This window comes from Brevundimonas aurantiaca, from assembly GCF_014199955.1.
In the GTDB taxonomy this organism is placed as follows: domain Bacteria; phylum Pseudomonadota; class Alphaproteobacteria; order Caulobacterales; family Caulobacteraceae; genus Brevundimonas; species Brevundimonas aurantiaca.
The window spans coordinates 447,934-499,088 of the sequence record NZ_JACHOQ010000002.1 but is presented as its reverse complement, the minus strand read 5'-3'; the positions used below and the strand labels follow the sequence as shown (position 1 = coordinate 499,088).

Here is a 51,155-nt window from a genome sequence, read left to right as displayed (position 1 = left end):
TCGCCAAAGTTGGTAACGTAACGGTACCAACATGTGGAGGGTTCTATGGCTGGATACAAAAAATTGCTTTCCTCTGGCGTTTTTGCGCTGAGTCTTCTTTTAATTCCAAGCCAAACTTTGGCGGGATCGCTTGCGTGTGAGAACATGTGTGAGCAAATTTTAGAGCAAAGAGTCGATGAGTGTAACGGGGCTTATGATGTGGGCGGTTATGAGTGGGATCAATGCTTAGGCTTGGCAATGGGGGCACATAGAAACTGTGTTGGCTACGTCTGCGGATTCATTAGCTGGTAAAATAAAGCCCCGGCGGATCGGTCCGCCGGGGCTCTTTTTAGTCAGCAGGCCGTCAGGCTTAGAAGGCGCCCAGGACGCTGGTGATGGCGGAAACGCCCAGGCCGGCGCCGGCGCGGTCACGCGCTTGCAGGCCGCCGCCGAAGCTGTAGCGCAGACCCAGCGACCAGGTGTCGACGTCCAGCGAGTCGATGTCGGCGCGGGTGTAGGAAGCGCCGACCGAGAACGGGGTGTTCTCGATTTCGTACTCGGCGCCAACGCCGTAGGTCCAGGCGTCCACGTCGCCGCCGGCGACATCGACGTTGTTGTAGCTGACGCCGGCGTTCAGGCGCAGGTTCGGCATCACGTAGAAGGCGGCGTCGCCGCCGACGGTCCAGATGTCGGCGTCTGCGTCGTCAGCCGTGGTGTAGGCGACCAGGCCGGTCAGGGTCGCGTTGGACAGGTACTTCTGGGCCTCGGCGCCGACGGTCCAGACCGGCTCATCGCCCGAGCCGATGCCGTTGGCGGCGACGAAGGCACCCGCGCGGACGTCCGAGGTCCACATCTTGGTCAGGTGGGCGGCGGCGACGCCGGTGACGTCTTCTTCACCGAAGGCCTTGGTGTAGTCGACGGCGCCGTTCAGGGTCACGGTCCAGTCAGCGGCCGGCAGGGCGACCGTGCCGTCCACGGTCCAGACGTCGGCGTCGACATCGTTGCCGGCGACTTCGATCGAGGGGTTGGAATAGGTCACGCCGACCGAGCCGACGGCGTCTTGGGCGAAGGCCGGGGCGGCGAACAGGGCGGCGGCGGCCGTGGCGAGGAGGATCGTCTTCATTTTCTTTTGTCCTTAGCAGTCTCGACCCGGATGGGGGTCCGGGGAGGGCGGCTGCTATCAGGCGCGGACGAAGCTGAGCATTAAATCGTCGTTACGTAAGTGTCTTGAAACTGTCGTGTTGCCCATCCGCCACGCCTTGTGGTCGCAATGTGTCAGGGGTGGGCGCATCTGGAGGCAAAGGGTTAAGCTGTGGCAATCGCATAATCGTATAAGCATATCCTTATATGTATTGACGGCCTGCTGATTGTGAGGCCATCCTCAGCCGTCGTGGTCTGCACGTGGTCTTCGGAACACGTGCAGCTAAGAGGGAAGCCGGTGGGAAACCGGCGCTGCCCCCGCAACTGTAAGCGGCGAGTCGAAGGTCCATCTCGTGTCACTGGCGTTCACGCCGGGAAGGCCGGACCCTAGGCGTCGACCCGTGAGCCAGGAGACCTGCCCCGACAGATAACGTCCTCCGGCGGGGTGTCCGGTCAGGCCGCATGCGCGCCGCCGGACCCTGCACGTCCGCGTCGGCGTCCGCGCGACCCTGTCCGAAGCCTGGCCACAACACAGGTTTCGAACGTCATGACCCGCCACACCGTCCAGGTCGCCACCCTCGGCTTTCCCCGCATCGGCCCCAAGAGAGAGCTGAAGACCGCGCTCGAGGCCTATTGGGCCGGCAAGACCGACGCCGAGGCCCTTCTGTCCGCCGCCGCCCAGCTGCGCAGCCTGACCTGGGCGCGCCAGCGTGACCTGGGGGCCGACGTCGTGCCGTCCAACGACTTCTCTCTCTATGACCATGTGCTCGACCTGACCGCCATGGTCGGCGCCGTGCCGCCCGCCTACGGCTGGCGCGGGGATCGTGTCGATCTGGCGACCTACTTCGCCATGGCCCGCGGTTCACGGGGCGACGGTCAGGCGTGCGCACACGGTCACGCCCATGCGAGCGGCGAGGGGACGCCGGCCATGGAGATGACCAAATGGTTCGACACCAACTACCATTATCTCGCGCCTGAATTTACCGCCGACCAGGTGTTCCGTCTCGGCTCGACCAAGGCGCTGGACGAATATCTGGAGGCCAGGGCGCTGGGGATCGAGACCCGGCCGGTGCTGCTGGGACCGGTCTCTTATCTCCTGCTGGGCAAGACGCGGGGCGAGCCGTTTGACGTCCTCAGCCTGCTGCCGCGCCTGCTGCCGATCTATGCCGAGGTGCTGCGGTCCCTGGCCCGCGCCGGCGCCACCTGGGTGCAGATGGACGAGCCCTGCCTGGTCACCGATCTGAGCGATGAGGCGAAGGCGGCTTACGACCACGCCTATCGTGTGCTGACCGACGTGACGCCGCCGATCAAGCTGATGCTGACCACCTATTTCGGTGGGCTCGGGGATAATCTGGAGGCCGTGCTGCGCCTGCCGGTTCACGGACTGCACATCGACCTGATCCGAGCGCCGGAGCAGTTGGCCCAGGTCGCGTCTGCGGCGCGCGTCGATCAGGTGCTGTCGCTCGGCGTCATTGACGGCCGCAACGTCTGGAAGGCCGACCTCAACGCCGTGCTGGACAAGGTGGAGCCCCTGGTCGCGGCCGGGCGCAGGGTGGTGATCGCCCCGTCCTCCTCCTTGCTGCACGCCCCGATCGATCTGGAACGGGAGACCGGGCTCGATCCCGAGATCAAGGACTGGCTGGCCTTCGCCGTGCAGAAGGTGGCCGAGTTGGCCACCCTGGCGCGGGCGTTGAATGAAGGCCGCGGCGCGGTGAAAGCGGCGCTCGACGCCTCGACCGCCTCGGTCGCCTCACGTCGCACTTCACCGCGCATCAACGACCCCAAGGTCCAGGCGCGAGCCGCCGATGCCGACCCCGCCCTGGCGCTCAGAAACTCCTGCTTTGAAATTCGTCGCCAGGTTCAGCGAGGGCGTCTGAATCTGCCCGCCTATCCGACCACCACCATCGGCTCCTTTCCTCAGACAGCTGGGATCCGAAAGGCGCGCGCTGATCACGGGCGAGGCGTCATCGACGATGCGGCCTACGCCCGCCTGCTGCGCGACGAGACCGCGCGAGCGATCAAATGGCAGGAGGCGCTCGGCCTGGATGTCCTGGTCCACGGCGAGTTCGAGCGCAACGACATGGTCCAGTACTTCGGCGAGCACTTGTCCGGCTTCGTCTTCACAAAGGCCGCCTGGGTGCAGTCCTACGGTTCGCGCTGCGTGCGCCCGCCCATCCTCTACGGCGACGTCGCGCGGCCCAGGCCCATGACAGTCGAATGGTGGCGCTATGCGCAGGGTCTCACCGACAGACCGGTGAAAGGCATGCTGACGGGCCCCGTCACGATTCTGAACTGGTCCTTCGTGCGCGACGACCAGCCGCGCAGCACCACCTGCCGTCAGATCGCCTTCGCCATCCGCGACGAGGTAGTCGATCTCGAAACCGCCGGCGCCGCCGTCATCCAGATCGACGAGGCCGCCCTGCGCGAGGGCCTGCCCCTGCGGCGCGCCGACTGGGACGACTATCTGGAATGGGCGGTCGAAAGCTTCCGCATCACGGCCTCGGGGGTCCGGGACGAAACCCAGATCCACACCCATATGTGCTATTCGGAGTTCAACGACATCATTCAGGCCATCGGAGCCATGGACGCCGACGTCATCTCCATCGAGACCTCGCGGTCCAGGATGGAACTGCTCGACGCCTTTTCCGACTACCGCTATCCGGCCGAGATCGGGCCGGGCGTCTATGACATCCACTCGCCGCGCGTCCCCACGGTCGAGGCGATGACCGCCCTGCTGAAGGCGGCGGCGCGCAAGCTGCCGCAGGACCGGCTTTGGGTGAATCCGGATTGCGGGTTGAAGACGCGGGCTTGGCCCGAGACTGAGGCGGCGCTCGCCAATATGGTGACGGCGGCGCGGCTCATGAGGGCGGGGGAGACGGCGGCGGCCTGATCATTTGCGGCCAGCGGAGGCGGTGTTCGACCGTCCTCCGACCGGCGCGGAAAATCCTATCGCCGCTCTTGGTTCCGCGCTTGACGAAATCGGAATCGCTAGGCATAAGCCGCCACTCTTGTTGGACCGGCTGTGCATCCCCGGATGCAGACGCGGTTCGCAGGAACGACCTGAGACCCTGTTCTTTGCAGTGACCCAGGACTTTAACGGCCTTCGCAGGCAACTGCGTGGGCCGATCGTTTTTGCGGATTTGCGTTCCCTGAGGGCCTCGTGCCCGAAGGCCTTCGGTCTTTGAAATGGTTCACAGGGACGCGGTCCTCCGACCGCATTGGAAGTAAGCACCGATATGGATCAAAGCATCCGCATCAGGCTCAAGGCCTTTGATCACCGCGTCCTCGATTTTTCGACGCGCGAGATCGTCAATACCGCCAAGCGCACCGGCGCCACTGTCCGTGGTCCGATTCCGCTGCCGACCCTGATCGAAAAGTTCACCGTGAACCGCTCTCCGCACGTCGATAAGAAGTCGCGTGAGCAGTTTGAAATCCGCACGCACAAGCGCGTGCTCGACATCGTCGACCCCACCCCGCAGACCGTGGACGCGCTCATGAAGCTCGACCTGTCCGCCGGCGTGGACGTCGAGATCAAGATTTAAGTAGAAAGAGGCGGGATCCGATGCGCACGGGCGTGATCGCCAAGAAGCTGGGCATGACCCGCGTGTTCGCCGATGACGGCGCGCACGTTCCGGTCACTGTGCTGCAGCTCGACGGCTGCCAAGTCGTCGGCCAACGTACCCAGGAGCGTGACGGCTACGTCGCTCTCCAGCTGGGCGCTGGCGCGAAGAAGGCTAAGAACACCAACAAGGCTCAACGCGAGACCTTCGCCAAGGCGGAAGTCGAACCGAAGGCCTATGTGACCGAGTTCCGCGTCGATGCGGACGGTCTGCTGGACGTGGGCGCCGAACTGTCGGCCGACCACTTCGTGGCGGGCCAGAAGGTCGACATCCAGGGCGAGACCATCGGTAAGGGTTTCGCCGGCGCCATGAAGCGCTGGAACTTCGGCGGTCTGCGCGCCACGCACGGCGTGTCGCTGTCGCACCGTTCGCACGGTTCGACGGGTAACCGTCAGGACCCGGGCCGCACCTTCCCCGGCAAGAAGATGGCCGGTCACTACGGCGCCGAAACCGTCACCACCCAGAACCTGACCGTCGTCCGCGTGGACGCCGAGCGTGGCCTTATCCTGATCAAGGGCGCTGTGCCCGGTCATGACGGCGCCTACGTCAAGGTTCGCGACGCCATCAAGAAGGCCCGTCCGGCCGAGGCTCCGTTCCCCGGCGCCGTGAAGTCGAACAAGGCCGCTCAACCCGCTGAGACGCCCGCTGAAGAAGCGCCGGCCGTCGAAGCGACCGAAGGCGGTGAAGCGTAATGAAACTCTCGGTCATCAAACTTGACGGCAAGGCTGCCGGCGACGTGGAGCTCTCGGACGCCGTCTTCGGCATCTCCGAAATCCGCGGCGACATCCTGGCCCGCACCGTCAGCTGGCAGCTGGCCAAGCGCCGCGCCGGCACGCACAAGGTTCAGACCCGCAACGAGAACTCTCGTACGGGTAAGAAGATGTACAAGCAGAAGGGCACCGGCGGCGCCCGTCACGGTTCGCGCCGTGCGCCGCAGTTCGTCGGCGGCTCGCGCGCCTTCGGTCCGGTCGTTCGCGATCACGGCTTCTCCCTGCCGAAGAAGATTCGCGCCTTGGCCCTGCGTCACGCCCTGTCGTCCAAGGTGAAGTCGGGCGACCTGGTCGTCGTCGACAGCGTCTCGGTCACGGAAGCCAAGACGGCCGCCCTGCGCGAGACGCTGGGCAAGCTGGGTTGGACCAAGGCTCTGATCATCGCGGGTCCGGAAGTCGACGCCAACTTCGGTCTGGCCGCCCGCAACATCCCGCACATCGACGTCCTGCCGAACGCCGGCCTGAACGTCTATGACATCCTGCGGGCCGACAAGCTGGTGCTGACCAAGGCCGCCGTCGAGGCGATCGAAGCCCGCTTCAGCGATAAGGAAGCCGCGTAATGGCCGCTCAACCTACCGCCAAGCACTACGACACCATCCTGGCCCCGGTGATCACCGAAAAGGCCACGATCCTGTCCGAGCAGAACAAGGTCGTCTTCCGCGTCGCCGATACGGCGACCAAGGACGAGATCGCCGCCGCGGTCGAAAGCCTGTTCAAAGTCAACGTCGTCAAGGTCAACACCCTGGTCCAAAAGGGCAAGACCAAGCGCTTCCGGGGCATCCTCGGCCGTCGCGTCGATATCAAAAAAGCGATCGTGACCCTGGCCGACGGCCAGTCGATCGACGTCACCACGGGGCTCTGATCAGATGGCCTTGAAACATTACAATCCGACTTCGCCGGGCCGTCGCGCCCTCGTGCTGGTCGACCGTTCGGAACTCCACAAGGGCCGTCCGGAAAAGTCGCTGACCGAAGGCCTGACCAAGTCGGGCGGTCGTGGGCAGGGCGGTCGCGTCGCGGTCCGCTTCCGCGGCGGCGGCGCCAAGACCCTGTACCGCAAGATCGACTTCAAGCGTCGCAAGTGGGACATGGTCGGCACGGTCGAGCGTCTGGAATACGATCCGAACCGCACGGCCTTCATCGCCCTCGTGACCTATGAGGACGGCGAGAAGACCTACATCATCGCGCCGCAACGCCTGAAGGCGGGCGACACGGTGGTCGCGGGCGAAAAGACCGACGTGAAGCCGGGCAACGCCATGCCGCTTCGTTCGATGCCGGTGGGTACGATCATCCACAACATCGAGATGAAGCCCGCCAAGGGCGCTCAGCTGGCCCGTTCGGCCGGCGCCTACGCCCAGCTGGTCGGCCGCGATCAGGGCTACGCCCAGATCCGTCTCGGCTCGGGCGAGCTGCGCATGGTCCTGGACAGCTGCATGGCCACCGTGGGCGCGGTTTCGAACCCCGACCACATGAACCAGAACCTGGGCAAGGCCGGTCGCAAGCGCCACATGGGCTGGCGTCCGCACGTCCGCGGCGTCGCCATGAACCCGATCGACCACCCGCACGGTGGTGGTGAAGGCCGGACCTCCGGTGGTCGTACCCCCGTCACGCCGTGGGGTAAGGACACCAAGGGCACCCGCACCCGTAAGAACAAGGCTACGGACAAGTTCATCATCCGTACCCGTCACGTGAAGAAGGCTCGCTAAGAATGGCCCGCTCCTCCTGGAAAGGCCCGTTTGTCGACGGGTATCTGCTCAAGAAGGCCGACGCCGTTCAATCGTCGGGCCGCAAGGACGTGATCAAGACCTGGTCGCGCCGCTCCACCATCCTGCCGCAGTTCGTCGGTCTGACGTTCGGCGTCCATAACGGTCAGAAGCACGTTCCCGTGTCGGTCTCGGAAGAGATGGTCGGCATGAAGTTCGGCGAGTTCGCCCCGACCCGGAACTTCCCGGGTCACGCGGCGGACAAGAAGGCCAAAAGGAAGTAACCGATGGCCCAGACCAAGAACTCCCGTCGGGTCGCCCCGACCGAGGCCCGCGCCAAGCTGGTCAACATGCGCATCAGCCCGCAAAAGTTGAACCTGGTGGCCGCCTCGATCCGCGGCATGCCGGTTCAGAAGGCGCTGAACGAGCTGGAATTCAGCCGTAAGCGCATCGCCGGCGACGTCCGCAAGGTCCTGTATTCGGCGATCTCGAACGCCGAGAACAACCACAACCTCGACATCGACAACCTGGTCGTCGCCGAGGCCTTTGTGGGCAAGAACCTGGTGATGAAGCGTTTCGCGAGCCGCGCTCGTGGTCGCTCGTCGCGCATCCTGAAACCGTTCAGCGAGATCACCATCGTGGTCCGCGAAGCCGGCGAGGCCGCCTGATGGGACAGAAAATCAATCCGGTCGGTCTGCGCCTCGGCGTGAACCGCACGTGGGACAGCCGTTGGTTCGCCGCCGGCGCCGACTATTCCCGCCTGCTGCACCAGGACCTGAAGCTGCGCGAGTGGCTGCGGGAACGCCTGTCGGCCGCCGGCGTGTCGCGCATCATCATCGAGCGCCCGCACAAGAAGTGCCGCATCACCATCTATGCCGCCCGTCCGGGCGTCGTGATCGGCAAGAAGGGCGCTGACATCGAGAAGCTCCGCAAGGACATCTCGGCGCGCACCGAAGGTGAAGTTCACCTGAACATCATCGAAGTCCGCAAGCCGGAAACCGACGCTCAGCTGATCGCCGAGAACATCGCGCAGCAGCTGGAACGCCGCGTGGCCTTCCGTCGCGCCATGAAGCGCGCCATGCAGTCGGCCATGCGTCTGGGCGCCAAGGGCATTCGGATGAATGTCTCGGGTCGTCTGGGCGGCGCCGAAATCGCGCGGATGGAATGGTATCGCGAAGGCCGCGTGCCGCTTCACACCCTGCGGGCCGACATCGACTACGGCTTCTACGAAGCCAAGACGACCTACGGCATCATCGGCGTGAAGGTCTGGGTGTTTAAGGGAGAAGTGCTTGAGCACGACCCGATGGCCCAGGACAAGCGTTGGGCCCAGGAAGCCTCGGGTCCGTCCTCGAACGAAGGCCGCGAACGCGGCGGCCCCCGTGGCGACCGCGGTCCGCGTCGCGATCGGGGACGTGAGAACTAAGTCATGTTGCAACCGAAGAAGACCAAGTACCGCAAGGCCTTCAAGGGCCGTATCCACGGCTCGGCCAAGGGCGGCTTCTCGCTGAACTTCGGGTCGTATGGCCTGAAGACGCTGGAACCGGAACGCATCACGGCGCGTCAGATCGAAGCGGCCCGCCGCGCGATCACCCGCCAGATGAAGCGTCAGGGCCGCGTCTGGATCCGCGTCTTCCCCGACCTGCCCGTCACGGGCAAGCCGGCCGAAGTCCGGATGGGTAAGGGCAAGGGCGCGGTGGACTATTGGGCGGCGCGCTGCCACCCCGGCCGCATCCTGTTCGAAATCGACGGCGTGTCGGACGAGGTCGCCCGCGAGGCGCTCCGTCTCGGCGCCGCCAAGCTGCCGGTCCGCACCAAGGTGGTGACCCGCATCGACGCCGGCATCGCCCAAGTTGAGGAAGCCGCCTAATGACCAAGATCGCCGATCTGCGGTCGCAAACGACCGACCAGCTGGCCGACGAGCTGCTGAAGCTCAAGAAGGAACAGTTCAACCTGCGTTTCCAGGCGGCCACCGGCCAGATGGAGAAAACCCACCGCGTGGGTGAAGTGCGCAAAGACATCGCCCGCATCTCGACGCTTCTGCGCGAGAAGCGTGCGGCCTCGTAAGGAAACGAATATGCCCAAGCGAATTCTTGAAGGCGTGGTCGTGTCCGACAAGGGCGACAAGACCGTCGTCGTGAAGGTGGAGCGCACCCTGCTGCACCCGCTTCTGAAGAAGACCGTCCGGTCGTCCAAGAAGTACCACGCCCACGACGAAGCCAACGCGCTCAAAGTCGGCGACGTCGCTCGCATCGTCGAGTGCGCCCCCAAGTCCAAGTTGAAGCGCTGGGAAGTCCTTTCCAACGCCTCCGCCTCGTAATCAGAAGGATCTGATCTTATGATCCAGATGCAAACTAACCTGGAAGTGGCCGATAATTCGGGCGCCCGCCGGGTCATGTGCATCAAGGTGTTGGGCGGCTCCAAGCGCCGCTACGCCTCGATCGGCGACACTATCGTCGCCTCCGTGAAGGAAGCCATTCCGCGCGGCCGCGTGAAGAAGGGCGACGTCGTGCGCGCCATCGTCGTGCGCACCGCCAAGGACATCCAACGCAAGGACGGCTCGGTCATTCGTTTTGACAAGTCGGCCGCCGTCATCGTCAACAAGCAGAACGAGCCCGTCGGCACGCGGATCTTCGGCCCGGTTCCCCGCGAACTGCGCGCCAAGAACCACATGAAGATCATCTCGCTGGCTCCGGAGGTCCTGTAACCATGGCCGCCAAGATCAAGAAGGGCGACCGCGTCGTCGTCCTCACCGGCAAGGACAAGGGCCGCACGGGCAATGTGCTGAAGGTCCTGCCCTCCGAAAACCGCGTCGTCGTGGAAGGCGTCAACATGGTTCAGCGCCACACGCGTCCGAGCCAGGCTGACCCGCAGGGCGGCATCAAGAACAAGGAAGCCTCGCTTCACCTGTCGAACGTCGCGATCGCCGACGCCAACGGCAAGGCGACCCGCGTCGGCTTCCGGATCGAAGGGGACAAGAAGGTCCGCTTCGCCAAGACGACGGGAGACGTCATCTGATGGCTACCGAGAAATACACCCCCCGGCTGAAGGCCGAGTATCAGAACCGCATCCGTGCGGAGATGAAGGCCAAGTTCGGCTATACGAACGAAATGCAGGTGCCCAAGCTGGACAAGATCGTCCTGAACATGGGCATCGGCGAAGCCGTCGCCGATTCCAAGAAGGCCAATGCGGCCCTCAAGGATCTGACGGCCATCGCCGGTCAGAAGGCCGTCGCCACCAAGGCCCGTAACTCCATCGCCGGCTTCAAGCTGCGCGAAGGCATGGTCATCGGCGGCAAGGTCACCCTGCGCGGCGACCAGATGTACGAGTTCCTGGACCGTTTCATCACGATCGCGCTGCCGCGCGTGAAGGACTTCCGCGGTCTGAAGGGCACGTCCTTCGACGGTCGCGGCAACTACGCCACCGGTCTGAAGGAGCACATCGTGTTCCCGGAAATCAATTACGACCAGATCGACCAGATGTGGGGCATGGACATTGTCGTCTGCACCACGGCCAAGACCGATGAGGAAGCCAAGGCTCTCCTCACCGAGTTCAAGTTCCCGTTCTTGAAGAACTGAGCGGGAAGGGAAGAGCACAATGGCTAAAAAGAGCGCCGTAAACCGCAACGAAGCCGTCAAGGCCCTGGTTGCGAAGTATGCCGCGAAGCGGGCCGCCCTGAAGGCGACCGCCAACGACGAAAACCTGCCGCTTGAGGAGCGTTTCGCCGCGCGCCTGAAGTTGGCTGAACTGCCGCGCAACTCCGCGCCGAGCCGCATTCGCAACCGTTGCGAAGTGACCGGTCGTCCGCGTGCGTTCTATCGCAAGCTCAAGATGAGCCGGATTGCGCTGCGTGAGCTTGGCAACCTGGGACAGATCCCGGGCCTGACCAAGTCCAGCTGGTAAGGGGAGCGAAGAGACATGATGATCAACGATCCCCTGAGCGACATGATCGCTCGCATCAAGAACGCGGCGACCCGCAAGCGTTCCAAGGTGCTGACCCCGGCTTCCCGTCTGCGCCAGCGCGTCCTCGACGTGCTGCAGGACGAGGGCTACATCCGCGGCTACAACCTGGTTCAGAACCCGGGTGAGTTTCCGCAGTTCGAGATCGAGCTGAAGTATTTCGACGGTCAGCCCGTCATCGCCGAGATCGCGCGCGTGTCCAAGCCGGGCCGCCGCGTCTACTCCGCGATCGGCGATCTGAAGCCCGTCAAGAACGGCCTCGGCATCTCGATCCTCTCGACTTCGAAGGGCGTCATGTCCGACGCCGCCGCTCGCGACGCCAATGTCGGCGGCGAAGTCCTCTGCAGGGTCTACTGATATGTCCCGTATTGGCAAGAAAACCATCGCAGTGCCGAAGGGCGTGACGGTCACGCTCGACGGCCAGACCGTCTCGGTGAAGGGTCCGAAGGGCGAACGCTCCTGGACCGTCGCCGAAGAAATCGAAGTCAAGCACGAAGGCGACGAGCTGTCGCTGGGCCTGCGGACCGACACCCAGCGCGGTCGCGCCATGTGGGGTCTGTCGCGCACCCTGGTCGACAACATGGTCACCGGCGTCACCACCGGCTTCGAGAAGTCGCTGGAACTGGTCGGCGTGGGTTACCGCGCCGCGATGAAGGGCAACGCCCTGTCGCTGCAGCTCGGCTTCTCGCATGAAGTCGACATCGACCCGCCGGCCGGCGTCAGCTTCGCGGTTCCGAAGCAGACCGAGATCAAGATCCTGGGCGCGGACAAGCAGGCCGTCGGTCAGATCGCCGCGGTCATCCGCAAGCTGCGTCCGCCGGAGCCCTATAAGGGCAAGGGCGTCCGTTACGCCGGCGAGACCGTGCGTCGCAAGGAAGGCAAGAAGAAGTAAGTCATGGCTCTTTCTCTTCGACAACAAGCCAAGCGCCGCGCCGAGCGCACGCGCCGTCGCCTGAAGGCTGTCGCCAACGGTCGCCTGCGTCTGTCGGTCTATCGTTCGGACAAGAACATCTCGGCCCAGATCATCGACGACGCCCAGGGCGTGACGGTCGTGGCCGCCTCGTCGCTGGAAGGCGGCAGGGGGTCCAAGGGGTCGGACATCGCCGCGGCTACGGCCATCGGCAAGCTGATCGCCGAGCGCGCCATCGAGAAGGGCGTCAAGGACGTCGTCTTCGACCGGGGCGAGTACATCTATCACGGACGGGTGAAGGCGCTGGCGGAAGCCGCGCGTGAAGCCGGCCTGAACTTCTAAGGGACGCGACAGATGGCGCAACAACCCCAACGCGGCGGCGGCGATCGTAATCGCCGCGACCGCAACGCTCCCGCCGCCGCCGAGGCCCCGGAAAGCGACATCATCGAGAAGCTGGTGCACATCAACCGCGTCGCCGCCACCGTTAAGGGCGGCCGTCGCTTCAGCTTCGCCGCCCTGATGGTCGTCGGCGACGGCAAGGGTCGCGTCGGCTTCGGTCACGGCAAGGCGCGCGAAGTGCCGGAAGCCATCCGCAAGGCGACCGAAGAAGCCAAGAAGACGATGATCCGCGTGCCTCTGCGCGAGAACCGCACCCTGCACCACGACGGCAACGGCCGTTGGGGCGCCGGCAAGATCATGATGCGCGCGGCCCCTCCCGGCACCGGCGTCATCGCGGGCGGTCCGATGCGTGCGGTCCTCGAAACCCTCGGCGTCCAGGACGTCGTGGGCAAGTCGACCGGTTCGTCGAACCCCTACAACATGATCCGTGCGACGTTCGAAGCCCTGAAGGTTCAGTCGTCGCCCCGTCAGGTCGCGTCCAAGCGCGGCAAGAAGGTCGCGGATCTGATGGGTCGTCGCAACGACGGCGCCTCGGCGCCCGAAGCCGTGGAGTCCTAAGTCATGGCCGAGAAGAAGACCGTCACCATCAAGCAGATCGGCTCGCCGATCCGCCGCAAGAACGACCAGCGCGCCACCCTGGTGGGCCTGGGCCTGAACCGCATGGGCCGCGAAGCGACCCTGGAGGACACCCCTTCGGTTCGCGGCATGATCGCCAAGGTCCACCACCTGGTGGAAGTGGTCGAGAAGTAAGACTGTTCGCTACGCGAAGTGGCGAGTGATGAGTGGCGAGTGACGAGTAGCCCGGGTGTCGGTTCGACCGATTTCTCTTGACTCGCCACTCATCACTCGCCACTCGCCACTTTCTTTTTCCAAGCCGAGTCCGGACGAATGTCCGGGCGCTAGCACCCGAAAGGATCAGGCATATGAAACTGAACGAAATCCGCGACAACGAAGGCGCGCACAAGAAGCGCATGCGCGTGGGCCGCGGCCCCGGCTCCGGCAAGGGCAAGACCTCGGGCCGCGGCGTCAAGGGTCAGAAGTCGCGGACCGGCGTCAGCCTGCTGGGCTTCGAAGGCGGCCAGATGCCGCTGTACATGCGTATGCCCAAGCGCGGCTTCAACAACCCGAACGCCCTGAAGCTGGCCGAAGTGAACCTGTGGCGCCTGCAAGACGCCATCGACGCCGGCAAGCTGGACGCCTCTGCCGAGATCAAGGGTGAAGCCCTGGTCGCCGCCGGCGTGATCCGCCGCGTCAAGGACGGCGTCCGTCTGCTGGGCACCGGTGAAATCAAGGCCAAGCTGAACCTCGTCGTCTGGTCGGCCACGGCCGGCGCCAAGAAGGCCATCGAAGCCGCGGGCGGTTCGGTCGTCGAACAGCGTATCGAAGCCGAAGCCAAGGCTGCGGCCCGCGTCGAGAAGCGCAACGCCGCCAAGGGCAAGGCTCCGGCCCCCAAGGCGCCCAAGGGCGACGCCAACAAGGTCTCGGCCCGCGCCAAGCGCACCGCTTCCAAGGCCTGAACAACGCGTCGTCGCGGCGCGTATAGGCCGTGGCCTGAATACACCTGCGACGACGAAACAACGGAAGCGGCCCTCGCATGAGGGCCGCTTTCCGCCTATCTGACGACTCAGTCAGTCGTGGGGACGCATAATGGCTTCGGCCGCAGAACAACTCGCCGCCAATATGAACATGGGCTCGTTCGCCAAAGCGACCGAGCTGCACAAGCGCCTGCTGTTCACGCTGGGCGCCTTGCTGGTTTATCGCATCGGCACCTATGTGCCGATCCCAGGCATCAACTCGCAGGCCTTCCTGCAGTTCTTCCAGGACCCCTCGGGTCAGCGCGGCATCCTGGACATGTTCAACATGTTCTCGGGCGGCGCGGTCGAGCGGATGGCCATCTTCGCGCTGAACGTCGCGCCCTATATCTCGGCGTCGATCATCGTGCAGCTGATGGGCACGGTGTATCCGCCCTGGGAGAAGCTGAAGAAGGAAGGCGGGGAGAGCGGCCGCAAGCAGCTGAACCAGTACACCCGCTATCTGACGGTCTTCCTGGCCCTGGCCCAGTCGCTGGGCATCGCGGCGGGTCTGAACGCCCAGCCGGGTCTGGTCGATAATCCGGGGATCTTCTTCCTGGTCTCGACCGTCGTGACCCTGACGGGCGGCACCATGTTCCTGATGTGGCTGGGCGAGCAGGTGACGGCGCGCGGCGTCGGCAACGGCATTTCGTTGATCATCTTCGCGGGCATCGTGGCGGTTCTGCCCTCGACCATCGCCCGGATGCTGGGCCTGGCCCAGCAGGGTCAGATGTCGGCCTTCGCCCTGTTCTTCATCGCCGTTCTGGCCGTGGCGACCGTGGTCTTCATCGTCTTCATGGAACGGGCTCAGCGCCGTCTGCTGATCCAGTATCCGAAGCGCCAGGAAGGCAACCGGATGGCGGGAGGCGAGCGCTCGTTCCTGCCGCTGAAGGTCAACACCGCCGGCGTCATCCCGCCGATCTTCGCCTCGTCCCTGCTGATGCTGCCGACCACAGTGGCCAGCCTGACCGCCAATGCGGACCTGCCGTCCTATCTGGGCTGGCTGCCGCTGGTCACCTCGCAACTGACCCACGGCCAGCCTCTGTTCATGGCCCTGTACGCCGCCCTGATCATCTTCTTCTGCTTCTTCTACACCTCGATCACCTTCAACCCGGAGGATACGGCCGAGAACCTGCGGAAATACGGCGGCTTCCTGCCGGGCATCCGTCCGGGCAAGCGCACGGCCGAATATCTGGACTATGTCCTGACCCGTCTGACGGTGATCGGCGCGGCCTATATCACCGCCGTCTGCCTGCTGCCCGAGTTCATGGTCGCCCAGATGGGCAACAGCCTCTACTTCGGCGGAACGTCTATCTTGATCGTGGTGTCGGTGACGATGGACACTGTGGCCCAGATCCAGTCCCAACTGCTGGCGCACCAGTACGAGGGGCTGATCAAGAAGGCCAAGCTGCGCGGTCGCGGCGGTCGTGGCGCGCCCACGCCCGTCCGTCGCTGAGTTGACTAGAAGACGCCTGGGGAGGACTTGCGCGTGAACTTGATCCTGTTTGGACCGCCGGCGGCGGGCAAGGGGACCCAGGCCAAGCGGCTGGTGGAAGAGAAGGGCATGATCCAGCTCTCCACCGGCGACATGCTTCGGGCCGCCATCGCCTCGGGCTCGGAGCTGGGCCTCAAGGTCAAGGACGTGCTGGCGCGCGGCGATCTGGTGACGGACGAAATCGTCATCGCCCTGATCGAGGATCGTCTGCCGGAGGCCGAGGCCGCCGGGGGCGCCATCTTCGACGGCTTCCCCCGCACCGTAGCCCAGGCCGAAGCCCTGGACGCCATGCTGGCCAAGCGCGGCGCCCAGATCGACGCCGTGGTCCGGCTGAAGGTCGACGACGCCGCCCTGCTGGAGCGGATCGCCAAACGCTACGCCGAACAGGGCCGCCCGGATGACAATCCGGAGACCTTCGCGGTCCGTCTGGACGCCTACAACCGCAACACCGCCCCGCTGCTTCCCTATTATGAAGCCCAGGGCAAGTTGACCGAGGCGGACGGCATGGGCTCGATCGAGTCCGTCGCCAAGGCGATCGACGAAGCCCTGGCGTGACCCAAGTCGTTTTCGGGCGTTTGGGAACGGATGCCTGAAACCGAGATCCAGTCTGACAGAAGGCGCGCCCGCAGACGCTGGCGCGCCTTCGCCGTCTTCGGCGGGGTCGCCGCCGCCGAAATCGCCCTGATCCTGATGCTGGGACAGGTGAAGGGCCGCCCCCCCCGGACCCCCATGGCGGACGGCCCCCCGCCGTTCGAGGTGCTGCTCTATGATACGCCGCCGCCGATCCTGGAGCGCCCCTCTGCGCCCGAGGCGGGGGGAGGGGCGCCGGCCGCGCCCTCGCGCATTCACACGCCGCCCAAGCCGCAGCCAGATCGCCCGCGCGAACTGCCGTCGCCGTCGAAGCCGGCGCCCCAGCCCGCCCCAGTCGTGGGCGTCGCGCCTTCCCCCTCGCCGGAACCCGGGTTGGGTCAGGGCGGCCAGGGGACCGGCGCGGGTTCCGGCGTCGGCGCGGGGTCCGGGCCGGGCAGCGGCTCGACGGGGCCGCGCCTGATCACGGGGCCGTCCATGGCCCAGGTCCGCGCCAACCACCCGCGCCAGGCCCGCAGCCGCTACGGCCGAGTCGAACTGTCTTGCCGCATCCGGTTAGACAGCCGGCTGGAAGCCTGTCGCGTGGTGGAGGAGACCCCTGTCGGCCTGGGCTTCGGGGCGGCGGGACTGGCTGTGGCCGACTATTTCCGTTTCCAGCCGCCGACCGAGAACGGGCGTCCCCTCGAGGGGCAGCAGGTGACGGTGGGCGTCGACTTCGGCATTCCCCCGCGTCGCTGATCCACCGCTTCCCAGGGTGGCGGCCTAAGCCCCTTGACCGGAACCCGGTTGCGGCGTTCAACATTGATGCAGAGAGGCTGATCGCCGCCGTTCGAGGCGGTTCTGAGCGGCGGTTTAGGCGGTGGACCGAAAGTCTGGCCTGCAGGGTTGCGCGCAGCCGTTGACGCCCGGTGAATCATCTGTATAAGGGCGCCTTCCCGCGAAGGGCGCCACGCTCCTGGTTTGTTAACCGGAGCGTTTGTTGCGTCTGAATAACGCGTATCTGGAGAATTTCGTGGCCCGTATCGCTGGCGTCAATATCCCGACCAACAAGCGCGTTGAAATCGCGCTTCAGTACATCCACGGCATCGGCCCGGCCGCCGCCAAGGACATCACCGAAAAGGTCGGCATCGAAGCCGCCCGCCGGGTGAACCAGCTGACGGACGCCGAAGTCCTGTCGATCCGCGAGACCATCGACCGCGACTATACGGTCGAGGGCGACCTGCGCCGCGAAACCTCGATGAACATCAAGCGTCTGATGGACCTGGCCTGCTATCGCGGCCTGCGTCACCGCAAGGGCCTGCCGGTCCGCGGTCAGCGCACCCACACCAATGCTCGCACCCGCAAGGGTCCGGCCAAGCCGATCGCCGGCAAGAAGAAGTAAGAGAGAGCTGACCGATGGCCAAGGAACCGGGTCGCGTAAAGCGCCGCGAACGCAAGAACATCACCTCGGGCGTCGCCCACGTGAACGCCAGCTTCAACAACACCATGGTGACCATCACCGACGCGCAAGGGAATGCCATTTCCTGGTCGTCGGCCGGCCACATGGGCTTCAAGGGCTCGCGTAAGTCCACCCCGTACGCCGCCCAGATGGCGGCCGAGGACGCCGGCAAGAAGGCCCAGGAACACGGCCTGAAGACGCTGGAAGTCAACGTCTCGGGTCCGGGCTCCGGCCGTGAGTCGGCTCTGCGCGCCCTGCAGGCCGTGGGTCTGACGATCACCACCATTCGCGACGTCACCCCGATGCCGCACAACGGCTGCCGTCCGCCCAAGCGTCGTCGCGTCTAAGCGACACCGCCCAAAGCACCCCCATCTCCGTCGGCTCCACCATGGCCTCGTCGACAAGGCCGGAGCCGACGAAACCCGTTCGAGGGACAAAATGATCGAAAGAAACTGGCAAGAGCTGATCCGTCCCGAGAAGCCGCAGATCGAGATCGGTTCCGACGCCCAGCGTAAGGCGCGTCTGGTGGCTGAGCCTCTGGAGCGCGGCTTCGGTGTGACGCTCGGCAACGCCCTTCGTCGCGTTCTACTGTCCTCGCTGCAAGGCGCGGCGGTGACCGCCATTCAGATCGACGGCGTGGTTCACGAATTCTCGTCGCTGGAAGGCGTGCGCGAGGACGTGGTCGACATCGTTCTGAACATCAAGCAACTGGCGCTGCGCATGCACGCCGAAGGCCCCAAGCGCATGACCCTGCGCGCCACGGGGCCCGGCGTGGTGACGGCCGGCCAGATCGACGTGCCGGCGGACATCGAGGTTCTGAACCCCGATCACGTCATCTGCACCCTGGACGACGGCGCCTCGATCCGCATGGAGCTGACCGTCCAGAACGGCAAGGGCTATGTGGCGGCCGAGTTCAACCGTCCGGAAGACGCGCCGATCGGCCTGATCGCCGTCGACGCCCTGTACTCGCCGGTCAAGAAGGTGGCCTATCGCGTCGAGCCGACCCGTCAGGGCCAGTCGCTGGACTACGACAAGCTGCTGCTGGAAGTCGAAACCAACGGCGCGGTCACGCCGGTTGACGCTGTGGCTTACGCCGCGCGCATCCTGCAAGACCAGCTGCAGATCTTCATCACCTTCGAAGAGCCCAAGAAGGCTGTCGAGCAGTCGGACGGCAAGCCCGACCTGCCCTTCAACCCGGCCCTGCTGAAGAAGGTGGACGAGCTGGAGCTGTCGGTCCGTTCGGCCAACTGCCTGAAGAACGACAACATCGTCTACATCGGCGACCTGATCCAGAAGACCGAGGGCGAAATGCTTCGCACCCCGAACTTCGGCCGCAAGTCGCTGAACGAGATCAAGGAAGTTCTCGCGACCATGGGGCTCAGCCTCGGCATGGACGTGCCGAACTGGCCGCCCGAAAACATCGAAGATCTGGCCAAGAAGTTCGACGACCAGATCTAAGTTCAACCCTCCGCCCGTCTCCTCTCGGGGAGAATGTCGGGGCGGTTAGAAGATTACGAGCCTAGGTCTCCCCAGGAGATACCGGGTTCGGAGTAGGAGAGACCCTGATGCGCCACGGCGCCGCCCATCGTAAACTCGGTCGCACGACCAGCCACCGCACCGCCATGTTCGCCAACATGGCCGCCTCGCTGATCAAGCACGAGCAAATCACCACGACCCTGCCCAAGGCGAAGGAACTGCGTCCCTTCGTCGAGAAGCTGGTCACCCTGGCCAAGAAGGGCGACCTGCACGCGCGTCGTCAGGCCATCAGCCAGGTCCGCGACGTGCCGCAGGTCGGCAAGCTGTTCGAAACGATCGGCCCGCGCTACGCCGAACGCAACGGCGGCTACATCCGGATCATGAAGGCCGGCTTCCGCCACGGCGACAACGCCCCGATGGCCGTGATCGAGTTCGTCGATCGCGACGTCGAAGCCAAGGGCAAGGACTCCGGTCCGGTCCTGGCCTATGAAGGCGACGACGAGGCTTAAGCCTTTCGTCTCTGACGAGACTGAACCGCGAAAGGGCGGCCGGAGCGATCCGGTCGCCCTTTTGCTTTGCGTGGCGATCGGGCAAGAGGCGGCCATGTCTGTCGCGATCGTCGATTTCCGCCCTGACCACGCCGCCGCCTGGGCCCGTCTGAATGAGGCTTGGCTGGCCGAGGGCGGCTTCGCCGTCGAGGCCAAGGACCGGCGCTCCATCGACGATCCGCACGGGGTCTTCATCGCCGGCGGCGGCCGGATCTTCATCGCCGAGCGGGACGGGGACGCGGTCGGCTGCTGCGCCCTGATCCGTATTCCAGATGGGTTCGAGGTGTCGAAGATGACCGTGACGCCCGCCGCGCGCGGCCTGGGCCTGGCGCGGCGTCTGCTGGAGGCCTGCGAGGCGGCGGCCCGCGCGGCGGGCGCGACCCTGCTGTATCTGGAGACCAACAGCGCCCTGAAGCCGGCGATCGCCCTGTACGAGAGCTTCGGCTTCTTCCACCTGCCGCCCCGCCCGACCCCCTACGCCCGCGCCGACGTCTTCATGGAGAAGCGGCTCTAACGGCTGTCAGGGGGGCTTCAGCCCGCCTCCGCCTATTCCTTCGACAGATCCTGACGCTGGAACCAGGCGATAGAGGCTGCGACCGGCGCGACGCACCACAGGACCAGGCTGACCACCGCCTTCATGACCACGCCCTCGGGCAAGGGCATGGGGCCGCGAGCGAGGGCGGCTTTCAAAGTGTCATAGGCCAAGCCGGGCAGCAGCAATTGCGCGGCCCAGTCACTCGGCTCCCAGCCGAGAATGGGCAGCAGCGGTCCCCCGAGGATGGTCTGGGCGAAACCCAGAGCCCAGGGGGCGAACAGGGTCGCCAGCAGGGACCGGCTGACGACCGCCGCCAGTAGGGCGATGAGGCCGTATTGAACGATCCGGATGTAGGACAGAAGCCAGGTCAGAAGGAACTGAACCAGGTCGAAGTCGGACAGGTCGAAGCTCATCGGCCGTCCGGCCACCAGGGCCTGTGTGACGAAGAAGATGAAGGCGGCGATCAGCATGGCCAGCATGGCGATCATGGCCAAGACTTTCATCACCCCGATCTTGCCCAGGATCAGCCAGGGTCGGCCGTTGCGAGCGCTGATCAGTCGCCAGGTCTCCCAGCGGTAGTCGCCGGCGTAGACCGCCGCCGCCGCCAGCAACATGAAGACCAGCAACACGCCGTTGGCGCCGTTGCCGGCCGCAAAGCCGAAGGCCTCGGCCAGATTGACGGGCTGATTGCCCAAGGTCGCGGGCAGATTGGCCTTGGCAGCCAGTGCGTCGCCCTTGGCCTTGGTCATGATCTGGTAGGCCAGCCCGCCGAAGACGAACAGCAGCGGCGTCAGCAGGATGCTGAAGAAGAGCGTCGTCCGGTTCCGCGAGACGCGATAGGCCTCGGATTTCAGCGCATCAACCAGCATGATCGGTCCCCTTGTCGGGCGCGCCCTGCACGCCGGTCCAGCCGGTTTCGCTCATGAAGACGTCTTCCAGGTCGGCGCCGATCCAGCGGGCCTCTTCGATATCGACCCCGGCCTCGACCAAGGCGCGGATGGCCGCCGGCGTCTCGGCGCGGGTTAGAGCGGCGATCAGGGCGTCGCCGTCCAGCGTCGCCTTGTCGCCCAGCACCCCCATGGCCTTGGCGAGCGGGGTGGCCGAAAGGCGCAGACGTTCGCCTGAGGCCGTCAGGTCCGAAACCCGGCCTTCGGTGATCACCTTGCCCTTGTTGAAGATGGCGACGCGATCGCAGACGCGCTGGACCTCCTGAAGCTGGTGGCTGGCCAGGATGACGGTGACGCCGTCGTCGTCGGCCAGGCTGCGGATCAGGGCGCGCATCTCCTGGATGCCGGGCGGGTCCATGCCGCTGGTCGGTTCGTCCAGAATGACGAGGTCCGGCTTGGTCATCAGGGCGGCGGCGACGCCCAGGCGTTGCAGCATGCCGACCGAGAAGCCGCGCACCCGCCGGTCCGCCGCCTCGGCCAAGCCCATTCGCTTCAACCAGGCCTCGATGTCCGAAGACGCGACGCCGCCGTGGGCGTAGCCCAGCCAGACCAGGACCTGACGCGCGGTCATGAAGGGAGGGAAGCGCGGCGTCTCGATCATCGAGCCCATCCGCCGCGTCGCCGCCGGATCGCCGATCCGGCCGCCCATGACCGTCGCCTCGCCCGCAGTCGGGCGGATCAGGCCGAGCAGGGTGCGAAACAGCGTCGACTTGCCGGCGCCGTTGGGGCCGAGGATGCCGTAGACGCCGCCCCGCGGGATCGACAGGGTCAGGCCGTCCAAGGCCTTCACCGTCCCATAGGTCTTGGTCAGGCCGCGGATCTCGATGACGGTTTGCATAGGATGAGCTTGGCGCGAGAACGGCGTTCCCACAAGGCGTCGTGCGGCTGTTGTCCATTAAGATTAGGCAATGGTTCGGCGGGCGCCGGCGCACGGCTAGGACCAAAGGTCCAAGGGCGGCGGCTTGCATTCTGAGCGGCCTGGGCCGATCTGGGGCGCGTGATGTCATCCCCTGCCATAGTGATCGTGGGCGCCGGCGTGCTGGGCCTGAGCACCGCCTTCAGCCTGACCCGGCGGGGGCATGCGGTGACGGTCATCGACCCGGGTGGTGCGAATGCGTCGAGCGTGGCGGCCGGCATGGTGGCGCCGGCGATGGAATCTGTCCTGGACGACGTTACGCCCGAGACGGCGGCCCTGTTCCGCGCCGGACGCGACCTGTGGCCCGACTTCGCCAAGGCGGCTGGCGTCGCCTTGGCGCGCCGACCGGCTGAATGGCGCGGCGGGGACGTCGCCGGCCTGGCGGCGCGATTCGAAGCCCTGGGTTTTGAGGCGCGTCGGACCGGCGACCGGCTGATCACGGAGGAGGATTATCAGATCGACCCCGGCCAGGCCTTGGGCGCCCTGGCCCAGGCGGTGGCGCAGGCTGAAGGCGGCGCTGTGGTGCAGGACCGCGTCTCGGCCCTGGTTCAGACGGCCGACGGCTGGTCGATCGAACTGGGCCGACGCAGCCTGTCCGCCGCCGCGGTCGTGCTGGCGACGGGGGTCGAGGCGGCGATAGAGGGGGCCCCGGAGGCGACGCGGCGGCTGGTCGACGGCGTTCAGCCCATTCGCGGCCAGATCGGCGTGACCGGCGAGACTCTGGCGGATCATGTGGTGCGCGGTCCCGGCGCCTATGTGGCGCCGATGGCCGGCGGAACGGTGATCGGCGCGACGATGGAGCCGGGGCGTCGCGACGCCGCGCCGGACTGGACCGTGGGCGAAAGGCTGAGCCAGGCCGCCTGGCGCGTTCTGGATCGGACGCCTGCGCCGCTGGACATCGACTGGCGTGTCGGGGTGCGAGGCGCTTCGGCAGACGGCCTGCCGATGGCGGGCCCTGCGCCGGACGGCAGGGCCCTGTTTTTGGCCCTGGCCCCCCGCCGAAACGGCTGGCTGCTGGGGCCGATGGTGGGGGCCGTCGTCGCCGATGCGATCGAGGGGCGAACGCCGCAAGCCTACGCCCACGCCCTCGATCCTCGGCGATTTCAGGCCGAAACCTAGTCCTCCATTGCGAAGCGGACGGTGAAGTTCACCGTCGCCCCATCCACCGGACGGCCGTCGACCGTGCGAGGGTTCATCCGGAAGGCGCGCGTCAGGCTGAGAGCCGCCCGACCGAAGCCTTGGCCGTTCGGAGTCTCGCCGGCGACGCGGCAGGCGGTCAGGCCGCCGTCGATGCGAACCAGGCAGGACAGGGTGGCCGCGCCCGAAACGCCGTCTTCGGCGGCCCGGCTGGGATAGGCCCGCGCCATCTGGGCGGACGAGGGGCGGCTGGCCCAGCTGGGGTTGTTGATGACGGAGACGGCGCGGACGGGGGTTTCGACCGTCGCGGTTCCGCCCTCGACCCCGCTGGGCGCCGTGCTGATGACAGGCAGGCCCGGTGAAGCCGTGACCGCCGACGGCTCGGGCGGGGTCAAGGCCACGGTCTCGACATCGGCCGGCGCAGGGTTGCGGGGCGGGTGGAGGGGCGTCGGCGGCGCTGCGACCTTCTGGACCGGTTCTGGCTCAGGCTTGCGCTCCGGCGGAGCCAGGCTGACGGTCACATGCGGCAGTTCGTCGATCACCGGCTCCGGCTTCAATTCGAACCGCTGGGTGTAGAGCGCCACGCCTATGCCGACATGGACCAGGATCGAAACCCCGATGGCGGCCGGCATCCAGCGCGGCATCGGTTTCTTGCGTTCCCCATAGTCGATGGGGTTGACGGCGCCGGGGCCTCCGGCGGCGCGGATCATCATATCGACACTCCCTCGTTCACCGCCCCCGCAGCGCCCGTAACCGAAAGTGAGCGCCCAGGTTGTGGCGGGATTGCGGCGGTGTTTCAGCGGTCGACGAAGGTCGAAAGCTTGACCTTACGGTTAAAGCCGGTCTTAACGATTAAGGGTTGGTTAACCATGTTCGACGAGGCTCCGCCTGTTATGGGCATCCGAGCGATTCCATCTTCGGGCGGCGTTGAGGCGGCGATTCAGCGCGCGTCCCAGGCGGTGGGCGTCGATTACGACTTCCTGGTCAAGACCGCCCGACGCGAGAGCGCGCTCAATCCTTCGGCCAAGGCGCCGACCTCATCGGCGGCCGGTCTCTTCCAATTCATCGAACAGACCTGGTTGGCCACCGTCAAACAGCACGGCGCCCAGCATGGGTACGGCCAGTACGCCGATCTGATCCACCGCGGCGCCGACGGGCGCTGGCGGGTCGAGGGTTCGGCCCGCAATGTGGTTCTGGACCTGCGGTTCGATCCGCATGCGGCCTCGACCATGGCGGCGGAGCTGACGGCGTCGAACGCCGCCTATCTGCGGGGCCGCACCGGCAAGGAGCCCGGCGCGGGCGACCTCTATGCGGCCCATTTTCTGGGACCGGCGGGTGCGGCCAGTCTGATGACGGCCATGGACCGCAACCCGGGCGGCAGCGCGGCGGCCCTGTTTCCCGAAGCGGCCCGCGCCAACCGCAGCATCTTCTACAAGGACGGGCGGCCGGCCACCGTGGCCGAGGTCTACGCCAATCTGCAACGCACGGCCGGGACCGGGGCGCCGGCGGCGGGCGTCGGCGATGAGCGGCCCGTGGCGCCGGAACTCAGCGACCGGGACCAGATGCTGGCGGCCCGCCTGGATCGCTTGAAGCAGGATCAGGGGCTCTTGGCCCTGTTGCTGGGGCAGGACGGATCGGCCGGCGGCGGCTTCGGCGGCGCCTTCTCGCCGGACGACGCCCAGGGCGCCTAAACAGGTTTTGGGCGGGCGGAAATTCTGCCGAAACGCCCCGATGGTAAACTGGGCGTTAAGCATGGCAGGATGATCGTATCGGGGACGCCCGATTCCCGAACGAGCCATCCATGACCGCCTATCGCGCCCGACTGACCGAGACGGATATCCAGCGCCTGATCAAGGCGACGGAGGACGACGACCGGGCGGAGGCGGCCTATAAGCTGTGCCGCAGCATGGATCGCGCCGATCTGGACGAACGGGACCGCGAAGCCGCCCAGAAGATTCTGCGCCTCCTGGCCAACGATGCAGCCGAACTGGTCCGGCGGGCCATGGCTGTGACCTTGAAGGCGTCGGATCTGCTTCCGATCGACGTGGCGCGTCGGCTCGCGGCCGATATCGACAGCATCGCCCTGCCGGTGATCAGCGCTTCTCCGGTCTTCAGCGACGAGGATCTTATTGAAATCGTCCGCGCCGGTTCGCCTGTGCGCCAGGTCGCGGTCGCCGGCCGGCCGCGCGTGTCGCGCGACGTCGCGGGCGTGCTGGCGGATGTCGGTTGCGAACAGGCCGTGAGAATGCTGGCGGCCAATGACAACGCCGATCTGTCGGAACAGGCCCTGGGCGTGATCGTGGACCGGTTCGCCGCCTCGCCCGAGGTGGTTACCGCTGTCGCCTATCGCCAGGTTCTGCCGCTGCATGTGACCGAGCGGCTGATCGCCCTGGCCAGCGAGACGGTGCGAGAGCATCTGGTCGCCCGGCATGCGGTGGCGCCCGAGACGGCGATCCGTCTGGCCCAGTATGCGCGCGAACGGGCGACCGTCGATCTGGTCGATCAGGCGGCTTCCAGTGCGGACATCGGCGCCTTCATGGCCCAGTTGAACCTTCGCAAGTCGCTGAACGCCTCCCTGCTGCTGCGGGCCCTGGCGCGCGGCCAGATGACGATGTTCGAACATGGCCTGGCCGAACTGGCCAATACGCCGCATCAGCGCGCCTGGCTGATGATCCATGACGCAGGTCCCCTGGGCTTGAAGGCGATCTATGACCGGGCCGGTCTGCCGCCGCGCCTGTTTCAGGCGTTCCGCGCCGGGGTGGACACCTGGCGGGCCCTGTCCTCCGAGGGGGCGGACACCTCCAGCGACCTGTTCCGCCAGCGCATGCTGGAGCGTTTCCTGACGCAGCGACCGAACGTGCTGCGTGAGGATCTGGCCTATCTCATGGAAAGGTTGGACCAGCCCCAGAGCCGCGGGTCGGCGGCGGCCGCCAGCGCCGCCTGACCGACGGCGCCCGGCTCAGGCCCCACTCGGTTCAGGCCGGGCGGTATTCGGCGACCTTGGCTTCCAGGGTCTCGGCCAGGGTGCGGCCGACAGGATGTTCGTCTGTCTTGATCTGGTCGCGCACCACGGCGCGGATGGCGTCGATATGGGCGTCAAGAAGCGTGGTCGGCGCCTGCATCCGCTTGCCGGCGTCGTCCAGCATCTTGCACAGCGATCCGGCGATGCGCGTGACCAGCGGATATTCATAGGTGGTGCCCAAACCCTTCAGGTCATGGGCGCGGAAATAGAGGTTTTCGGCCGTCTCGGGCGTATAGCCCTCTTCGCGAATTCGGCCCTGGGCGGCGTCCAGCTTGACGATCTCGTCCTTCAGCCACTGATCGAACTGAGCCGCCATGGCCTTCAGGGCTTCTTCGGCTCGCGCAACGGCGTCGGCGTTGATGCCGAAACCGCCGCCGACCTTCATGCGGAGGGCGTTGGGCGGACGAATGACGTGCGAAGGATCGCTCATGACGGGCTCCCAGAAATTTACGCGAACCCTAACGGGCCGCTCTTAAGAAGCCGTGTAGGGGGGGGTCAGTTGGTGAACTGTTCCGTCATCACCCGTTCGTCGAAGGATCGACCGGCGTCGAACAACATGGTCAGGGCGACGTCGCGCCGCTCGCGCACCTCGACGCTGGCGACGCGCCGAACCTCGAAATTGTCGGCCGTGGCTGAGACGGGCCTCTTGTCCGGTTCCAGCACGTCGAAGCGCACCCGAGCCTCGTGGGACAAAAGGGCGCCGCGCCAGCGCCGGGGCCGGAAGGCGCTGATCGGCGTCAGCGCCAGGATGCGCGCGTCCAGCGGAATGATCGGCCCGTGGGCGGATAGATTGTAGGCGGTCGATCCGGCCGGCGTCGCCACCAGACAGCCGTCGCAGGACAGCTCCTCCAACCGAACCTTGCCGTCCACCGTGATTTTCAGCTTGGCGCTCTGTCGCGTCTGACGCAGCAGGGACACCTCATTGATGGCCAGGCCCGTATGCACCTCGCCCGCTTCGGTCCAGGCGTCCATCTGCAGCGGATGGATGACCGTGCGTTCGGCGGCGACGATTCGGGCGATCAGATCGTCCTCGTCATAGTCGTTCATCAGAAAGCCGACCGAGCCCCGGTTCATGCCGTAGACGGGCGTCCGGCGGCGCAGATTGCCGTGCAGGGTCTCCAGCATCTGGCCGTCGCCGCCCAAGGCGACGATGACGTCCGCCTGTTCTTGCGGCACGGCGCCGTAGCGGGCGATCAGAGCCTGACGCGCGGCCTGGGCCTCTGGACGGTCGCTGGCGGCGAAGGCCAGGGCGGGAGCGGGCGGGATCTGGGTCACGGCCGAACGAGAGCCCTAGCTTGACCGCGAAGTCAAACGATCGCGGTGCGCTCCATGATCTGGCGAAAGGCGCGGGCGGCCGAACGGCTGTTCATCGGCGTCGCGCTCCATGCGCCCCCGCCGGGCCGTCCGTCGGTCAGTTTGCGGACTTCCGACAGCACATTGGCGAAGACCGCTCGATCCAGTCCGACTGCGGTGCAGGCCAGATAAAGCGGCTCCGCAGTAGACGAGTGGATGGCGGAGCGCACCTGAGCCGGCGTGAATCCTCCCAGTTGCACCAGGGCCTGTTCGAACAGGCTCAGACGCTGTTCGCGCAAGGCTCGGATCAATATGCCGGGCCGAAGTTGCCCGGCCGCCTGAAGCTTGTCGACCAGACGTTTTTCCATCTCTTGCCGCTCGCGATCGGCGTTGCGGCCGGCGGGTTGCAACGGCCGCCAAGTGGGGGAATGCACCGCCTTGGCCGCCGCCTCCCGCACCGCCGCGTTCAGGCGGGCGTCGTCGATCTTGAACCGCTCGCCGATGGACTGCCGCAGGGCCTGTCCGACCCATTGGTACAGATCATGGGCGAGATCTGCGTTCAGGCGGGGGTGACGGGTCAGGGGCGCGCGAAGACCGGCGATACGGCGGGAATGTTCGATCAGACGACGCATGGCCGCATCGCTGATGTCGGCGGTCCGGTTCGACGCCAGGGCCGTCATGGTCACGGGATCGGCCTGATCCACGATCGCCTCTACGACCCCATGAGACAGGTGCGGCCGCCGCGCCACGGCGATCTGATGCTCCAGCGTGGTCTCCAGCAGGATCCGGATCAGGTCCGCGTCCTGCAACAGGGGGCTGGCGGCGATGACCGGCGCCGCGATCTCGATCTCGTCCAGCGCCAGCATGTTGATCAGAGCCGGCGGGGCCCAATCCGCTGCGGCGAGGCGTTCGGACAGCAGGCGGCGAATATCCCGCTCGGCCTGGGCGGCCAGGGTCAGGAAGATTTCCGCCAGGGCGGGCGCCAGGGCGGTGTTCGGCGGCGCGGCTTCGCACAGGGCGACCACGCCCAGCAACAGTCGCCGACGGTCGTCCGGCGCCTTGCTGCGCGCCAGGTCGATCAAATCCAAAGCGGGTTCGCGCGCGGGCGACGGCGATCTGAGCTGGGCGACAGCGGACAAGGCGGCGGCTCCGACGCGGGAAGGTACCGCTTGCAACTGTGACGCCTGGTCATGAAGACGCGGTTAATGAAATCTGAAGTGCGGCGGTTAATGCGCGTGTCGTTCGGGCTCGACTTGACGGACGCAGGCTGCGGAGGGACGGTTGGGCAAGGCCCGTCAGAGGCCCGCCCTAGGATAGGAGACCCCAATGGCCGACGACGCCGTCCTCAGTCTGAAATCCCGCGTCTCGGAGGCGGAATGGCGCACCCGGGTGGAGTTGGCCGCCCTCTATCGGCTGGTCGCCCTCCACGGTTGGGACGACATGATCTTCACCCACATTTCGGCGCGCGTTCCGGGGCCGGAGCATCATTTCCTGATCAATCCCTACGGCTACTATTTCGACGAGATCACCGCCTCATCCCTGGTGAAGGTCGATCTGGACGGCAACATCGTTCAGGAGACCGCCGACTTCATCAATCCGGCGGGCTTCACCATCCATTCCGCAGTCCATGCGGCGCGGGAAGACGCAAAGTTCGTGATCCATCTCCATACGGTGAACGGGGTCGGGGTGGCGGCCCAGCAAGGCGGTTTGTTGCCGATCAGCCAGAACGCCTGTTTACTACAGCATCAGGTTGCGTATCATGGATACGAGGGGTTGGCCCTGAACCATGACGAGCGCGAACGTCTGGTCGCCGATCTGGGGGACAAGCCGCTGATGCTGTTGAGAAATCATGGCACGCTCGCGGTCGGGGAAACGGCGGCTCAGGCATGGATCGGCATCTTCTTCCTGGAAAGAGCCTGCGCCCAGCAGGTCGCCGCCCTTTCGGCGGGGCCGGATCAAGTCTTGATCGCGCCCGATCAGGCCCAGGCGGAGACCAAGACGCAGGGCCGGGGGATCGGCTTCGTCGCCGCCCTGGCCTGGCCCGGGGCGCTGCGGCAGCTGGATCGCAAGTCGCCCGGCTACGACGCCTGACCGCAGCGGCGGCGGGTCTGGCGCTCGCCTGGCCTGCCTTGGCGCAGGCGGGAGCCTGGAACCCGCCGAAGGGCCAGGGGCAGGCGATCATCAAGTATGAAAACCAGCGGGGCGATACGGGCTTCGATCCTTCAGGTGAGGAGGTTCCCCTGCCGGCCCAGCGCCGTGATGCGGCCCTGGGCCTGTTCGCCGAATATGGAGTAGGCGACGCCCTGGCGATTCGGTTGAAGGCGGATTGGCAGGACGGAGAAGACGCCTTCGTCGATTATCAGGGGCGCGGCCCGGTGGAAATCGGCGCTTCTTGGCAGGTTTGGCGAGACGACGGCGGCGCCGTCTCCGTCTACGGCGGCTACGCCTGGGCGGGGGAGGGGCGCAATGCGGGCTATGCGGCGCCGGGAGTCGGCGAACATGATTGGGAGGCGCGGGTGTCGGCGGCGCGGTCCCTGGGCGAAATGGGCGGGCGATGGGGGATGGACCAGTCCTTCGTCGAACTTCAGGTCGCGCGTCGCCTCCGCGACGATCTGCCCAATGAGACCCGGATCGACGCCACCATCGGGGCGCGGTTCGACGCACGATGGCTGATCCTGGGCCAAGCCTTCGCAGGCGCGGCGGACGGCGGCGCGCGCTGGCTGTCGCTCGAAGGTTCCCTCGTCAGGGATATTGGCGACTGGAGCCTTCAGGCGGGCTGGCGCCAGACTGTCACGGGGCGCGAGGCGGCCGTGGTTCATGGACCGGTTGTGGCGATCTGGCGCAGGTTTTGACGAAAACCGCGCGACGGAATTCGCCGTAAGTCACGTTACGGATAGGTAAGGTTGCGCGCCCGAGAGAAGACGCTAAGCGTGCACGTCCTCTGAATTGAAAGTCTGTTGCGTGATCAAACGCCACTTCTTCCTCGTCGCCGCAGCGATCCTGCTGGGGCTGATGGTTCTCGCCGCCGTGCTGAAGCTGGCCTTCGCTGAAGACGAGGGGGCGGGCGGCCCCGGCGGCGGCGGTCGTCGCGGCGGCCAGCAGGTGTCCGAGGCGGTCGTCGCGCAGAAGCCCTTCTCCGACCAGATCCGCGTCCTGGGCGTGGCGCGCGGCCAGAGGTCGGTGAACATCACCTCCTCCACGACCGAACTGATCACGCGGGTCCTGTTCACGGACGGCCAGAGAGTCTCGGCCGGGGCGCCCCTGGTCGAACTTCAGGCCCGCGAAGAGGATGCAGCCATCATCGAGGCGCGCGCCAATGTCGCCCAGGCGCAACGCGAATACGACCGCTATAAGGCCCTGGCGGACCGCGGGGTCGCCCCTCAGGTCTTGCTGGAACAGGCCGAAACCGCCCTGGAGACGGCGCAGGCGTCCCTGCAGGCGGCTCAGGCCCGACGCGGCGACCGGGTGATCCGCGCCCCCTTCGCCGGGACCCTGGGCCTGACCACGGTGACGCCCGGCACCCTGGTCAATCCGGGCGCCGTGATTGCGACCCTGGACGATGTCTCGACCATTCGCGTCGATTTTCCTCTGCCCGAACGGTACCTGAACCTGCTGCGGCCGGGGACGCCGATCACCGCGACCGCTGACGCCTATGGTGACGCGCCGTTCCAGGGCCGGATCGCCCTGATCGACACCCGCGTCAATGAGACGACCCGCGCGGCCACTGCCCGGGCCGAATTCCCCAATCCCGGCGGCCGCATTCGCCCAGGCATGCTGCTGAGGGTTTCGGTCCAACAGGGACAGCGGCAGTCCGCCGCAGTTCCCGAGGCCGCCGTTCAATATGAGGGCTCGGGCGCCTTCGTCTATCGGATCGCCCCCGGCGCCGAAGGTTCGACCGCCCAGAGGGTCGAGGTCGAGACTGGGGCCGTCGAGAACGGTTTTGTTGAAATCCTGTCCGGCCTGGAGGTCGGCGATCGGATCATCGGTTCGGGTCTGAACCGCATTCAGCCGGGCGCCGCCGTCAGCGTCGCCGGCGCGCGTCGTCAGGCCGCCGCCAAATGATGCTCTCTGATGTCTCGGTGCGGCGGCCCGTATTCGCGGCCGTCGCAGCCATCGTCCTGTGCGTGATCGGCCTTGCGGCCTTCTTCTTCCTGCCGGTTCGCGAACTGCCGGACGTGGATCCCCCGATCGTCTCGATCAACACCAGCTACGCCGGGGCCTCGGCCGAGGTGATCGAGAGCCGGATCACCGAGCCGATCGAACAGCAGATCGCCGGGATCCAGGGTGTCGAACGGATCAACTCGACCAGTCGGGACGGCCGGTCGAACGTCAACATCGAGTTCTCCCTGGACCGCAACATCGACGATGCGGCCAATGACGTGCGCGACCGGGTCAGCCGGGTGGTCGGCGCCCTGCCGGATCAGGCGGATCCGCCGGAGGTGGCCAAGGCCGATTCCGACAGCCAGCCCATCATCATCGTCTTCCTGCGCTCGACCACGATGAACCGGTTGCAGCTGACCGACTACGCCGATCGCTATCTGGTGGATCGGATGGCGACCGTGCCCGGCGTGGCCCAGGTCAACATCTATGGCGAGCAGCGCTATTCGATGCGGATATGGCTGGACCCCGCCGCCCTGGCCGCGCGCGGTCTCACTGTCACCGACGTCGAGACCGCCCTGACCAGCCAGAACGTCGAACTGCCCGCCGGGTCGCTGGAGTCGACCGCCAAGAACTACACCGTGCGCGTGGCCCGCAACTACGCTCTGCCGGAAGACTTCCGCCAACTGCCGATCGGAACGCGCGGCTCGGCCTCCACCTCGGCCTCGGTCGCCACGGGAACCGGCAGCGGCTCGTCGGCCATCATTCAGGGCCAGCCGACCTATGTCACCCGCCTGGGCGACGTCGCGCGTGTGGAAGAGGCGCCGGAAGAGGACCGGCGCCTTTTCCGCGGCAACAGCATGGATCAGATCGGCCTGGCCGTGACCCGTCAGGCCCAGTCGAACGACCTGGCCATTTCCGACGGCGTGCGCAAGATGATCGACGAGATCCGGCCCAGCCTGCCGCCCGGCGTGACGCTGGAGATCGGTTCGGACAATTCGGTCTTCACCTCTCACGCCATCGACGAGGTCTGGATCACCATCGGCATCTCGATGGCCCTGGTGGCCCTGGTCAACTTCATCTTCCTGGGCAGTCTGCGGGCCGCCCTGATCCCATCCATCGTGGCCCCCATCTGTCTGCTGGCGACCTTCATCGTCCTGGCGCCCCTGGGGTTCTCGCTGAACCTTCTGACCCTGCTGGCCCTGGTGCTGGCGATCGGCCTGGTCGTGGACGACGCCATTGTGGTGGTCGAGAACATCCAGCGGCGGCTGGATCATGGGGAGCCGCCTCTGGTCGCGGCCGAACGCGGCGCGCGCCAGGTCTTCTTCGCCGTTGTGGCGACGACGGTGGTGCTGCTGTCCGTCTTCGCCCCCCTGCTGTTCCTGCCCGGCTATGTCGGGCGGCTGTTCGTCGAACTGGCGGCGGCGATTGCGGCCGCCGTGGCCTTCTCGGCCTTCCTGGCCTTGAGCCTGTCGCCGATGCTGGCCTCCAAGATCCTCAAGCCGGCCGAAGGCGGCGGCTGGCTGGCGCGCCGGGTCGACTGGGGCATGGACCGGCTGAAGACCTCATACGGCCGTTCGCTGGAGATGCTGCTGGGGCGGCGCGCGGCGGTGATCGGCGTCGGCGTCCTGATCGCCCTGGTCGCGGCCGGGGCGGCCGGCATCTTTCTGGCCCTGCCCAACGAACTGGTGCCGGATGAAGACCGGGGCCGCGTCTCGGTCCGCGTCGCCGGGCCGGAAGGGGCGGGCTTCGACTACACGCGAAAGATCATGATGGGTCTGGAGCCCCTGCTGGCCGACTATAAGGCCAGCGGCGAGGCCGATTCCTATCTGATCTCGGCGCCGGGGTTCGGCGGCGGCAGTTTCAACTCCGGCAATGGGGTGCTGGTCCTGTCGGACTGGTCCAAGCGCGAGCGGTCGGCGGCCGAGATCGCCCAGGAGTTGAACCGCAAGCTGCGCGGCCAGACGGACGCTCAGGTCAACGCCTCGACGCCGGGCGCCTTCCAGCGCGGCGGGGGCAATTCCAACTCCATCGAATTGATCGCCACCGGCACCGACTATCAGCAGATCTACAACTGGCTTCAGCCCCTGTTGGCTGCGGCTCAGAACAATCCGGGCTTCTCGCGGCCGCGCCTGAACTATGAGCCCAACTCGCCGCGCCTGCTGGTGGACGTCGATCCGCAGAAGGCGGCGGCCCTGGGCGTATCCTCGCAATCGATCGGCCGCACCCTGGAGACCATGTTCGGCTCACGCCGGGCCACCACCTATATCAAGGGCGGCCAGGAGTATGACGTCATCCTGCAAACGGAACGTCAGAACCGGCGTGAAGTCTCTGACCTGGAAGCGCTTTATGTGCCTACCGGTTCTGGGCAGCTGGTGCCGCTGGCGGCGGTGGTGACCACCCAGACCTCGGGCGACACGCCCGATCGCCGCCGGCTGGATCGCCAGCGGGCCATCACCCTCCAGGCCGATCTGAACCCCGGCACGACGATCGACGATGCGGTTCAGTTCCTGCGCGCCGAAGCCGCCAAACAGCCCCAGGGCGGGGTGGTGGTCCAGTGGGGCGGGGCCGCGCGCGATCAGCAGGAGGCGGGCGGCGCCGTCCTGGCCGCCTTCGGCCTGGCGCTTCTGCTGGTCTTCCTGGTTCTGGCGGCCCAGTTCGAAAGCTGGATCACCCCGGCGGTGATCATGCTGACCGTGCCCCTGGCGGCGGCGGGCGGTCTGTTCGGCCTGTTGATGGCCGGGTCCAGTCTGAACATCTACAGCCAGATCGGCCTGATCATCCTGATCGGGGTGGCGGCCAAGAACGGCATTCTGATCGTGGAATTCGCCAATCAGCTGCGCGATCAGGGCCGGTCGATCCGGGAGGCGATCATCGAATCCTCCTCCCTGCGCCTGCGCCCCATCATCATGACCTCCATCGCCACCGCCTTCGGCGCCCTGCCCTTGGTGCTGTGGCAGGGGGCGGGGGCCGGCAGCCGTCAGACGATCGGCGTCGTCATCTTCACCGGCGCCATCTTCGCCACCGTCCTGACCCTGTTCGTCGTGCCGGTGATCTACGGCCTACTGGCTCGCTTCACCAAATCGCCCGAATGGACCGCTCGCAAGATCGAGGAGTGGGAGGCCCAGGAACTGCGTGAGGGCGGACCCAAGCCGATCGCCGAAGGCTGACGCTCAGGAGGCGGGCGGCGTCGAGGCCGCAGGGCGGTAGCCCGTCTCCACCTTCAGGAAGGCGATGACGTCGCGCCGGTCCTTGGCGTCGGGCAGGCCGGCGAAGGTCATCTTGTTGCCGGGCAGGAAGCCGCGCGGATTCTGCAGCCAGCGGTCCAGCGCCTGGGCGTCCCAGACGAAATCGGCCGTCCGCAGGGTGTTGGAATAGTTGTAGCGCGGCCGCTCGCCCGCCTTGCGCCCGAACACGCCGTACAGATTCGGCCCCGCCATGTCCGGCCCGTCCCGGCCGATGGTGTGGCAGGCGCGGCAACGCGCGAAGACGCGACGTCCATTGTCCAGATCTCCCGTATTGTAAGGGGCGGGAAGGGCGGCGAGCAGATCGGCCCTCTCCGTCTCCGTCAGGGCGGGCGGGGCCTTGGATTGAGGCGCGCCGCCCTGATCTCCGTTCGGACCGCAGGCCGTGAGCGTCAAAACAAGGGGGACGGCGGCGAGGGTGAGGTGACGCATCGCAGGCTCCGATTTTGCAGCAGGTTAGGCCGCCCGATAGGGCAAATGTCCAGCGCGGCAATTGGTCAAGGTGTCCCGCTGGACGGACGGGGGGCGCACCTGATAATCACTGTCAAAGAAGATGCGCGACCCCTGGTGCGGTCGCCCGCCCGTGTGAGCCTAGATTTGACCGATACGATAAAGCTTAGCCAAGCCCGACGCGGCGACCGCGGCGTCATTGTCCAGGTGGGCGGCCATTGTCACCATAAGGAGCATGAGGTCGAGTTGGAGCGCCGCCTGCTCGAACTGGGCTTCGTCGAGGGCGCCGAGGTCGAGCTGCTGCACGAAGGCCTGTTCGGGCGCGACCCGATCGCGCTGAAGGTGGACGACATGCGCGTGGCCCTACGTCGGCGTGAGGCCGCCAGCCTGATCATCCGCCGGGTCGCCGCCTGATGGACATGGCCCTTAAGACCGCCCGCGTCGCCTTGGTCGGCAATCCGAACAGCGGCAAGACCGCCTTGTTCAACGCCCTTACCGGCGCGCACCAGAAGGTCGCCAACTACGCCGGCGTCACGGTTGAGCGGAAGGAGGGGCTGATCCGAGCCGCCTCCGGCCGGACGATGTCGGTTCTGGACCTGCCGGGCACCTACTCGCTGCGGGCCCGCAGCCCCGATGAGGAAGTGACCCGCGACGCCGTCCTTGGCCGTCTTGCCGGAGAGACCCCGCCGGATGTGGTGGTCTGCGTCGCCGACGCCACCAATCTGCGTCTGGTTCTGCGCCTGATCCTGGAGTTGAGGGCCGTCGGCCGGCCCATGGTCCTGGCGCTGAACATGTACGACATCGCCCAGCGCCAGGGGCTGCGCATCGACCTGGAGACCCTGTCCGCCGAACTGGGCGTGCCGATCATCACCACGGTGGCCACCCGCAAGCGCGGGATCGAGGACCTGATCGCGGCTGTCGAGGCGAAGGTCGAGGCGGCGGCGGTCGAGGGTGAAAACCGGTGGAGCAGCCCGGATTCCGCCGCCCTGCGCCATGCGGCCCGCGAGGCCGAGCGGATCATGAAGGCTTGCGTGCGCCCGCCCGAGCGGCCCGACACCCTGACCGGAAAGATCGACTCGGTTCTGCTGCATCCGGTCGCAGGTATGGCGATCCTGTTTGTCCTCCTCTTTGTGATGTTCCAGGCCGTTTTCAGCTGGGCCGCTCCCCTGATGGACGGCATCGAGGGAGCGATCGGCTGGATCGGCGGCCTGGTCGCGGCCCTCATTCCTGATCAAGGCGGGGGCGGCCTGATCCAGAGCTTGATCGTCGATGGGATCATATCCGGCGTCGGCAGCGTGCTGGTCTTCCTGCCGCAGATCCTCATCCTGTTCCTGTTCATCATCGCCTTGGAAGACTTCGGCTATATGGCCCGCGCCGCCTTTCTGATGGACAAGATCATGGGCGGCGCCGGCCTGCACGGGCGAGCCTTCATCCCCCTCTTGAGCAGTTTCGCCTGCGCCATACCCGGCATCATGGCCGCGCGGGTGATCGACTCGCGCCGCGACCGGCTGACCACCATACTGGTCGCGCCCCTGATGACCTGCTCGGCCCGGATTCCCGTCTATACGCTGATCATCGCGGCCTTCATTCCCAGCCGGACCGTCTGGGGCGTCGTCAATCTGCAGGGACTGGTGATGTTCGGCCTCTACGCCGCAGGGATCGTCAGCGCCCTGATCGTGTCGCTTCTGATCCGCAAGGTGTTCTGGCGCGGCGCGGTCGAGCCCTTCATGATGGAGCTGCCCACCTATCGGTTGCCGGACCCCAAGAGCGTCGCCTTCAACCTTTGGCTACGCGCAAAGATCTTCATCAATCGCGCAGGCCGGATCATCTTGCCGCTGGTCATTCTGCTGTGGGTTCTGGCGACCTTCCCCTATCCGCCCGAGAACGCGACCCTGCCGGCCATCGACTATTCGTTCGCCGGCATGATCGGCCGGGCGCTGGAGCCGATCTTCGCCCCCATCGGCTTCAACTGGCAGATGGTCATCGCCCTGATCCCCGGCATGGCGGCGCGTGAAGTGGCGGTCGCGGCGCTCGGCACCACCTACGCCATCGCCGATGCGGAGAATGCGACCGGCCTTCTGGCCTCGACCCTGTCGGCCCAGTGGTCCCTGGCGACGGCCCTGTCCTTCCTGGCCTGGTACATCTTCGCGCCCCAGTGCGTCGCCACCCTGGGTGTGGTCAAGCGCGAAACCAACTCGACCAAATGGACCTGGATCATGATCGGCTACATGTTCGGACTGGCCTATCTGGCCTCCTTCGTGACCTATCATGTGGCGGTGGCCCTCGGAGGCGGCTAAGCGGGGGTGGTTCTTCACCGTCCGGACCCAGAGATGAGCCCTGTCCTCGCCGCCGTCGTCCTGGGCCTTCTAGGTCTGATCATCGGCAGTTTCCTGGCGGCCGTGAGTGTCCGCCTGCCGCGTGACGAGGACATCGTACTCGCCCGGTCGCGGTGCATGGGGTGCGACCAGATTCTGAGGCCGTGGGAACTCGTCCCCCTGTTCAGTTGGGTCGTGTTGCGCGCCCGCTGCGCCCGGTGCGCCGCGCCCATTTCTCCACGGTATCCTTTGATCGAGCTGGCGGCGGCCGCAATCGGCGTCTGGACGGGTCTCTGGGCCGGCCTCAACGGCGGATCGATCCTGATGACGGCGGCGACCGCGATCCTGGGATGGCAGCTGCTGCTGATCGCGATCGTCGACGGCGAGAATTTCTGGCTTCCCGACGTCCTGACCGGGCCGCTGGCGGCGACGGGACTGATCGCGGCGGCGCTGTCGGGATGGGACCAGGCGGTCGCCCATCTGATCGGCGCGATCGTCGGGTTCGGCGGGCTGTGGCTGGTCGCCTGGCTGTACAAGCGGGTCCGGGGCCGAGACGGGCTGGGGGGCGGCGATCCCTTCCTCTTTGCGGGCGCCGGGGCCTGGGTCGGATGGTTCGGCCTGCCCAGCGTTCTTCTCTGGGCCTCGGCGGCGGGCCTCAGCCTGGTGTTCGGCCTGCTGGTGGTGCGCCGCTCGGTCAGCGCGATGGACAAGCTGCCGTTCGGCGTCTTCCTGGCCGTCGGAATCTGGCTGACCTGGCTTTACGGGCCGCTGGGGCTTTAGCGGCCGGTGGTCAGTTTGACGATGATGATGGCCGCCGTGTCCAGAATGGCCTCGGGCGTGTCGGCGCGGCGCAGCAGGTCGAAGCTGGCGGCGGTGGATTCGGCGATGGAGGCGATCTGGTAGGAGGCCAGTCGGGGATTGTAATCCTTGGGATGGAGGCCCGCCGCATGGGCCTGGGCCACCCGCCGTTCGATCGCCAGATGCAGGCGGCGCAGGCGGCGCACGCGGCTTTCGACAAAGGCGGCCTCGCCGTTGTCGGCCAACATATGCTCGACCCTCAGAACCTGCCCGTGATCGCGCCAGACCGCCATAACGTCCAGAATGAAGGCGCGGCCGATGGCGAAGGCCCTGTCGCCGGGCCAGTCCGTCTGGAAATGCGCGGCCAAACCCTGGAAATCGGCCGCCGCCGCTTCACACAGCGCCAGAACCGGTTCCTCGACCGACTTGAAATAGGTGTAGAAATTCGAAGGCGAGACGCCGGCGGCCGAAGCCACGTCCGCCACGCGAATCTCGCCGTAGTGACGCGCGTTGAGCAGCGTCCGCGTGGCGTCCAACAGGGCCTGGCGGGTCCGGCCGCCCCGCGCGCCGATCTTGTGCCCCAGCTTGTTGGTCGTGTCGCCCATATCCCCAATGGTCGAAAAGAGGTGCTATGCGGCGGCGGCCCGAAGGGCGGCGCCGACCGTGACGACACGGCCCGCATAATCGATACGGCGCAGCCTAGCCGACCGACTCGCAAAAGGCCAATGCCGGGAAGGTTTCGACCTCAGTCGAACGGCAGGATGAAGACGCCGTCGTATCCGGCGCCGGCGTCCTGGCGGGGCAGGGCCACGAATTCCCGCCCGGCGCTGGACAGCACCTCCCGCACCAGTTGATCGAAGGCGGCGGCGTCATCCCGTTCAGACTTCAAGATGGCGAAGCCCTCTTCAGTCGGTTCGACCCGGTACCCCGCGCCCTGCTTCAACTCTGTCAGCGACAAACCCATCGGACGCGTGGCTCCCCTATCCAGGATGCCTTCGCACAACCCTGATGCGTCGTAAACAACATGGGTTGGTTCGATACGGAAGAAGGGCCGTCCGACGGACGGCCCTTCGATGATCCCGGACAGAGATCCTTGAAGCGTAGATCAGCTGCGGACGGGCGCGCGCACGCCGGCTTCCGCTCGGGCCTCATCGGTCTTCAAGGCGGCGAGGAAGGGCATGATCTGCCAAAGGGCGGACAGGCCGACCAGCACATAGACGATGCGGGACAGGGCCGAGCCGTCGCCGAAGAGGGCGGCGACCAGATCGAAGTCGAAGGCGCCGACCAGACCCCAGTTGAGGCCGCCGACGATGACGAGGAGGAGGGTGACGAGGTTCAGGATTTTCATGAGCTTTCTCCGTGATTGTAAGGAAAGAAGCTTCGACCGGTCAGGCCGTTCCATCCTCGCCTTGTCCGCGTCGCCTCTGGCGGAAACCGGACAGACCGCAACCCTTGCGGTCGTCATTGTCCATTTGCCGACACGGAGCAACGCGGCCGCGCGGCGCCCATTGAGGCGGGGACGCCGACATTGGCAGTCCGGGATTCTCGCGCTTGCCGCCCTTCGACCCCACACCCCTCGTTCAGAACATAGAGAGCCTGTTTCGCCGGCTCCGCCTCGTGGGCGTTCTCGGCGGAGCGGCCGTTCTGGCGACCCTGTCCGCCCTGGCGATCCTGCGCTAATCGAGCGGCGGCAGAGGATCGTCCGGCGGGCCGGCCGCCACCCGGACTTCATAGATCGGCGGTCCCGTGTCTTGGAACAGGACGAGCGTGAACACCGTCTGGTGCACGCCTTTCAGCGCATGGTCGCGGATCAGATCGCCCACAGCCAGCAACGCTTCGCATCGGGCCGCGTTGTCATCCCCAGCCATAAGCTGAAGACGCTCCTCCATGCCGGCGACGCCGATTTCCAGGCGGTAATTCGTCATGGAGCCTATACGCGAGAGGCGGGGCTTGGATGTCGTTTAGCTCCATTTGTTCAATGCTGGACGTTCTCGTCCAGAAGTTCGAACGTCGTGACGATCTGTCGCCGGCTCAGAGGCGGGCCATTCTTCGACTGCCCGTCGAGCGTCTCCAGGCGAGCGCCGGGGAAACGATCGTGCGCGAGGAGCGGCGTCAAACCTCGAGCCTGCTGCTGCTGTCCGGTTACGCCGGACGGGTCGCCTTTGTTGGGGATGGCGGGCGGCAGTTCACCCAGATCGGGCTGCCCGGCGACTTTCTGGACCTGCACAGCCTGGTCATGAAGCGGATGGAAAACGGCGTCATGGCCATTTCCGACTGCGAATTAGCGGCCATCCCCCATTCCGCTCTTCGCCGACTGACCGCGCGCGATCCCCATCTGGCGCGAATGTTCTGGCTGGAAACGGTGGTGGATGCGGCCATCCACAGGGTCTGGCTGGTCGGCATGGGACGCCAGGACGCCCAGGCGCGTATGGCCCACTTGTTCTGCGAGATATTCACCCGGCTGGAGCCGGTGGGGCGAACGGCCGAAGGGAGCTTTGACTTTCCCCTTAACCAGAATGATCTGGCCGATGTTCTGGGCCTGTCGTCCGTTCATGTGAACCGAACTCTGATGGCGCTAAGGGCGGCCGATCTCCTCGACGTGCGCGACGGCCGCGCCGTCATCAAGGATTGGGACGGGCTGAGCCGCGTCGCAGAGTTCGACCCCCAATATCTGCGTCTCTGGAAGGAGGCGGTTTGAGCCTCAGGCGCCCGAGCCCGGCTCCGCCATCTTGCGGTGCCTTTCGGCCAGGACGGTCTGGGGGGTGATCGCCGCCATCGCCGCCTGGACCTTGTTGCCGAGACCCGCCACCACGTCGCCGTCGCCTCGCTTCATCGCCGCATAGCCCGCCTTTGCGACATCCTCCGGGTTGGCCTTGTCGCCCTGGGCGACCTTGGTGTCCATCATGTCGGCGCGCTCGAAGAATCGGGTGTCGGTCGGGCCGGGCATCAGGACGGTGACCGACACCCCTGAGTCCTTCAGCTCATTGCGAAGGGCCAGGGAGAAGCTGTCCACGAAGGCCTTCGAACCATTGTAAACGGCCTGGAAACTGCCCGGCATCAGGCCGGCGATCGAGCCGGTGAACAGGATGCGGCCTTGGCCGCGCGCCCGCATGGTTCTGCCGATCAGATGGACCAGACGCACCGTCCCGGTGATGTTGGTGTTGATTACATGAAGGATCTCATCGAACGGCTGGTCCAGAAAGGCTCGGCCCAGCCCGTGACCGGCGTTGGCGGCCAGGGCGTCGATCGGACGCTCGCCGATCAGCGCTCTCAAGGACTGCACCCCCTCTTCAGAGGCCAGATCGACCTGAAGGGCCTCGACATGGGCGCCCAATCCCTCAAGCGCCTGCATCGCCTCAGCCAATGGGGTGTCGGCGGCGATGACGAGGTCGTAGCCGTCCTGGGCGAACAGCTTGGCCAAGGCGTAGCCGATCCCCGAAGAGGCCCCGGTGACCACGGCCAGCGGCCGAACGGTTTCTGCAGCGGTTTGATCCAGGGCGTCGGTCATTGATGAACTCCGGCTTTTCAGCCTGACCAACTCACGCCTGGGCCCAGTGTTCCGTCCAAGACTCGACGGAACGAAGCCGGCGCCGCTCGGTTCACCACGTTCAGCCGATCGGAGCTAAGTCCATGTCTTATAGTGACGTTTCAACCGACGCCGACGTCGGATCGACCGCCTTCCTGGAAGAGGATCGCCAAGAGGGCGACTATGACTCTTCAAGTCTGCGTGCGGCCCTGATCAACCGGCCGAGGCAGGAACTCTATGACTACTGGCGGGAGTTTCGAAACCTGCCGAGCTTCATGGAGAATGTGAAGGCCGTTGAAATTCTGGACGGGCGTCGCTCGCAATGGACCATAGCCGGCCCCGCCGGCGCCGACTTCGACCTGGTCTGCGAAATCACCGAGGATCGCCCTGGCGAGCGGATCGCCTGGACCTCTTCCGAGGGCTCCGACGTCGATCACGAGGGCTGGGTCGATTTCAAGGACAACCCCTTCGGCCGCGGCACGGAGGTCCGGGTCTTCATCAGCTATGATCCGCCTGCGGGGGTGGTGGGCAAGGTGGTCGCCAAGGTGATGCAGCGCGAGCCGCGGGTTCAGGCCCGGCGCGAGCTTCGCCGCTTCAAACAGCTGATGGAGACGGGGGAGGTTTCGACCTCCAAGGCGCCCGAGGCGGCGCCCCGCGCCTCGCGCCACCTCTGATCCTTTTCCCTCGAACCAAGGAGCCCCAATGCGCGCCCTCACATGGCACGGAAAACACAATGTCCAGGTGGATACGGTCCCTGACCCCCAGATCGTCAATCCCAGGGACGCCATCATCAAGATCACGGCGACCGCCATCTGCGGCTCGGACCTGCACCTCTACGACAGCATGATCCCCGGCATGTCCAACGGAGACATCCTGGGACATGAGTTCATGGGGGAGGTGGTGGAGGTCGGCCGAGGCAACACCAGCCTGAAGAAGGGCGATCGCGTCGTTGTTCCCTTCGTCATCGCCTGCGGCCAGTGCTTCTTCTGCGAACGGTCGATGCCAGCCGCCTGCGACAATTCCAATCCCGCCGACAAGGCCGACGCCACCGAGATCGCCTACGGCCATTCCGTCGCGGGCCTGTTCGGCTATTCGCACCTGACCGGCGGCTTCGCCGGGGGGCAGGCCGAATATGCGCGCGTGCCCTATTCCGACTACGGCCCGATCAAGATTCCCGACGGGATCGACGACGAGAGGGTCCTGTTTCTGTCCGACATCTATCCGACCGGTTGGATGGCGGCGGAGAACGCCCAGATCCAGCCCGGCGACACCGTCGCGGTCTGGGGCTGTGGACCGGTCGGTCTGTTCGCCATCAAGAGCGCGATCCTTCAGGGCGCCGGCCGGGTGATCGCCATCGACCGTCACCCGAACCGATTGGCCCTCGCCAAGGCCAATGGCGCAGAGGTGCTGAACTATCACGAAGTCAAGGTGCGTGAGGCTCTGTTGGAGATGACGGCCGGCCTGGGCCCCGACAGCTGCATCGACGCCGTCGGCATGGAGAGCCACGGCTTCTCGCCAGACAATATAGTCGATGCGATCAAACAGGAGACCAGGCTGGGGACAGACCGACCCCACGTACTGCGCGAAACCATCATGGCGGTGCGCAAGGGCGGAACGGTGTCGGTCCCAGGCGTTTACGGCGGGGTGGCGGACAAATGGCCTGTGGGCGCCTTCATGGAGAAGGGGCTGACGCTGAAGACCGGCCAGACCCATGTTCAGCGCTATCTGCCGCAACTGCTGCAACTGGTGCTGGACGGCAAGATCGACACCACCGACCTGATCAGCCACCGTCTGCCGCTGGAACAGGCCCCCGAGGGCTACAAGAACTTCAAGGAAAACCAGAACGAATGGACCAAGGTGGTCCTGAAGCCGCACTGAGGCTTCAGCAGCCGCAGGCGAAGCGATGAAGGCGCGCGGGGTCGGTGACGACCATCCGGCCCCGCGACAGCTTCAGGGCGCCGTCCCGTTCCAGCGCCTTGACGGCCGCATTGACGCTGGTGCGTTGAACGCCCATGGCCTGGGCCAGGATGGACTGGGTGGTGCGCAGTTCAGGGCCGGAAGTCTCGTACAGACGGCGAATCCAATTGGCAGTGCGGTGGGGCACTTGGTGGACGGCGTTGCAGGCCGCCTCGGCCTGCACCCGCGACAGACGGTCCAAGGCATGGCGGGCGAAAACGTGTTCGACCCAGGCCTGCCCCATCAGGTCCGACAGTTCGGCGGCCGGCGCCTCGATCCAGTGGGTGTCGATCAGAGGCAGAAAACGCACGGGATAGAAGGCGGAGGCCAGCGAGGCTTCCCAACCGAACATCGCGCCTCGGCCATGAAGGCCGACGCAGGCCATGTTCTTGCGGTCGAAGGCCGCTAAGGCGCCGTCCAGCACAAAGCCGACCGCCGCACGCCCTTCTAGGCTTTCCCCGGCGCGGCCGCTCCGCATCTGACCCTTCCGTCGGACCAGATCCTGGACCTCGTCCGGCATCAGCCGCAGCACCGGGTGATCCCGCACGCCTTGCGGACGATGGTCTTCCGAAATCGGATCGCCCGAGGAGACCGCGAGGGCTGAAGCGGCGTCATACATGCACCCACCCTGCACGGCGCGTAAGGCCAAGGCATTCACATGGGTTAAGCGAGGGCGGCGATCGCTGCGCCTTGGGCGATTCTTTTTTCTCGCTCGGACCGGACCGCACGGCGAGGAGGTGGCGAACGCCGCCCTGCCTCGACCGAGGCGGGGCGTGGACGACGCCTCTCAGGCCGCGGAACCCGCCGCAGCGGCTGGCCTTTCCTTAGGACGAAGGAGCCGCACCATGACGATGAAGTTTTACCAGATAGACCTGGAGCAAGGCGGGGTGACGCGAACCGTGCGCGTTCCGTCCGAGACCGATGTCCAGGCGGCCGATGCGGCCGCGCCTCTGATGAAGGCGGGCGAGCGGATCGTCGCCATTCGCCAGGTCGTCGATGACGGATTGCAGAAGGCCGACGCCCTGCCGCCGGTCTCCCAGGCGGAGTCGTTCGCCGAGATCACGCCGGGCGCGGCGGCCAAGGGGCCGCCTCCCACCAGCTGACGCCGCAGCCGGCGCCGGGTCGCGCTGAAGACTGACCTGGGTAAGCTGAGGCGTTGCGCTGAAGGAGGGTTGACGGCATTGTCGGGCGGCAGACGAGTGAACCATGGCCGACCAAACAACAAACATCGACGACGCCTCTCCGCAGTTGGGGCGAGACGATTTAGTGACGATGGTTCAGGCGGTTGTCGGCTAAGGTGTCCGAGACGACGACATCGGTGAACGTCGCCCAGCGCCTGACGCCTATGGAGGCGGCCTGTCTGCGCCGTGTGCGCGACGGTCTTCAGTCGAAGGAAATCGCGCTCGAATTGGGCCGCTCCGCCAAGACCATAGACAAGCATATCGAGAACGCCTGTCGCAAACTGGGCGTCAGCAGCCGCCGGCAAGCGGCGCGCCTCTATTTCGAACCTCTACGGGACGATTCCGTAGGGGCGTCATTCCCCCTGCCCACCGCTCCCGACGCCGTCTCTGATGACGGTCGGAAAGGAGGCTTGGATGCCGCACTCGGGATGTCATCTGCCGCCCGTCACATGGGAGGAGCTGGAGGCGATCTTCGAGGATTTGGCGGCGACGAACGAGGAACGCGAGACGGCTCTGCGGTTGCTGGATCTGACACGGACCCTTCAGCCCTATCTCTCGCCGCTCGATTTGATGCGCGAGATACTCTGCATCGCGCTCGTTCTCCCCAGCGAGAACGATCGGCCGCCAAGACGGCCCGCGTTGCCGAGCGAGTTCGTGAACTGGCGATGATCCCGATCTTCGCCGCCGTCGCACTCGCCGTTCTCGCCGCCATCCTCGGAGGCAGCGTGCAGCTTCAGCTCGCTGTGCAAGCGCTCGATCGTCTGCTGTCCGGCCGCTAGGTCTCTCTTTCCGCTGATCAACAGTTGATGCGGCGCCGACAGCTCGGCGTCGGGGAGCGGACAATGCAAAGACTTGAAATCGCGCAAACGATCGCGAACGCCCTGTTTCGGGCGGAGGACCAGGCCGACCAAGGTCTGATGGCGGCGAGCGCCCTCGTCAGCCTGATGGCGGAGACGCGGCTGGATCATCGCCTTTCGGCCGTCTTGGCCGCTCAGGCCGTTTCGGAGACCACCGAGGCCATTCGGGCTTTCGGCGAAGCGCGAGCCCGTCTGGTGGCGGCCCATGCGGCGCTGGAACAGGCCGCGCCGGCGCTCATTGGGCGCGAGACGCGACTGATGGGGCCGCTGACAGGCAAGCCCGAAACCGACCAGCCCAGGACCGCTCGTCTTCGGGCCGCCGCCTGATGGTGACGCTGGACTTGCAAGGTCGGACGGCGCGCGCCACGAAGACCTATGCAATCGCTACACACGCCGCTGCAAATCGGTCTGACCGTCGCCATGGCGGTCTGCCTTCTCGTCGCCCTCTGGAAGGGCGACGGGTCGGCGCGGCTGGCGGCCCTGGGCATGGTGGCGGGGTCGGTGCTCAGCGCCCTGGTGCAGGATCGCGCCAACCCCGACGCCGCCCAGTGGCTGATCATGGGGGTGGACGCAGCCTATCTGGGGCTGTTGGCGGGGATGGCCTGGCGCAGGCCCGCGCGCTGGTTGGTCTGGGCGGCGGCGTTCCAACTCGCCCAGGCGGTGACGCATCTCAGCTTCGCGCTCAATCCGGAGATTCTCGGCCGGGCCTATATCAGCACCTCCTATGTGCTGTTCGCGGGTCTGCTTTGCGCCCTGTTCGCCGGGCTTCTGCGATCGGAGGCCGCCCATGAGCATGACGGCCGAACCGATCGATGCGACTGACCGCTATGTAGGCGACCGCCTGTCGGAGCTTCGCAAGGACATGGGGCTGAACCTCGCCGAGCTGGCGAGGACCAGTGCGATTTCGATTGCGGAGCTGTCGGCCATCGAGGCGGGCAGGGGGAAGGTTTACAGCGCCACCCTCTGGCGTCTTTGCCGCGCCCTCCACGCCGACCTGGAAGACGTCCTTCCGCCCCGCGACCTCACGGTCAGCGGTCGCGCCTGAAGGCGTCGGACAAGTCTTGATGGAGGAAGGCGACGATGGTGGGTGATCACAGGTTCGAACTGTGGACCCGCTGATTAAGAGTCAGCTGCTCTACCGACTGAGCTAATCACCCACACCGATCGTCGCGACTTCGGCGAAGACGAGCGCCTCGCCGAAGGGCGCTCCTACTACCCACCCGTTCCGGGCTTGGCAAGCGCTTTCGCAAACTTTCTTTGACGGGCATGGTCTCGGCCGAATCAGCCGCAAAGACGGTGGGGGAGTGAGCATCATGGCCTTTTGGAACCGGCGTCGTTCGATCGATGTCATGACGGCGCCCCATGACGGGCCGCGGCTGAAGCCGACGCTCAGCTGGCCGCATCTGCTGGCCCTGGGCGTGGGCGCCATCGTCGGCACCGGCATTCTCACCCTGATCGGGGTCGGGGCGGGTCTGGCGGGGCCGGCGGTGTTGATCAGTTTCGGCCTGGCGGGCCTGGTCTGCGTCTGCGCCGCCCTGGCCTATGCCGAGCTGTCGACCATCATGCCGACGGCGGGCAGCGCCTACACCTATTCCTACGCCGTCCTGGGCGAGATGATCGCCTGGGTCGTCGGTTGGAGCCTGATCCTGGAATATTCCCTGGTGGTCTCGGCCGTGGCGGTGGGCTGGTCGGGCTATGCGGTTGGGTTTTTGACCGGCCTGGGTGTCGATCTGCCGGCGGTCCTGACGGCGGGGCCGCACGCCGGGGGAATCATCAACCTGCCGGCCGTCGCCATCATCGGGGTGGTGACCGGCCTGCTGCTGCTGGGCACCAAGGAGAGCGCAACCCTGAACGCGGTCCTGGTGGTCATCAAGATCGCCGCCTTGGTCGTCTTCGTCGCCATCGCCCTGCCGGCCTTCAAGCCCGAGAATTTCACCCCCTTCATGCCCAACGGCTTCGGCGCCCCCTTCGTCCAGACGGGGGTCATGGCGGCGGCGGCCATCATCTTCTTCGCCTTCTACGGCTTCGACGCCATCTCCACGGCGGCGGAGGAGACCAAGAAGCCTGAGCGGGACCTGGCCATCGGCATCATCGGCTCCATGCTGGTCTGCACGGCCCTGTATCTGGTGGTCGCCGCCGCCGCCATCGGCGCCCGGCCAGTCTCCGACTTCGCCGACAGCCCCGAGCCCCTGGCCCTGATCCTGCGCCAGATGGGGCAGGGCACGGCGGCCCAGTGGATCGCGGCGGCGGCGGTGATCGCCCTTCCGACCGTGCTGCTGGCCTTCCTGTTCGGCCAGAGCCGCATCTTCCTGGGCATGGCGCGCGACGGCCTGTTGCCGCGTCGGCTGGCCAAGGTCTCGGCGCGCGGCGTTCCGGCGGTGGTGACGGTCTTTACGGCTGTGGTGGTGGCGATCCTGGCCGGGCTGTTGCCGCTGGACGAACTGGCTTCCTTGGCCAACGCCGGCACTCTGGCCGCCTTCTGCGCCGTGGGCGTCTGCCTGATCGTGCTGCGGATTCGCGAGCCGGGCCGCCGGCGGGTGTTCAAGGCGCCCCTGTGGCCCCTGGTCGGCGCCGTCACCGTGATCGGCTGCGTGGTCTTCTTTCTCAGCCTGAAGCCGGTGACCCAGATCGGCTTCGTCGTCTGGAACGGGGTCGGCGTCCTCATCTATCTGGCCTGGTCGTCTCGGAACTCCCGTCTGGCCAAGGGCGAGGAAGAGGCCGCCTGATGGCCCGTCGCGACCTGACCGGCGCCGTCGACTTCAGCGTGCTGGAGGGCATGACCGGCGGCGACGCGGCGATTTCGGAAGAGGTGCTGGGCCTGTTCGTCGAACAGGCCGCCCTCTGGTCCGTGCTGCTGAACCCCAAGGTCGAGGGCTGGCGCGACGGAGTCCACACCATCCGGGGCGCGGCCGCAGGGATCGGCGCCGGCGACCTGGCGGCGATCTGCGCCCAGGCGGAAACGGTCGAACAGGCCCTGGCGGCGCCGGCGCTGGAGCGGGTGCGCGACGCCCTGGACGCCGCGCTGGCCGACGTCGCGGCCTATCGCCACGAGCTGATGCTGCGGGGGCTTAAGGCCTAGCTTCGAGTCCGGTCGTAGACCGCGAACTCGTGCGCGATGCACCGGTCGATCAGCAGCCGCCAGACCGGTTCGGCGATCTCGGGCGACAGGTGGTGCGCTTGCGCGGCCGTCAGCACCTTGGCCACCACGTCGTCGATCCGGGCCTGGTCGAAGACGGCGTCGCGGTCGGGCTTGATGCGGGCGGCCGCCTCCATATAGCGCTGGCGTTCGGCCAGCAGGGCGACCAGGGCGCGGTCCAGGGCGTCGACGCCCTGGCGGACCTCGGCCATGGACTGGCATTCGGCGGGATCGACGCGAGGATCGACGGCGACAAGGGCAGGGTGGTGCATGGCGGTCGGGTTAGCCGGTCCGACCGCCCAAGCCAAGTCGTCAGCCGACGAAGGCCCGCTCCAGCACATAGTCGGCCGGTTCAGCGTTGGAGCCTTCCTTCAGTCCATAGGTCTCCAGCAGTTCCCCGGCCTCCTTGATCATGGCCATGGAGCCGCACAGCATGACGCGGTCCTTGGCCGGATCGAAGCCTTCGGGCAGGCCCAGGTCGCGGAAGAAGTCGCCCGACTTGATCCGGTCGGTGATGCGGCCGGGGGTCTGGAATTCCTCGCGCGTGACCGTGGGATAATAGGTCAGCTGCGCCCTGGCCTCGTCGCCGATCAGGGGGTCGTCGTGGATCTCGCGGGTGAAGAAGTCACGGTAAGCCAGGTCGGCGACGTTGCGCACCGTATGGATCACATAGACATGGCCGAAGCGGGAATAGGTCTCCGGATCGCGCGCCACGCTCAGCCAGGGCGCCAGACCCGTGCCCGTGCCGATCAGGAACAGCCGCTCGCCGCCGGTCAGGGCGTCCAGCACCAGGGTGCCGGTCGGCTTCTTGCCCATCAGCACCGTGTCCCCGGCCACGATCTTTTGCAGGCGCGAGGTCAGGGGGCCGTCGGCGACCTTGATCGAGAAGAACTCCAGCTCCTCGGCCCAGCAGGGGCTGGCGATGGAATAGGCGCGCAGGATCGGCTTTCCGCCGTCTTCGCCGGGCAGGCCGATCATCACGAACTCGCCCGAACGGAAGCGGAAGTCGTCGGGCCGTTTCACGCCGAAGCTGAACAGGCTGTCGGTCCAGTGGCGAACCCACAGGACCTCAAGTTCGTTGAACGGACTGGCTTTCGCAGGGGCGGGGGAGAGGGCGGCGTCGGTCATGGTGCGGCCTCTCTAGTCTGAGAACCGGTCGCAGGGAAGAAAAAGCGCTTCCGGCGGCGACCACTTTTCCTAGTGACGGTTTGCAGAAGCGCCGCTAGCGTCGCCGACCATGCGCACCCTTCTTCTCGCCTCGACCATCCTCCTCTCGGCCGGTTCAGCGGTCGCCCAGGAGACCCCCTCCAACATCCTGACGCCTGAACGGGTCTTCTCCAGCCCCAGCCTGAACGGCCCGGTGGCCAAGGGGGTCAGCCTGTCGCCCGACGGCCAGCTGGTGGCCTTCCTGCGCTCGCGCGAGGACAATGTGGACGTCCAGGACCTGTGGGCGGCCCCCACGGGCGAAGGCGAGCCCTATAAGCTGATCGACGCCCGCGCCCTGGTTCCCGATGCGGGCGAACTGTCCGAGGCCGAAAAGGCCCGGCGCGAGCGGATGCGGATCAGCGCCCGCGGCGTGGTCGAATATTCCTGGGACAAGCAGGGCCGCTACATCCTGGCGCCGCTGGAGGGCGATATTTTTCTCGCCAACCGGGCTGACGGCAAGGTGCGCCGCCTGACCGAGACCCCCGCCGACGAGATCGACGCCAAGGTCTCGCCCAAGGGCAACTATGTCTCCTGGGTCCGCGACCAGAATCTGGTCATCTATGATCTGGCCACGGGCAAGGAGACGCCGATCACCGACGACGGCGCCGGTCTGATCACCTGGGCCACGGCCGAGTTCATCGCCCAGGAGGAGATGGATCGCGACACCGGCTACTGGTGGAGCCCCGACGAACGCTACATCGCCCTGACCCGCGTGGACGAAAGCCCGGTGGACGTCGTGCCCCGGTTCGAGATCACCGGCGGCGGCGCGACCATGGTCGAGCAGCGCTATCCCCGCGCCGGCCGTCCCAACGCCCTGGTCGAACTCTATGTCCGCGATCTTCAGAGCGGCGCGCGGGTCAAGGTGGACCTGGGAGCCAATACCGACATCTATCTGGCGCGGGTCGACTGGTCGCATGACGGCAAGACCCTGTATGTCCAGCGTCAG

At 66.3% G+C, this 51,155-nt stretch carries 68 protein-coding genes, 1 tRNA gene and 1 riboswitch (1 of these 70 running past the window's edge); of the genes, 52 read left to right on the top strand and 17 right to left on the bottom strand.

Annotated elements, in window-relative coordinates; all coding sequences use genetic code 11:
• Positions 1–349 precede the first annotated feature (349 nt).
• The gene (locus GGQ93_RS06590) at positions 350–1,102 is read right to left on the bottom strand and encodes a porin (protein ID WP_183215859.1); all 753 of its coding nucleotides are present in this window, start codon (positions 1,100–1,102) and stop codon (positions 350–352) included.
• A 252-nt stretch (positions 1,103–1,354) separates the two neighbouring features.
• Positions 1,355–1,556, top strand: a riboswitch (cobalamin riboswitch).
• 110 nt (positions 1,557–1,666) lie between these two features.
• Here GGQ93_RS06590 and metE point away from each other — a divergent pair.
• The 30 genes from metE (at position 1,667) to GGQ93_RS06440 (ending at position 20,105) form a co-directional block, all read left to right on the top strand.
• Entirely contained in the window at positions 1,667–4,009 is a 2,343-nt protein-coding gene (metE, locus tag GGQ93_RS06585) for a 5-methyltetrahydropteroyltriglutamate--homocysteine S-methyltransferase (protein WP_183215857.1), read from the top strand.
• 346 nt (positions 4,010–4,355) lie between these two features.
• Positions 4,356–4,661 (top strand): 30S ribosomal protein S10, encoded by a 306-nt coding sequence (rpsJ, locus tag GGQ93_RS06580; RefSeq protein WP_003164367.1) that lies wholly within the window; start codon positions 4,356–4,358, stop codon positions 4,659–4,661.
• 20 nt (positions 4,662–4,681) lie between these two features.
• A complete protein-coding gene (gene rplC / locus GGQ93_RS06575; protein WP_152949956.1) occupies positions 4,682–5,431 on the top strand; it encodes a 50S ribosomal protein L3 in 750 nt (249 codons plus the stop codon).
• A complete protein-coding gene (gene rplD, locus GGQ93_RS06570) occupies positions 5,431–6,069 on the top strand; it encodes a 50S ribosomal protein L4 (protein ID WP_152949958.1) in 639 nt (212 codons plus the stop codon). Before rplC ends, rplD begins: the two co-directional genes overlap by 1 nt.
• A complete protein-coding gene (locus tag GGQ93_RS06565; RefSeq protein WP_054765458.1) occupies positions 6,069–6,371 on the top strand; it encodes a 50S ribosomal protein L23 in 303 nt (100 codons plus the stop codon). The genes rplD and GGQ93_RS06565 overlap by 1 nt, the downstream gene beginning before the upstream one ends.
• A 4-nt stretch (positions 6,372–6,375) precedes the next feature.
• On the top strand, positions 6,376–7,212 hold the full coding sequence (gene rplB, locus GGQ93_RS06560) for a 50S ribosomal protein L2 (protein WP_183215855.1): 837 nt from the start codon (positions 6,376–6,378) through the stop codon (positions 7,210–7,212).
• Positions 7,213–7,214: 2 nt separating this feature from the next.
• Positions 7,215–7,493: a 30S ribosomal protein S19 gene (gene rpsS / locus GGQ93_RS06555; RefSeq protein ID WP_007442184.1), complete on the top strand. Its 279-nt coding sequence runs from the start codon at positions 7,215–7,217 to the stop codon at positions 7,491–7,493.
• 3 nt (positions 7,494–7,496) lie between these two features.
• On the top strand, positions 7,497–7,877 hold the full coding sequence (gene rplV, locus GGQ93_RS06550; protein WP_183215853.1) for a 50S ribosomal protein L22: 381 nt from the start codon (positions 7,497–7,499) through the stop codon (positions 7,875–7,877).
• Positions 7,877–8,632, top strand: a complete 756-nt coding sequence (gene rpsC / locus GGQ93_RS06545; RefSeq protein ID WP_054765461.1) for a 30S ribosomal protein S3 — start codon at positions 7,877–7,879, stop codon at positions 8,630–8,632. Before rplV ends, rpsC begins: the two co-directional genes overlap by 1 nt.
• 3 nt (positions 8,633–8,635) lie before the next feature.
• Positions 8,636–9,076 carry a 50S ribosomal protein L16 gene (gene rplP, locus GGQ93_RS06540; protein WP_054765462.1) on the top strand — a complete coding sequence of 147 codons (441 nt, stop codon included), beginning with the start codon at positions 8,636–8,638 and terminating at the stop codon, positions 9,074–9,076.
• Positions 9,076–9,273 carry a 50S ribosomal protein L29 gene (gene rpmC / locus GGQ93_RS06535; RefSeq protein ID WP_054765463.1) on the top strand — a complete coding sequence of 66 codons (198 nt, stop codon included), beginning with the start codon at positions 9,076–9,078 and terminating at the stop codon, positions 9,271–9,273. The genes rplP and rpmC overlap by 1 nt, the downstream gene beginning before the upstream one ends.
• A gap of 10 nt (positions 9,274–9,283) precedes the next feature.
• Positions 9,284–9,526 (top strand): 30S ribosomal protein S17, encoded by a 243-nt coding sequence (gene rpsQ / locus GGQ93_RS06530; protein WP_054765464.1) that lies wholly within the window; start codon positions 9,284–9,286, stop codon positions 9,524–9,526.
• A gap of 18 nt (positions 9,527–9,544) precedes the next feature.
• Positions 9,545–9,913, top strand: coding sequence for a 50S ribosomal protein L14 (gene rplN, locus GGQ93_RS06525; protein WP_003164378.1), 369 nt, complete (start codon positions 9,545–9,547; stop codon positions 9,911–9,913).
• A gap of 2 nt (positions 9,914–9,915) precedes the next feature.
• Entirely contained in the window at positions 9,916–10,224 is a 309-nt protein-coding gene (gene rplX, locus GGQ93_RS06520; protein ID WP_054765465.1) for a 50S ribosomal protein L24, read from the top strand.
• Positions 10,224–10,784 carry a 50S ribosomal protein L5 gene (gene rplE / locus GGQ93_RS06515; RefSeq protein WP_054765466.1) on the top strand — a complete coding sequence of 187 codons (561 nt, stop codon included), beginning with the start codon at positions 10,224–10,226 and terminating at the stop codon, positions 10,782–10,784. Before rplX ends, rplE begins: the two co-directional genes overlap by 1 nt.
• A 19-nt stretch (positions 10,785–10,803) precedes the next feature.
• On the top strand, positions 10,804–11,109 hold the full coding sequence (rpsN, locus tag GGQ93_RS06510; protein ID WP_054765467.1) for a 30S ribosomal protein S14: 306 nt from the start codon (positions 10,804–10,806) through the stop codon (positions 11,107–11,109).
• Positions 11,110–11,124: 15 nt separating this feature from the next.
• On the top strand, positions 11,125–11,523 hold the full coding sequence (rpsH, locus tag GGQ93_RS06505; RefSeq protein WP_054765468.1) for a 30S ribosomal protein S8: 399 nt from the start codon (positions 11,125–11,127) through the stop codon (positions 11,521–11,523).
• 1 nt (position 11,524) lies between these two features.
• Complete coding sequence (rplF, locus tag GGQ93_RS06500; RefSeq protein WP_054765469.1) at positions 11,525–12,058, top strand: 50S ribosomal protein L6; 534 nt, start codon at positions 11,525–11,527, stop codon at positions 12,056–12,058.
• A gap of 3 nt (positions 12,059–12,061) precedes the next feature.
• On the top strand, positions 12,062–12,418 hold the full coding sequence (gene rplR / locus GGQ93_RS06495) for a 50S ribosomal protein L18 (RefSeq protein WP_183215851.1): 357 nt from the start codon (positions 12,062–12,064) through the stop codon (positions 12,416–12,418).
• Between the two features lie 12 nt (positions 12,419–12,430).
• Complete coding sequence (rpsE, locus tag GGQ93_RS06490; protein ID WP_183215849.1) at positions 12,431–13,033, top strand: 30S ribosomal protein S5; 603 nt, start codon at positions 12,431–12,433, stop codon at positions 13,031–13,033.
• Between the two features lie 3 nt (positions 13,034–13,036).
• Positions 13,037–13,225, top strand: coding sequence for a 50S ribosomal protein L30 (rpmD, locus tag GGQ93_RS06485; RefSeq protein WP_054765472.1), 189 nt, complete (start codon positions 13,037–13,039; stop codon positions 13,223–13,225).
• 173 nt (positions 13,226–13,398) lie between these two features.
• On the top strand, positions 13,399–13,992 hold the full coding sequence (gene rplO, locus GGQ93_RS06480) for a 50S ribosomal protein L15 (protein WP_183215847.1): 594 nt from the start codon (positions 13,399–13,401) through the stop codon (positions 13,990–13,992).
• 130 nt (positions 13,993–14,122) lie between these two features.
• Positions 14,123–15,502: a preprotein translocase subunit SecY gene (gene secY, locus GGQ93_RS06475; protein ID WP_182713952.1), complete on the top strand. Its 1,380-nt coding sequence runs from the start codon at positions 14,123–14,125 to the stop codon at positions 15,500–15,502.
• A gap of 33 nt (positions 15,503–15,535) precedes the next feature.
• Positions 15,536–16,096 (top strand): adenylate kinase, encoded by a 561-nt coding sequence (locus GGQ93_RS06470; RefSeq protein WP_054766908.1) that lies wholly within the window; start codon positions 15,536–15,538, stop codon positions 16,094–16,096.
• Positions 16,097–16,126: 30 nt separating this feature from the next.
• Positions 16,127–16,867 (top strand): energy transducer TonB, encoded by a 741-nt coding sequence (locus GGQ93_RS06465; protein ID WP_183215842.1) that lies wholly within the window; start codon positions 16,127–16,129, stop codon positions 16,865–16,867.
• A gap of 274 nt (positions 16,868–17,141) precedes the next feature.
• Entirely contained in the window at positions 17,142–17,510 is a 369-nt protein-coding gene (gene rpsM / locus GGQ93_RS06460) for a 30S ribosomal protein S13 (protein ID WP_054766909.1), read from the top strand.
• Positions 17,511–17,524: 14 nt separating this feature from the next.
• The gene (rpsK, locus tag GGQ93_RS06455) at positions 17,525–17,914 is read left to right on the top strand and encodes a 30S ribosomal protein S11 (RefSeq protein ID WP_054765476.1); all 390 of its coding nucleotides are present in this window, start codon (positions 17,525–17,527) and stop codon (positions 17,912–17,914) included.
• Positions 17,915–18,005: 91 nt separating this feature from the next.
• Positions 18,006–19,025 (top strand): DNA-directed RNA polymerase subunit alpha, encoded by a 1,020-nt coding sequence (locus tag GGQ93_RS06450; protein WP_054765477.1) that lies wholly within the window; start codon positions 18,006–18,008, stop codon positions 19,023–19,025.
• A gap of 107 nt (positions 19,026–19,132) precedes the next feature.
• A complete protein-coding gene (gene rplQ / locus GGQ93_RS06445; RefSeq protein WP_054765478.1) occupies positions 19,133–19,552 on the top strand; it encodes a 50S ribosomal protein L17 in 420 nt (139 codons plus the stop codon).
• 94 nt (positions 19,553–19,646) lie between these two features.
• Positions 19,647–20,105: a GNAT family N-acetyltransferase gene (locus GGQ93_RS06440; protein WP_183215840.1), complete on the top strand. Its 459-nt coding sequence runs from the start codon at positions 19,647–19,649 to the stop codon at positions 20,103–20,105.
• 32 nt (positions 20,106–20,137) lie between these two features.
• Here GGQ93_RS06440 and GGQ93_RS06435 read toward each other — a convergent pair whose 3' ends face one another.
• Together GGQ93_RS06435 and GGQ93_RS06430 are read right to left on the bottom strand one after the other, a co-directional pair.
• Positions 20,138–20,995, bottom strand: coding sequence for a DUF2705 family protein (locus GGQ93_RS06435; RefSeq protein ID WP_183215838.1), 858 nt, complete (start codon positions 20,993–20,995; stop codon positions 20,138–20,140).
• Positions 20,985–21,911 (bottom strand): ABC transporter ATP-binding protein, encoded by a 927-nt coding sequence (locus GGQ93_RS06430; RefSeq protein WP_183215836.1) that lies wholly within the window; start codon positions 21,909–21,911, stop codon positions 20,985–20,987. Before GGQ93_RS06430 ends, GGQ93_RS06435 begins: the two co-directional genes overlap by 11 nt.
• Before the next feature lie 162 nt (positions 21,912–22,073).
• On the opposite strand from GGQ93_RS06430, the gene GGQ93_RS06425 reads away from it, so the two are divergent.
• Entirely contained in the window at positions 22,074–23,108 is a 1,035-nt protein-coding gene (locus GGQ93_RS06425; protein WP_183215834.1) for an NAD(P)/FAD-dependent oxidoreductase, read from the top strand.
• Here the strand turns inward: GGQ93_RS06425 and GGQ93_RS06420 are convergent.
• Positions 23,105–23,839, bottom strand: a complete 735-nt coding sequence (locus GGQ93_RS06420) for a TonB family protein (protein ID WP_054765483.1) — start codon at positions 23,837–23,839, stop codon at positions 23,105–23,107. The genes GGQ93_RS06425 and GGQ93_RS06420 overlap by 4 nt on opposite strands.
• A 180-nt stretch (positions 23,840–24,019) precedes the next feature.
• On the opposite strand from GGQ93_RS06420, the gene GGQ93_RS06415 reads away from it, so the two are divergent.
• Complete coding sequence (locus GGQ93_RS06415; RefSeq protein ID WP_054766910.1) at positions 24,020–24,817, top strand: transglycosylase SLT domain-containing protein; 798 nt, start codon at positions 24,020–24,022, stop codon at positions 24,815–24,817.
• A 110-nt stretch (positions 24,818–24,927) separates the two neighbouring features.
• Positions 24,928–26,070, top strand: a complete 1,143-nt coding sequence (gene spbR / locus GGQ93_RS06410; protein ID WP_152949970.1) for a SpbR family protein — start codon at positions 24,928–24,930, stop codon at positions 26,068–26,070.
• A 31-nt stretch (positions 26,071–26,101) separates the two neighbouring features.
• On the opposite strand, the gene GGQ93_RS06405 is transcribed toward spbR, so the two are convergent.
• The 3 genes from GGQ93_RS06405 to GGQ93_RS06395 form a co-directional block, all read right to left on the bottom strand.
• Positions 26,102–26,578 (bottom strand): Hpt domain-containing protein, encoded by a 477-nt coding sequence (locus GGQ93_RS06405; protein WP_183215832.1) that lies wholly within the window; start codon positions 26,576–26,578, stop codon positions 26,102–26,104.
• Positions 26,579–26,643: 65 nt separating this feature from the next.
• Positions 26,644–27,423, bottom strand: a complete 780-nt coding sequence (locus tag GGQ93_RS06400) for an NAD kinase (protein WP_054765486.1) — start codon at positions 27,421–27,423, stop codon at positions 26,644–26,646.
• A 32-nt stretch (positions 27,424–27,455) separates the two neighbouring features.
• Positions 27,456–28,580: a DUF2336 domain-containing protein gene (locus GGQ93_RS06395; RefSeq protein WP_224764282.1), complete on the bottom strand. Its 1,125-nt coding sequence runs from the start codon at positions 28,578–28,580 to the stop codon at positions 27,456–27,458.
• Between the two features lie 187 nt (positions 28,581–28,767).
• Here GGQ93_RS06395 and GGQ93_RS06390 point away from each other — a divergent pair, with 187 nt between their 5' ends.
• The 4 genes from GGQ93_RS06390 (at position 28,768) to GGQ93_RS06375 (ending at position 34,709) form a co-directional block, all read left to right on the top strand.
• Positions 28,768–29,532: a class II aldolase/adducin family protein gene (locus GGQ93_RS06390; RefSeq protein WP_183215830.1), complete on the top strand. Its 765-nt coding sequence runs from the start codon at positions 28,768–28,770 to the stop codon at positions 29,530–29,532.
• A 38-nt stretch (positions 29,533–29,570) separates the two neighbouring features.
• Positions 29,571–30,293 carry a hypothetical protein gene (locus tag GGQ93_RS06385; RefSeq protein ID WP_224764283.1) on the top strand — a complete coding sequence of 241 codons (723 nt, stop codon included), beginning with the start codon at positions 29,571–29,573 and terminating at the stop codon, positions 30,291–30,293.
• Between the two features lie 109 nt (positions 30,294–30,402).
• Positions 30,403–31,503 carry an efflux RND transporter periplasmic adaptor subunit gene (locus tag GGQ93_RS06380; RefSeq protein WP_054766912.1) on the top strand — a complete coding sequence of 367 codons (1,101 nt, stop codon included), beginning with the start codon at positions 30,403–30,405 and terminating at the stop codon, positions 31,501–31,503.
• The gene (locus tag GGQ93_RS06375) at positions 31,503–34,709 is read left to right on the top strand and encodes an efflux RND transporter permease subunit (protein ID WP_221233607.1); all 3,207 of its coding nucleotides are present in this window, start codon (positions 31,503–31,505) and stop codon (positions 34,707–34,709) included. The genes GGQ93_RS06380 and GGQ93_RS06375 overlap by 1 nt, the downstream gene beginning before the upstream one ends.
• 3 nt (positions 34,710–34,712) lie before the next feature.
• Here the strand turns inward: GGQ93_RS06375 and GGQ93_RS06370 are convergent, their stop codons facing one another.
• Positions 34,713–35,216 carry a c-type cytochrome gene (locus GGQ93_RS06370; protein ID WP_183215828.1) on the bottom strand — a complete coding sequence of 168 codons (504 nt, stop codon included), beginning with the start codon at positions 35,214–35,216 and terminating at the stop codon, positions 34,713–34,715.
• A 165-nt stretch (positions 35,217–35,381) separates the two neighbouring features.
• On the opposite strand from GGQ93_RS06370, the gene GGQ93_RS06365 reads away from it, so the two are divergent.
• The 3 genes from GGQ93_RS06365 to GGQ93_RS06355 are packed head-to-tail and all read left to right on the top strand — an operon-like array spanning position 35,382 to position 38,329.
• Entirely contained in the window at positions 35,382–35,648 is a 267-nt protein-coding gene (locus GGQ93_RS06365; protein ID WP_054766914.1) for a FeoA family protein, read from the top strand.
• Positions 35,648–37,531 (top strand): ferrous iron transporter B, encoded by a 1,884-nt coding sequence (feoB, locus tag GGQ93_RS06360; RefSeq protein ID WP_183215826.1) that lies wholly within the window; start codon positions 35,648–35,650, stop codon positions 37,529–37,531. The genes GGQ93_RS06365 and feoB overlap by 1 nt, the downstream gene beginning before the upstream one ends.
• Before the next feature lie 33 nt (positions 37,532–37,564).
• Positions 37,565–38,329, top strand: a complete 765-nt coding sequence (locus tag GGQ93_RS06355) for a prepilin peptidase (RefSeq protein ID WP_183215824.1) — start codon at positions 37,565–37,567, stop codon at positions 38,327–38,329.
• On the opposite strand, the gene GGQ93_RS06350 is transcribed toward GGQ93_RS06355, so the two are convergent.
• The 3 genes from GGQ93_RS06350 to GGQ93_RS06340 form a co-directional block, all read right to left on the bottom strand.
• Positions 38,326–38,952, bottom strand: a complete 627-nt coding sequence (locus GGQ93_RS06350) for a TetR/AcrR family transcriptional regulator (RefSeq protein WP_054765492.1) — start codon at positions 38,950–38,952, stop codon at positions 38,326–38,328. The two genes, GGQ93_RS06355 and GGQ93_RS06350, sit on opposite strands and share 4 nt — an antisense overlap.
• Positions 38,953–39,092: 140 nt before the next feature.
• A complete protein-coding gene (locus tag GGQ93_RS06345; protein ID WP_054765493.1) occupies positions 39,093–39,311 on the bottom strand; it encodes a hypothetical protein in 219 nt (72 codons plus the stop codon).
• A 141-nt stretch (positions 39,312–39,452) separates the two neighbouring features.
• On the bottom strand, positions 39,453–39,695 hold the full coding sequence (locus tag GGQ93_RS06340) for a DUF378 domain-containing protein (protein ID WP_054765494.1): 243 nt from the start codon (positions 39,693–39,695) through the stop codon (positions 39,453–39,455).
• A gap of 203 nt (positions 39,696–39,898) precedes the next feature.
• Between GGQ93_RS06340 and GGQ93_RS16245 the strand changes: the two genes are divergently transcribed.
• Entirely contained in the window at positions 39,899–40,027 is a 129-nt protein-coding gene (locus GGQ93_RS16245; protein WP_257720131.1) for a hypothetical protein, read from the top strand.
• Here GGQ93_RS16245 and GGQ93_RS06335 read toward each other — a convergent pair.
• Positions 40,024–40,272 (bottom strand): DUF6894 family protein, encoded by a 249-nt coding sequence (locus GGQ93_RS06335; RefSeq protein ID WP_183215822.1) that lies wholly within the window; start codon positions 40,270–40,272, stop codon positions 40,024–40,026. The genes GGQ93_RS16245 and GGQ93_RS06335 overlap by 4 nt on opposite strands.
• 53 nt (positions 40,273–40,325) lie before the next feature.
• Here GGQ93_RS06335 and GGQ93_RS06330 point away from each other — a divergent pair, with 53 nt between their 5' ends.
• Positions 40,326–41,045 (top strand): Crp/Fnr family transcriptional regulator, encoded by a 720-nt coding sequence (locus GGQ93_RS06330; RefSeq protein WP_183215820.1) that lies wholly within the window; start codon positions 40,326–40,328, stop codon positions 41,043–41,045.
• A 3-nt stretch (positions 41,046–41,048) separates the two neighbouring features.
• Here the strand turns inward: GGQ93_RS06330 and GGQ93_RS06325 are convergent, their stop codons facing one another.
• Positions 41,049–41,855, bottom strand: a complete 807-nt coding sequence (locus GGQ93_RS06325) for an SDR family NAD(P)-dependent oxidoreductase (protein WP_152949979.1) — start codon at positions 41,853–41,855, stop codon at positions 41,049–41,051.
• A 122-nt stretch (positions 41,856–41,977) separates the two neighbouring features.
• Here GGQ93_RS06325 and GGQ93_RS06320 point away from each other — a divergent pair, with 122 nt between their 5' ends.
• Both GGQ93_RS06320 and GGQ93_RS06315 read left to right on the top strand, forming a co-directional pair.
• Positions 41,978–42,547, top strand: coding sequence for an SRPBCC family protein (locus GGQ93_RS06320; RefSeq protein WP_183215818.1), 570 nt, complete (start codon positions 41,978–41,980; stop codon positions 42,545–42,547).
• A 28-nt stretch (positions 42,548–42,575) separates the two neighbouring features.
• Positions 42,576–43,751: a zinc-dependent alcohol dehydrogenase gene (locus GGQ93_RS06315; protein WP_183215816.1), complete on the top strand. Its 1,176-nt coding sequence runs from the start codon at positions 42,576–42,578 to the stop codon at positions 43,749–43,751.
• Between the two features lie 4 nt (positions 43,752–43,755).
• Here the strand turns inward: GGQ93_RS06315 and GGQ93_RS06310 are convergent, their stop codons facing one another.
• The gene (locus GGQ93_RS06310) at positions 43,756–44,448 is read right to left on the bottom strand and encodes a Crp/Fnr family transcriptional regulator (protein ID WP_183215814.1); all 693 of its coding nucleotides are present in this window, start codon (positions 44,446–44,448) and stop codon (positions 43,756–43,758) included.
• A 226-nt stretch (positions 44,449–44,674) separates the two neighbouring features.
• Between GGQ93_RS06310 and GGQ93_RS06305 the strand changes: the two genes are divergently transcribed.
• The 5 genes from GGQ93_RS06305 to GGQ93_RS06285 all read left to right on the top strand — a co-directional run bounded on the left by GGQ93_RS06305 (position 44,675) and on the right by GGQ93_RS06285 (position 46,912).
• On the top strand, positions 44,675–44,932 hold the full coding sequence (locus GGQ93_RS06305) for a hypothetical protein (RefSeq protein WP_224764284.1): 258 nt from the start codon (positions 44,675–44,677) through the stop codon (positions 44,930–44,932).
• 215 nt (positions 44,933–45,147) lie between these two features.
• Positions 45,148–45,789: a helix-turn-helix domain-containing protein gene (locus GGQ93_RS06300; RefSeq protein ID WP_156314188.1), complete on the top strand. Its 642-nt coding sequence runs from the start codon at positions 45,148–45,150 to the stop codon at positions 45,787–45,789.
• 63 nt (positions 45,790–45,852) lie between these two features.
• Entirely contained in the window at positions 45,853–46,194 is a 342-nt protein-coding gene (locus GGQ93_RS06295; protein ID WP_054765502.1) for a hypothetical protein, read from the top strand.
• A gap of 48 nt (positions 46,195–46,242) precedes the next feature.
• A complete protein-coding gene (locus GGQ93_RS06290; protein ID WP_183215812.1) occupies positions 46,243–46,689 on the top strand; it encodes a hypothetical protein in 447 nt (148 codons plus the stop codon).
• Entirely contained in the window at positions 46,655–46,912 is a 258-nt protein-coding gene (locus tag GGQ93_RS06285; RefSeq protein ID WP_183215810.1) for a helix-turn-helix domain-containing protein, read from the top strand. Before GGQ93_RS06290 ends, GGQ93_RS06285 begins: the two co-directional genes overlap by 35 nt.
• A 36-nt stretch (positions 46,913–46,948) precedes the next feature.
• Here GGQ93_RS06285 and GGQ93_RS06280 read toward each other — a convergent pair.
• Positions 46,949–47,024: transfer RNA gene (locus GGQ93_RS06280), tRNA-Lys, on the bottom strand.
• A gap of 156 nt (positions 47,025–47,180) precedes the next feature.
• On the opposite strand from GGQ93_RS06280, the gene GGQ93_RS06275 reads away from it, so the two are divergent.
• A complete protein-coding gene (locus GGQ93_RS06275) occupies positions 47,181–48,593 on the top strand; it encodes an amino acid permease (protein WP_183215808.1) in 1,413 nt (470 codons plus the stop codon).
• Positions 48,593–48,946, top strand: a complete 354-nt coding sequence (locus tag GGQ93_RS06270; RefSeq protein WP_183215806.1) for an Hpt domain-containing protein — start codon at positions 48,593–48,595, stop codon at positions 48,944–48,946. The genes GGQ93_RS06275 and GGQ93_RS06270 overlap by 1 nt, the downstream gene beginning before the upstream one ends.
• On the opposite strand, the gene GGQ93_RS06265 is transcribed toward GGQ93_RS06270, so the two are convergent.
• A complete protein-coding gene (locus tag GGQ93_RS06265) occupies positions 48,943–49,275 on the bottom strand; it encodes a chorismate mutase (protein WP_152950036.1) in 333 nt (110 codons plus the stop codon). The two genes, GGQ93_RS06270 and GGQ93_RS06265, sit on opposite strands and share 4 nt — an antisense overlap.
• Before the next feature lie 40 nt (positions 49,276–49,315).
• A complete protein-coding gene (locus GGQ93_RS06260) occupies positions 49,316–50,131 on the bottom strand; it encodes a ferredoxin--NADP reductase (RefSeq protein WP_183215804.1) in 816 nt (271 codons plus the stop codon).
• A 109-nt stretch (positions 50,132–50,240) separates the two neighbouring features.
• On the opposite strand from GGQ93_RS06260, the gene GGQ93_RS06255 reads away from it, so the two are divergent.
• Positions 50,241–51,155, top strand: partial view of a S9 family peptidase gene (locus GGQ93_RS06255; protein WP_183215802.1) — the 5' end (the start) only. Its footprint extends 1,332 nt past the window's final position; the window shows 915 of its 2,247 coding nt (coding positions 1–915); its start codon is at positions 50,241–50,243; the stop codon falls past the right edge of the window.

What these genes read in the sequence shown, in the direction of transcription:
- GGQ93_RS06590 (WP_183215859.1), bottom strand. Translation starts at nt 1,102, where the DNA reads ATGAAGACGATCCTCCTCGCCACGGCCGCCGCCGCCCTGTTCGCCGCC.
- metE (WP_183215857.1), top strand. Translation starts at nt 1,667, where the DNA reads ATGACCCGCCACACCGTCCAGGTCGCCACCCTCGGCTTTCCCCGCATC.
- rpsJ (WP_003164367.1), top strand. Translation starts at nt 4,356, where the DNA reads ATGGATCAAAGCATCCGCATCAGGCTCAAGGCCTTTGATCACCGCGTC.
- rplC (WP_152949956.1), top strand. Translation starts at nt 4,682, where the DNA reads ATGCGCACGGGCGTGATCGCCAAGAAGCTGGGCATGACCCGCGTGTTC.
- rplD (WP_152949958.1), top strand. Translation starts at nt 5,431, where the DNA reads ATGAAACTCTCGGTCATCAAACTTGACGGCAAGGCTGCCGGCGACGTG.
- GGQ93_RS06565 (WP_054765458.1), top strand. Translation starts at nt 6,069, where the DNA reads ATGGCCGCTCAACCTACCGCCAAGCACTACGACACCATCCTGGCCCCG.
- rplB (WP_183215855.1), top strand. Translation starts at nt 6,376, where the DNA reads ATGGCCTTGAAACATTACAATCCGACTTCGCCGGGCCGTCGCGCCCTC.
- rpsS (WP_007442184.1), top strand. Translation starts at nt 7,215, where the DNA reads ATGGCCCGCTCCTCCTGGAAAGGCCCGTTTGTCGACGGGTATCTGCTC.
- rplV (WP_183215853.1), top strand. Translation starts at nt 7,497, where the DNA reads ATGGCCCAGACCAAGAACTCCCGTCGGGTCGCCCCGACCGAGGCCCGC.
- rpsC (WP_054765461.1), top strand. Translation starts at nt 7,877, where the DNA reads ATGGGACAGAAAATCAATCCGGTCGGTCTGCGCCTCGGCGTGAACCGC.
- rplP (WP_054765462.1), top strand. Translation starts at nt 8,636, where the DNA reads ATGTTGCAACCGAAGAAGACCAAGTACCGCAAGGCCTTCAAGGGCCGT.
- rpmC (WP_054765463.1), top strand. Translation starts at nt 9,076, where the DNA reads ATGACCAAGATCGCCGATCTGCGGTCGCAAACGACCGACCAGCTGGCC.
- rpsQ (WP_054765464.1), top strand. Translation starts at nt 9,284, where the DNA reads ATGCCCAAGCGAATTCTTGAAGGCGTGGTCGTGTCCGACAAGGGCGAC.
- rplN (WP_003164378.1), top strand. Translation starts at nt 9,545, where the DNA reads ATGATCCAGATGCAAACTAACCTGGAAGTGGCCGATAATTCGGGCGCC.
- rplX (WP_054765465.1), top strand. Translation starts at nt 9,916, where the DNA reads ATGGCCGCCAAGATCAAGAAGGGCGACCGCGTCGTCGTCCTCACCGGC.
- rplE (WP_054765466.1), top strand. Translation starts at nt 10,224, where the DNA reads ATGGCTACCGAGAAATACACCCCCCGGCTGAAGGCCGAGTATCAGAAC.
- rpsN (WP_054765467.1), top strand. Translation starts at nt 10,804, where the DNA reads ATGGCTAAAAAGAGCGCCGTAAACCGCAACGAAGCCGTCAAGGCCCTG.
- rpsH (WP_054765468.1), top strand. Translation starts at nt 11,125, where the DNA reads ATGATGATCAACGATCCCCTGAGCGACATGATCGCTCGCATCAAGAAC.
- rplF (WP_054765469.1), top strand. Translation starts at nt 11,525, where the DNA reads ATGTCCCGTATTGGCAAGAAAACCATCGCAGTGCCGAAGGGCGTGACG.
- rplR (WP_183215851.1), top strand. Translation starts at nt 12,062, where the DNA reads ATGGCTCTTTCTCTTCGACAACAAGCCAAGCGCCGCGCCGAGCGCACG.
- rpsE (WP_183215849.1), top strand. Translation starts at nt 12,431, where the DNA reads ATGGCGCAACAACCCCAACGCGGCGGCGGCGATCGTAATCGCCGCGAC.
- rpmD (WP_054765472.1), top strand. Translation starts at nt 13,037, where the DNA reads ATGGCCGAGAAGAAGACCGTCACCATCAAGCAGATCGGCTCGCCGATC.
- rplO (WP_183215847.1), top strand. Translation starts at nt 13,399, where the DNA reads ATGAAACTGAACGAAATCCGCGACAACGAAGGCGCGCACAAGAAGCGC.
- secY (WP_182713952.1), top strand. Translation starts at nt 14,123, where the DNA reads ATGGCTTCGGCCGCAGAACAACTCGCCGCCAATATGAACATGGGCTCG.
- GGQ93_RS06465 (WP_183215842.1), top strand. Translation starts at nt 16,127, where the DNA reads ATGCCTGAAACCGAGATCCAGTCTGACAGAAGGCGCGCCCGCAGACGC.
- rpsK (WP_054765476.1), top strand. Translation starts at nt 17,525, where the DNA reads ATGGCCAAGGAACCGGGTCGCGTAAAGCGCCGCGAACGCAAGAACATC.
- GGQ93_RS06450 (WP_054765477.1), top strand. Translation starts at nt 18,006, where the DNA reads ATGATCGAAAGAAACTGGCAAGAGCTGATCCGTCCCGAGAAGCCGCAG.
- rplQ (WP_054765478.1), top strand. Translation starts at nt 19,133, where the DNA reads ATGCGCCACGGCGCCGCCCATCGTAAACTCGGTCGCACGACCAGCCAC.
- GGQ93_RS06440 (WP_183215840.1), top strand. Translation starts at nt 19,647, where the DNA reads ATGTCTGTCGCGATCGTCGATTTCCGCCCTGACCACGCCGCCGCCTGG.
- GGQ93_RS06435 (WP_183215838.1), bottom strand. Translation starts at nt 20,995, where the DNA reads ATGCTGGTTGATGCGCTGAAATCCGAGGCCTATCGCGTCTCGCGGAAC.
- GGQ93_RS06430 (WP_183215836.1), bottom strand. Translation starts at nt 21,911, where the DNA reads ATGCAAACCGTCATCGAGATCCGCGGCCTGACCAAGACCTATGGGACG.
- GGQ93_RS06425 (WP_183215834.1), top strand. Translation starts at nt 22,074, where the DNA reads ATGTCATCCCCTGCCATAGTGATCGTGGGCGCCGGCGTGCTGGGCCTG.
- GGQ93_RS06420 (WP_054765483.1), bottom strand. Translation starts at nt 23,839, where the DNA reads ATGATGATCCGCGCCGCCGGAGGCCCCGGCGCCGTCAACCCCATCGAC.
- GGQ93_RS06415 (WP_054766910.1), top strand. Translation starts at nt 24,020, where the DNA reads ATGGGCATCCGAGCGATTCCATCTTCGGGCGGCGTTGAGGCGGCGATT.
- spbR (WP_152949970.1), top strand. Translation starts at nt 24,928, where the DNA reads ATGACCGCCTATCGCGCCCGACTGACCGAGACGGATATCCAGCGCCTG.
- GGQ93_RS06405 (WP_183215832.1), bottom strand. Translation starts at nt 26,578, where the DNA reads ATGAGCGATCCTTCGCACGTCATTCGTCCGCCCAACGCCCTCCGCATG.
- GGQ93_RS06390 (WP_183215830.1), top strand. Translation starts at nt 28,768, where the DNA reads ATGGCCGACGACGCCGTCCTCAGTCTGAAATCCCGCGTCTCGGAGGCG.
- GGQ93_RS06375 (WP_221233607.1), top strand. Translation starts at nt 31,503, where the DNA reads ATGCTCTCTGATGTCTCGGTGCGGCGGCCCGTATTCGCGGCCGTCGCA.
- GGQ93_RS06370 (WP_183215828.1), bottom strand. Translation starts at nt 35,216, where the DNA reads ATGCGTCACCTCACCCTCGCCGCCGTCCCCCTTGTTTTGACGCTCACG.
- feoB (WP_183215826.1), top strand. Translation starts at nt 35,648, where the DNA reads ATGGACATGGCCCTTAAGACCGCCCGCGTCGCCTTGGTCGGCAATCCG.
- GGQ93_RS06355 (WP_183215824.1), top strand. Translation starts at nt 37,565, where the DNA reads ATGAGCCCTGTCCTCGCCGCCGTCGTCCTGGGCCTTCTAGGTCTGATC.
- GGQ93_RS06350 (WP_054765492.1), bottom strand. Translation starts at nt 38,952, where the DNA reads ATGGGCGACACGACCAACAAGCTGGGGCACAAGATCGGCGCGCGGGGC.
- GGQ93_RS06345 (WP_054765493.1), bottom strand. Translation starts at nt 39,311, where the DNA reads ATGGGTTTGTCGCTGACAGAGTTGAAGCAGGGCGCGGGGTACCGGGTC.
- GGQ93_RS06340 (WP_054765494.1), bottom strand. Translation starts at nt 39,695, where the DNA reads ATGAAAATCCTGAACCTCGTCACCCTCCTCCTCGTCATCGTCGGCGGC.
- GGQ93_RS06335 (WP_183215822.1), bottom strand. Translation starts at nt 40,272, where the DNA reads ATGACGAATTACCGCCTGGAAATCGGCGTCGCCGGCATGGAGGAGCGT.
- GGQ93_RS06330 (WP_183215820.1), top strand. Translation starts at nt 40,326, where the DNA reads ATGCTGGACGTTCTCGTCCAGAAGTTCGAACGTCGTGACGATCTGTCG.
- GGQ93_RS06325 (WP_152949979.1), bottom strand. Translation starts at nt 41,855, where the DNA reads ATGACCGACGCCCTGGATCAAACCGCTGCAGAAACCGTTCGGCCGCTG.
- GGQ93_RS06320 (WP_183215818.1), top strand. Translation starts at nt 41,978, where the DNA reads ATGTCTTATAGTGACGTTTCAACCGACGCCGACGTCGGATCGACCGCC.
- GGQ93_RS06315 (WP_183215816.1), top strand. Translation starts at nt 42,576, where the DNA reads ATGCGCGCCCTCACATGGCACGGAAAACACAATGTCCAGGTGGATACG.
- GGQ93_RS06310 (WP_183215814.1), bottom strand. Translation starts at nt 44,448, where the DNA reads ATGTATGACGCCGCTTCAGCCCTCGCGGTCTCCTCGGGCGATCCGATT.
- GGQ93_RS06305 (WP_224764284.1), top strand. Translation starts at nt 44,675, where the DNA reads ATGACGATGAAGTTTTACCAGATAGACCTGGAGCAAGGCGGGGTGACG.
- GGQ93_RS06295 (WP_054765502.1), top strand. Translation starts at nt 45,853, where the DNA reads ATGCAAAGACTTGAAATCGCGCAAACGATCGCGAACGCCCTGTTTCGG.
- GGQ93_RS06290 (WP_183215812.1), top strand. Translation starts at nt 46,243, where the DNA reads ATGCAATCGCTACACACGCCGCTGCAAATCGGTCTGACCGTCGCCATG.
- GGQ93_RS06285 (WP_183215810.1), top strand. Translation starts at nt 46,655, where the DNA reads ATGAGCATGACGGCCGAACCGATCGATGCGACTGACCGCTATGTAGGC.
- GGQ93_RS06275 (WP_183215808.1), top strand. Translation starts at nt 47,181, where the DNA reads ATGGCCTTTTGGAACCGGCGTCGTTCGATCGATGTCATGACGGCGCCC.
- GGQ93_RS06270 (WP_183215806.1), top strand. Translation starts at nt 48,593, where the DNA reads ATGGCCCGTCGCGACCTGACCGGCGCCGTCGACTTCAGCGTGCTGGAG.
- GGQ93_RS06265 (WP_152950036.1), bottom strand. Translation starts at nt 49,275, where the DNA reads ATGCACCACCCTGCCCTTGTCGCCGTCGATCCTCGCGTCGATCCCGCC.
- GGQ93_RS06260 (WP_183215804.1), bottom strand. Translation starts at nt 50,131, where the DNA reads ATGACCGACGCCGCCCTCTCCCCCGCCCCTGCGAAAGCCAGTCCGTTC.